The sequence below is a fragment of the Moorena sp. SIO1G6 genome (assembly GCF_010672795.1).
Lineage (GTDB): Bacteria > Cyanobacteriota > Cyanobacteriia > Cyanobacteriales > Coleofasciculaceae > Moorena > Moorena producens.
The window spans coordinates 114,817-172,487 of the sequence record NZ_JAAHFZ010000006.1 but is presented as its reverse complement, the minus strand read 5'-3'; the positions used below and the strand labels follow the sequence as shown (position 1 = coordinate 172,487).

Sequence of the window (57,671 nt, the reverse complement as noted above, 5' to 3'; positions counted from 1 at the left end):
ACAGAGGGGAAAAACCCGATTAGCCCCAATCATCTCAGCAATTTCCTCAGGTGAAGGGGTTTCTCCGTGCCACAACGCACTACCAGGGGCTGGCTTATCCATGAATAAATCCAGTTTGCCATCATTGAGGCCAATTACTGCATTAGTTAGGGATAAACCAGCAAAATACAAGAAGTGACTGCTAGCCCGAAACGGGAACGAATTGGCTCGGAAATTTCGAGGACTAGGATGTCCAGACCAGAGCATTACTGGAAAATCCACCAGGTGAGCCAGCTTTTGACGCCGTTGCTTTAGTGTAGTGGCTAGAGAGCTGTCATAATTGTTAATCATCGGATTTATATTAATTTCTTAAGTGTTAAACGTTCACCGTTGAATAGTTATAGCGTAAATTCCACAGGTCTTGTGGAATTTGTTCAAAATTATCCCCAGGAGCAACCTGAGATTAAAATCTCGCCAGTGATCGGGTTTCGGACGAGCAATGGCAAGGTTCTTGGTCTAACCAACATCGAACTGTGGAAAATGAACCAGAACAGATTAACACCACAGATTCATGGGAACGCATCATCTCCAATGCTCTGGCTAACACTGATAGCAGTTATCATACCTATGAGGTACACAAGATTTTTTCCCTGTTGCAATGAGCCGCTATTCCCTGTTCCCTGTTCCCTATTCCCTGTTCCCTAAAACCAATAACTTTGCACCTCACCGAATTGATAAATTCTAGAGAATTGCTATATTAAATAGTTGAAATCTCAAACTCATAAATATGGTTATCGCTCAACTGTTTAATATTGCCAATATCTTCGTCTTGCCCTTTTGGATCCTAATAATTTTCTTGCCAAATTGGGGAATTACTAGAACTCCAAAGGCTGAAAGCTCCGCGTCTTTAGAACGGAGATTAAAGCCAGTAGCGAGTTTATTCGCCGTGAATATTTCATCCTGTCCGGATATTTGTCGCCAGGTATGGTAATATAAAACAATAACGTAAAAGGTCGATATCCGTTCGCGGAGCGTGACCTTAGGTCAATGATCATAATTGAGTTCAAAGCTTACGGGAAAGAAAGTCAATACAAAGCCATAGATGAAGCTATTCGGACAGTTAAATTTGTTCGCAATTCTTGTCTTCGTTTATGGATGGACAATAAAGGGACTGGGAAATATGACCTTAGTAAGTATTGTAAAGTACTGGCTAAGCAATTCCCTTTTGCTAATGAGCTGAACTCAACAGCACGACAGGCAGCTTCTGAACGTGCATGGTCATCGATTGTTCGATTTTATGACAACTGCAAAAAGAACAAGCCTGGAAAAAAGAGCTTTCCTAGATTTCAAAAACATTGCCGGTCTGTAGAGTACAAGCAGTCTGGTTGGAAGCTATCCTCTGATAATAAGGCTATCACCTTCAGTGACAAGAAAAGCATCGGAAAGCTCAAGCTCAAGGGAACTTGGGATTTGTGGCAATTCGACAAAAAACAAATCAAAAGAGTAAGGATAATTAAACGCGCTGATGGCTACTATGTTCAATTTTGCGTAGCAGTTGACATAAAAGAAGACTTAGACCCTTCTAAGAGAAACGTTGGTCTAGATTTGGGACTAAAGGAGTTCTATACTGACTCTGACGGAAACACAGAACCAAATCCTAGATTCTATAGGAAAGGCGAAAAACGCTTAAAGTTTTATCAACGTCGAGTATCTCGGAAAGTGAAAGGCTCTGCTAACCGCAAGAAAGCCATTAACAGACTAGGAAGGCATCATCTTAGAATAAGTAGGCAGCGTGTTGGCGAAGCCTGCGCGTAGCGCATAGAACATGCTAAGAGACTGGCACGTTGCGTAATCCGGTCTAACGACCTGGTCGCTTACGAAGATTTAAGAGTCAAGAATCTAGTAAAGAATCATTGTCTTGCTAAGTCTATTAATGACGCTGGTTGGTATCAATTCAGGAAATGGCTGGAGCATTTTGGAACTAAGTTTGGCAGAGTGACTGTAGCAGTAAATCCTGCTTATACAAGCCAAAACTGCTCAGAATGCGGCGAAGTAGTGAAGAAATCATTATCAACTAGAACTCACATTTGTAAGTGTGGTTGTAAGTTGGACAGAGACCATAACGCCGCAGTCAATATCCTTAAAAAAGCCTTGGGTACGGTGGGGCACACCGGAACCTGGATCATAGATCCGAACGCTTCGGGAGATTTAGCCTCTACTGTTCTTGGTTCCGGCCAGGTTCAGCAAGCCGAGTCTATGATCGAAGAATCCCCGCGCCTTTAGGACGGGGAGTGTCAACTATTTATTAATAGCATTACACCAGAATCCGCCCAAGCCTTATCCAATCCTCAGTTAGCCGATATTGCCCGTTTCTTTAGTGACGAAACCGTTGCTGCTACTGGCTGGATACACTTCCTAGTTCTGGACTTGTTTGTAGGGCGTTGGATTTATTGCCAAGGGCAACAGGCTGGTATTTGGACTATTCACTCCCTAATTCTATGCTTATTTGCAGGACCAATCGGACTACTTTCTCATATTATTACCGCTTGGATTACCCAGAAATCCACCTCAGATAATCCCTTAGACCCTGAAACCACCAGTCCATCACAGACATAATCAGCGGGTTTATATCTGGGTTGTAAACACAGGGATTGCTTAAAAAGGCAAAAGGCAATAGGCAAAAGGCAATAGGGTAAAGAGGTCTGGAGTTTTATGGGACAGTCAAAAAATACCTTTTAGGTTTACATCTCATTTAAAGCACTACCCATTCAGGTTAGGAAATTGATACAAGTTGAAAAGCTGTTATGCTAAAATTTAGCCTGTTGCCTGTTGCCTTGCCCGTAGCGCTATGTCTTTGCCTAGATTAAGAAATATTTCAATTTGCCAGTTACCTTGACAAATTTGGGTTAAAAAACGCTATTATTATAGTAATAGTTATTCAAAAGCTAACTAAAGAATTAGGTAAAAATAAACACGAACTATAGGGTGCTTTACCATCGTTACAACTCAACACTAAAGGCTTTGAGGATAATGAGAAGCAACATCAAAAAGACGTTTGAAGCTGTTGAAGAATCAATCGGGAATGTTTACCAGGAATGGGGGAGTTTTCATGAGCATATCCGTGAGCAGTTACCCCCAGAATACTACAGTGAACTCGAAGATTTAAACAGCCAATTCCAGGTGGCGGTAAGTGAATTAGTTAAAGAACTCAGTGAACCGGTTCTTACCTTAGCGACAACCGGGACAACTAGCAGTGGTAAAAGTACCCTGGTCAACTTCTTGTGTGGCACAGAAATTCTCCCAGTTGCTGTACAAGAAATGAGTGCAGGGGTTGTGATTGTAGAATACAGTGAAACGAAATCTCTGAAAATTGATCAGACCCCAGGGGCACTTTGGGAATGTGGAGAATGGCGCAATCTTACCGACGAAGACATTTATGACCGTTTAGACCAAGTCATGAAGTCCTATCTTCAAGCTAATCGAGACGAAAAAACCAGTGTTGCTTGTCCACAAGCAACGATATATTATCCTTTCCGGCTTGTAGCCGATCCTAACCTGCTTGATTTGCCTGAAAAAACCAAAGTGCGAATCATGGATCTTCCCGGTTTAGCCCATGTGGGTGATGAAGGGAATGCTTCTGTGATTAGAAAATGTAAAGAAGCCTTATGTATAGTTACCTATAATAGTGCAGAAATCAATAAAGATACTGTTAGTCAGTTACTCCAAGAAGTCGTTGATCAGGTCAAAGAACTAGGAGGCTCACCAGCCCGGATGCTTTTTGTTCTGAATCGAATTGATGTGTTTCGGGATGACAAAGATTGGCCGGATAGTGAAAGATTTTTTTTCAAAAGAACTGTTCACGATATCAAACAGAAGTTAACCAAGGAGCTAGAAGAATATCAAGAAGATATTAGTGCTTTACAAGTAATAAAAATGAGTGCATTGCCAGCTCTATTGTCGGTTCAAATGAAGAGTCATAATCAGCAAAAAAGTACTCAAGCATCTGAAAAAATAAACAAGCGCTTTAATTTTTTAATTCCAGAAGATATCCTAGAAGATTTACCTGGACTGGCAAAGAAGTGGGATTCACAAGGACGTAAACGTGTTTCAGACGCTGTTTGGGAAGTATCTTACGCAGAGGAATTTCACAAATACCTGAAAGAGCATATCGATGAAAACTTTCCACAATTAGTTATTCCACAAATTGTAGACCGCTTTAAAGCTAAAGCAGCTAATGCAGTAGCAGAGTGGGCTATACAAACCACTTATGCCTTCATTAATAGTAAAGAAGAAGACTACCAAAAAGAATGTGATAATATCGCCCAAATTCGGCAAGACATCAGTCAGTTTATTTCACAAAAAGCTCAAGAACTAAGAGACCCTTTTGAAAAAATTGAAAATGCTCTAAAGGGTTTTAGAGAAGAGAGCGGTCAAAGTTTTTCCGAGGATAATAACTCTTCAGATACTACTTCAGATCCTAGGAATGAGTTGGAGCAAATTGTCGAAAGTATCATTGAAGAACTCAGGCAAGGAGACTACCAAGAGCGCGCAAACAGTTTAATATCGCTCTATCGATGGAGAAGAGGAGTAGAGCAAGCAGTAGTAAAGGAAATATTGACGCCAACGGTTGAGTCTTTGGATACAGGAAAAATATGTTTATATAGCAAAGTGCTTCAAGAAGCTGATCCGGACAAGTTGAATCTTTTAGAAGGAGTAATTAGAGATTTAATTGATTTAGAATATCCTACTAAAAATGGGAAGAAGATCGAAGCACGTACTGAGCAAGAGAAAAAAGATTTAAGGAAGCTTAATGATAAACTCAATCAATTGACTAGTGCATTGAAGGGTCTGATGAATGAAGCTGTCAAACAAATATTAGATCGAGAGATGAGAGGGGTAGTTGATGCCTTGAAGACTTTATTGGATTATTACCTGTCTCTTCTTGAGGAAGGAATGGGGAATATTGCCCCCAATTTAGCCATTAGCTTTTCGAGATCAGAACTTGAGATAATTGATAGTATACCTGAGCCAAAATTTAAGTTTGAAGCTGGATTCGCAATTATAGAAGGCACATGGCTAGAAGACGTTGAAGTTACGGAACTCAAGCGAACTTTATTTTTATTTAAAAGAAAAGTAAAGACGATTAAACAAGAACCACGCTCTAGTGATAATGCTCAGTTACCAAAAATAGAAGACATCAATAAAGACTGGCTATGGCAAAAAAATCAGGCAGAAATAGAAATTTATAGTCAGGTTGCGGATTGGTTTATCTGTCAAACCAATAAGTTTATAAAAAAGGTTGAGTCTTCTCAAAAAGAAATTGTAGACCGTTATCAAGAGCGGCTAGATAAAGCCTATGATCAAGCTCAACTATCTTTACAAAAAGACTTATCGATCTGGAATCCCCTACACCAGGAAGCTAAACAACTTAAGGAAAATATTAAGAAAGCTGGAAAAGTGCTGAGGTAGTTTCCCTCTATTCTGTAAGCTAGGGAAGCAACTTGATCAATATTCCAATTTTCCTTAAAGAGTATGATAACCAAATGGATAAAGAATCTCGAAGCCGCTTCGACGAAGTTTATAGTGAAATTGAGAAATGCTACAAATCAAAAGCCAAGGGTTGTATGTATACAGCAATCAGCAAGCTGTCTCCAGACAACTACCAGGAAATCTGTGAGCATTTCAATATAACTCAGGATTCGACCATCACACAAGACTTTCAGTTTTTGAAAAAGTATTTCATTGACGATGATAACAATCATTGGAGTAATAATATGGATAGAGTATTAAAAGTATTATGTAAAGAAGTATTAGATAAGCCGTTGCCAGAAGAGGATCCGTTGACGCAGTGTTTACGAGTTACTCCTGAGCCTTGGTTGACAATTATCTTTATACTTTTCATCTCTCTTATAGTTATTGGCTCCTACGCTTTTCTGAAACCAGTGATTTTTAAAACCCAAGAAAAACCAGAGCAATATACACCACCACTGTCACCGCAACCAAAAGACTCTACAGGAAAAGAATCTATTTTGTGCTTAGTTGTTCCTTCTCATCAATTAAGTGACTTGAAGATAAGTGACTTGAAGAATCAAGATGATCTGATTCCCTCAAATCGTGTTAAAGAACTGATATCGTCTGCTTCTTATTTTTTATGTTATGGTTCAGGGCAACCTATTGACCAAATAGTAAACCTCAATCTCAGTCCGGATAGTATTAATTATTCGAGTGATGAAGATGCCTACATCCAGCTGAGAATTCCTGGAGGTGAGAATATAATTGGTCAAAAAACAAAGTTCGAGCTTAGAAAAAATCTACCTGATGGTGATGCTAAAATCGATAAAATTGCTCGTCTTATTAACCTATATGGTTTAGAAAAATTTATTTGTGCTTAAGTAATTATAGCAATTCTATTTCCCATGAGGTACCAAGGTATCCCCCTAAATCCGCCTTAACAAGGGAGACTTTGAGGTTGCTTACTTTACATCATACATGCAATAAACGCTAGAAAATAAATTGGAAAAATGGATTGGAAAACTGCTTCATCCTATTATGAAACTCGTTTAAGTCACGCTTTAACTGTGTTGCGCCACGCCGTTGATTTAGCCAGGCTTCCTCAAGCCGGAGTTCCTGCTCACCTAAAAGAGGTTCTTTTAGAAGAAGAAAAACCCGCTCGTCGTCAGCTTGAACGCTTGAAAAAGCGAGAATTTCGGATTGCTGTTGTGGGCTTGGAAAAGGCGGGAAAAAGTACATTTGTTAATGCCTGGTTAGATTGTGATTTACTGCCAGCAAAAGCAGGACGTTGTACTTTTACAACGACACAAATTTATTCCGTTGAACAAGATTCTCAGCAAAGGCTAGAAGTTGAGCCTAAAACCGAAGAACAATTTACCAGTCTTTTGCATGAACTGGAGTCAGCTTCCAACAGTAATTCTAAACATAGTGATGGAGCCAAACAAGATTTAGAGACAATCCGAAAGTATCAAGACACTTTAAGACAAGTTCGTAGCGAAGGTCGGAAAACTATCCCATTTACTCGCCTAGAAGACATTAACAAAGACCTGAACAAGTATGTTGCTGATGAGCAATACGCCCATGCAGTATTAGAAGCTAGGCTGTATACCAATAAACTCGCCCAGGCTGAAGGTATTGTTTTCTATGATGTGCCTGGATTAGACTCAGGTTTAGCCAAGCATATAGAAGAATCTAGAGAAATGCTGTCAGATTGTGATGCTGTAATTTTGGTACAGCGAGATCCTAGTCCCAAGGGCTACGAACTTAAAATTGTTGAGTTTACTGAGCAGGGTGATAAGAATGTAAACGTTGCAGATAAATTTTTCGTTTTCTTGAGTCGGATTGATCAGTTGGCTAGTCCAGCAGCTCTTAAAGAACACCTTGATGAAGCATCAAATAGATGGCATGAAATAGCTAAATTATCTCCTGAGCAAATTGTACACGGTTCAGCGGGAGCTTATTTAGTATTAAATGGCTTCGCTAATCAACAAACATTGGAATCAGTTGGCAGTCCTGAAGAAATTTTAACTAAGCTTAACTCTGTGACAGGTATCGAAAATGAGGAAGTCTTAAAACAAGACGCGACTGGGATTCAGGAAATCAAGGCTCGTATTACTGACTATATTAATAATAAACGGGTTACTGTTTTACAGAAACGTTGTGAGGCTATAATTGAAAATATATTAACAACATCAAAAGAAATTTTTGAAATCGTTAGTAAGCGTTATTCAGAGAATCCAGCGGAAGCCAAGCGATTACAAGAAAATCAACGTCGTATTGAATTTTCCCAGTGGTGGGAAGAAAAGTGGAAAACGATTAAAGCAGACCTCAGCGACTATTATAATGATAATATATGGAACTCTACTGCAGAAGGAGAAGAATCTCTCAATTCAGATATTGTAGAAAAATTTCGGTCTCGATACCTCCAGGATATTGAGACTAAAATTGAAGAAATTAGAACCAATACTGAGCAAAGAAAACAGCGAATTTTTAAAGAAAATAATTCCGGTGTATTTGATGCTAAATTAACTGACTATAACTGGCGGAAAGAACTTTCTGCTACCATTAGCATTTTCTTAGTAGATATTGCTCATCACCTTGCCCTAGAAATCAAAGAAGAGGCATTAAAGTTAGTTGAATATCTGACTACGTTACTCTGGAAAACCCAGGAATTAGAGCAGCGACTTATTGGTAATCCCGAGGAGTTTGTGGAAGTATTAAGTCGAAGTTTGACGGCGTTGTTTCTTCGCTTTGCCCGTCCGGTTGCCGACTCCTTAATTCCTGGTCCTTTAGGGAGTGAAACTCGTCAGCGTATTGTGAAAAGACTGGGAGCGGATATAGAACTAGTCGATAATTACTACAGTGGGGAAGAAAAGGCTTTCAGCGTCCTAAGACGATATGTAAATCGTGGGTCAAAGTTGCTCTATGATCCCAAGCTGCGCCATGAGCTATTAGGTATTCGTGAAGTCTCTGGGGATGTGCCACCAAAACCTACCAATTCAGCGGAGAAGGTTATCTTGGAAGTTGAAACTGATATCAAAGCCTTTGAAACCTATTTGCGTTCGGCTATCTTTGAGGCCGCAGGGTTTGAGCAATTTTGCTTACAAGAACTCGATCAATTGCGCGATCGCTTTATTCGATATGAAGCCGTGTGGCGAGGAGTAGCCCAGAATGAATGGTTAGAAGAAAATCCCTTACTAATGGCTGAAATGCCCGAAGATTTAAAGGCTCACGAAGTCAATTTAGAAGTTAGCGATCGCTTACGCCAGTTATCTACTGCTTTAGCAAAGGGAGTAGGGAGTAGTAGAATGTAGAATTAATAATTTAGAATTTAGAATTAATAATTAAGAATTAATAATTGAGAATTGAGAATTGAGACTTCTACATTCTACATTCTACATTCTACATTCTTAATTCTACATTCTACATTCTACATTCTACATTCTTAATTCTACATTCTTAATTCTAGATTCTAGATTCTAGATTCTACATTCTTAATTCTACATTCTACATTCTACATTCTACATTCTACATTCTACATTCTAGATTCTACATTCTTAATTCTACATTCTACATTCTACATTCTTAATTATGAGTATTAGCCATACCAAACCGATTCAACCTTCTCAATTACCTCTTGTACGGAATTCCCATCACTCAAAACCGTGACATGACCTAACTTACGTCCTGGGCGGGATTGAGTCTTACCATACCAATGGACAAACGCCCCTGGTAAACTGGCTAAGGTCTGCCGTTTCTGTTGGTAATCATCCTGGGAAGATTCATAACCCAAAAGATTGACCATTACTGCACTGGGACAATGCATCTGTGGGCTACCTAAGGGTAAACCTACCACGGCTCGCAGTTGCTGCTCAAATTGAGAGGTTTCGCAAGCATCAATGGTGTAATGACCGGAATTATGGGTACGAGGGGACACTTCATTAACCAAAACTTTGTTATTGCTAGTCAGGAATAACTCAATCCCAAAGACTCCCACTACCTCTAAACTAGTCAGGAGAGTTTTTGCGATCGCATTCACCTCCGCCACCGTATCTGGGCTAATCTGGGCCGGTGCAATCACTCGCCGACACACCTGTTCTTCCTGCTGAGTTTCCACCACCGGGTAAACCACCACCTCCCCATCTACAGAACGAGCAGCCATTACTGCCAACTCCCGTTCAAAGGGAATAAACTCTTCTAGCACCACAGGTTGATTGCTTAACTGGTTCCAAGTTTCCTGTAAGCTATGACTGTCTTTAATAATAAACGTACCCTTGCCGTCATAACCTTGGCGTCGCGCTTTCAGCACCAGAGGAAACTCTAACTGACTCAGGTTGATGGGGGTCCGAGAAGAGGCTAGGGACTTTAATTCCTGCTTACCCACTTCCCCCTCCAGACTGATGAACTCTGGCTGGGGTAAACCAATCCGATCGAAATAGCAGCGTTGGTGATATTTATCCAACAGTGGCGCTAGGGCCTCTAGTCGGGGGTAAAAGCAAATTCCCCGCTTTGCCAGATATTTCAGGGCATGGAGGTTAATAAATTCATTCTCAAAGGTAATCACATCACAGCGAGATGCCATTTGCTCGGTAGCCACCCCATCATCAATAGCAGCAAAGATAGTTTCAGCAGCAACACAGACAGCTGGATCAGTAATATTAGGAGTTTGAACCACTAGCCGAATACCCAAAGATTTGGCAGCCATTGCCATCATCCAGGCCAGTTGTCCTCCACCAATTACACCTACTCGTTTAATCGACATCCCAAAGACTCACAAGTCACAACACCAGTTTTCAGATGCACCTTCCTCTAGCAAACAGTTATCAAATTTGCACACCATCCAGCATACCATCGGTCAAGTAAGCCCCATCGATCAAGACTGTTGACTATTTGATAGTCAACAGTCAACATTCAACAGTCAAGACCTTACCAACACCCCAAAGAGTCACGAGTCACCACACCAGTTGTAGGATTCACCCCACTTGCTACATCGCAGAGTTTTAACCGTTCTCTGACCGGTTGGATCAGGGTGCTAGTAAAATCAGCACCGGTGATGTCAGCCCCATCAAAACTGGCACGTTGCAGTAAGGCACCAGTAAAGATGACATCAGTTAAATCTGCATCATTGAAGCTAATGTTGTAGGTGTCGCTCTTGGTCAAGTCTGCTCCATGGAGATTAGCATTATTCAGGGTAGTATGTTTGATAGATGCTTGGATCAATTTGGCATCGGCTAAGTTAGCCTGGTCCAAATTGCAATAGGTAATTTTGACTTTCTGTAAGTCTTCACCAGATAAGTCTGCTCCCACGAGTTGTTTCCCATCGCAGGCTATACTCTTGGCGTGAACGGGTAAGGGATAACAAAAAACAGAGCACGCAAATAAGAATGTAACCAGTAGCCGGAAAAACATAAAGATTTATTGCTGCAATCGTCCAATTTAATCATACTGTGATGCATAATCACTTGAGTTATACCCAAGTAACTAGCACCAAATACTGCTCAGCCATCTTACAGCTTAATAGATCATGGCGAGCACCTTGAACAAATGCGATCGCTCTTGAGGACAACCAGGCTAATCTTGCCAGAATCGCTAAAATCATAGTGAGCGATATTTTTGTGAGATCGATGCTTAATATATTTTTGACTTGGCTGCTAAGTGCTATCTCACTAATGATTACTGCTTACCTGGTACCAGGAATTACCATTAGTGGTTTTGGTGCAGCTGCTGTAGCGGTAGTAGTCATTGGTTTAGTGAACGCCATCATTAGACCGATTCTAGTGATTCTGACCTTGCCCATCACAATTTTATCCATGGGACTATTTCTGTTGGTGATTAATGCTATCACCCTATCCCTGGCATCCTATTTCACTCCTGCTGCGTTTATGGTCAACGGTTTCTGGCCAGCTTTTTTTGGGGCCATCGTTCTGACTTTGGTGTCTAGTGTTATCAATAGCTTGGCTGCTAATCAAGTTTAAGCTATCAGCTATCAGCGTGTCGCGTATCAGCCGCTTTAACTGCACGGGGTCGGATTAGTAAAACCAGCAGGGATTCTGAACCAGACGTAGCATAACCCCTGGTGCTTGTTTACTACCTGCCGTTGATGAGCTGACTGTTGACAGCACCTCAAGTAGCGTGGGCGTAGCGCATTTGCTGAATGCTTACCTAATTTAGCTGACACTACTTTCAGTCAACTATACTTCTGAGCTTAAGTAGTCAGCTGCAAGGGCTGACTAATAAATACCTGAAAGCTGACTGCTCAAAGTATAGCTTGACTTGAAGTCACTGTACAGTTTTTTTGTAAGCATTCAGCTATCAGCCGTCAGCCGTCAGCTAATTAACTAATCAACGGGAGGTAGTAAACAAGCTTACGAACGAGTATGGCTGGTTGACAATCCCTGCTCGTTTGACTGATCCGACCCAGTGCAGTTAAAGCGCCTACTCGCTAATAGCTGATAGCTGTTCGCACCTCAGAGGATATCTCCCAAGTTTTTTTATACTGAATTTTGCCCCCCTAGCCCCCCAACTTTGGGGGGAACAAGAGTCAATTTGCTTCTAAAAGTCCCCCAAAATTGGGGGATTTAGGGGGCTTGGATGTAACAAATGAAACTTCTCAGACAACCTCTCAAGCAGCGTGGCCATTAGCGTAGCGTGGCCAACGGCCAAGGCCAAGCGTGCGCGTAGCGCATTAGCTGACGGCTGAATGCTTAGGTTTTTTTGAACTGCCAAGGCTCAAAGTACAGGAAAAATAGATCTAGACTAACCCAAGGTGTGGAAATTTCGGGGTGCTTGAAGGGTTAGTCCATTGATTCGTCTATTTAATTAAAAAAAGCTATAGTAAAACCACTATAGTAAAATCACACCATCTTGACTAAAAATAAATAGAACATCTAAAACCATGGCTCTGCTCTGTGCTTCCCATTGATAGTAATACTTAAGTAATACTTAGGAATCAGAAGCTATAAAGATTAAACTAATCAACAACTAATCAATTGTAACTCTAGCAGCTATCAATTGGTTGAAGTACTTTCGTCTTGGGTAGTAGGGAGTAGAGAGTAGGGAGTAGGGATAAAAAAAATGAAGGGACATTATATAGCAGAAGTCAGAAGTCAGAAGTCAGAAGTCAGAAGTCAGAAGTCAGAAGTCAGAAGTCAAACTCTTGCGCTTACAAAGGGTGTGAGACTTTTGTCATGTCCTAACTGCCCTGGCGACTGCTATAAGTGTCATAAACGCTATAATCAATAATTAATTGTCAAATTTAGGAAGTTGGTAATTATGATATGAAGTGATGAAGTTTAAATTTTTAAGCTTTCATGATTCCTAACCATGATAATTATTAATCAGTCCTCTTTATTTTCGTAAAAAAAAATTAGTGATTAATCGATGAAAAGACTAAAGTTCTTGATATTATGTGTGTGTGCATTCGTCTTGGTACTATCCCCTTTGTACCTCCAAACCATAGCTCTATCTACTCCAAGGGGCAATACTTTGGATCAACATTTGGGTCAACAGATTGTTGACTCGCCCCAACTAACCTTAGCCCATAACCAAGTTCAAACTCCTGAAATTGCTGAAGGCCCCTCAGAGGCACCCTCAGAGGATTTATCCGATTCAGATAGTAGTAATTCCAAGTTAAAGCCCTTTGATAAGGTCGTAGAAGATGCCGAAGAATTAGCAGGATTACTCACCCTCTACCGCAATAAAGAAAAAGACAAAGTTTATTTAGAAATTGAGCCCGATCAACTAAATCAAAACTTCCTATGTGTTGTCACCCTTGCTTCGGGAATTGGGGAGTTGGGGCTCCAAACAGGTTGGCCAGTTAATGATTTTTTGTTCCAATTCCGCCGCCGACAGAAGACCATAGATTTAGTCATACCAAATATCTACTTCCGTACTCGACCCGGTGACCCCCAAGAGCGTTCTGTTAAGCGTTCTTTTAGTGATTCGGTGCTATATTCCCTGCCCATTACTAGTATTCATCCAGAACGAAAAACTCTGTTGGTGGATTTAACACAACTCCTCGTCAGCGATGGGTCTTTCTCTGGACTATCATCGGCTTTTCCTTGGATATTAGGAGGCAGTTATGGAGTAGACCCTCAAAAATCCTATGTCAGTGATGCTCAAGCATTTCCGTTGAATGTAGAGATTGAGTCGGTTTATGGGTTTTCTGGTGGAGGAGATTTATTCTTTCCCTTAAGGAGTCTGCCAGATCAACGGGCATTTAATCTTAGTGTCCGCTATAGCTTTTCTAAACTACCGACCAACAATGGTTACCGTCATCGACTCGCCGATGAACGGGTAGGCTATTTCATCAGTGCTTATCAAAATCTATCCAATCAAAACCGGAAACAGCCCTTTATCCGTTATATCAGGCGCTGGCATTTAGAAAAACAAGACCCTACTGCTACTGTATCCCCCCCAAAAGAACCGATTGTATTTTGGATTGAAAATACTGTACCTCTGGAGTACCGAGATGCAATTCGGGAGGGGGTTTTGATGTGGAATGAAGCCTTTCGGGAGGCAGGGTTTGACAATGCCATTGAAGTGCGGCAAATGCCAGATGATGCGACCTGGGACCCCGCTGATATTCGCTACAACACCATTCGCTGGTCCAATTCTTTTCCCTCATTCCCAGGCATTATCGCTATGGGTCCATCCCGAGTGAACCCCTTGACTGGGGAAATCTTGGATGCAGACGTGATTATTGATGCTAATGCGGTGCGCTGGATCAAAGCCGAATACCAGGCTATTGCTTCCCAGCCTCAATCCCAGGCATTATCTGGGTTATCCCAATTCCCGTTTAATGGTTCCCTGTGTAGTAATGGCATCAAAAGTCCTTACCTCAAATGGCAGGAAATCCTCAAGAGCAATCCTGGCAAAGCGGCTCAGTTGAACCTACCAGCTGGGCAATTCCTAACCGGACTAACCCAAGTCCCAGACCATGAGTTCTGTTTTGGCATGGCATCAGCTCAGCAAGCTAAATTTGGAGCATTGTCTCTATCGATGGTAAACCACGAGTTGCCCAGTGGTGAGGAAATGAAAACCTTCATCCATCAGTATTTGCGCTACCTGACAGCTCACGAAGTTGGTCATACTCTGGGATTGCGCCACAATTTCCGGGGCAGCACCATGTTGAGTCCAGAGGAATTGAATAATACTGAGATTACCCGCAACCAAGGGCTAGTCGGGTCAGTCATGGATTATGTACCAGTTAATCTAGCGCCAGAGGGAATGGAACAGGGAGATTATTTCTCGACAGTGGTTGGTCCCTATGATAAGTGGGTGATTAAGTATGGCTACAGTCCTATTGATGCTCTGACTCCTCAACAAGAATTACGCACACTGCGCAAAATTGCTGCTGAAGGGTCCGAAATGGGACTATCCTATGCTACAGATGAGGATACTTTCGATTTTATTGACCCAGAAGCTAAAGTTTGGGACCTTAGTGGTGATCCATTGCGCTACTCTCAGTGGCAAATGGAGAATGCTAAGGCAATTTGGAAACGCTTGAACACCAGTTACCTGCTGCCTGAAGAAAGTGCTGGGGATTTACGCGATCGCTTTGATACGGTCTTCTCCTATTTCTTTGAAAACGCTATGTCCCTTACTGGTTATATTGGGGGACAAACCTTTAATCGAAACTACACTGGTGGCAAGACTGGCACACTCCCCTTTGAACCGATCCCTGTGGAAAAACAGCGTCAGGCTTTAGCCATGCTCGGGGAGTATATGTTTGCTGAAGATACCTTTAACTTCTCACCCCAACTCCTCAACCAGTTAGCCCCATCTCGCTGGACTCACTGGGGTACTTTTCCCACTATTTTCCCCCTCGATTATCCCATTCATGAGCGAGTGATGTTAGTTCAAACCATTGTGCTGGGGGATTTATTTTCATCAGAACGGCTGGCTCGTTTGCGGGATGCTCAACTGAAAACTAGCTCTGGGGAAGCCTTGACCATGGCAGAAGTGTTTGACACCGTTCAAGATAGCATCTGGAAACTAGATAGTAACGCTAAGATTGAGCCAATCTCTAGCTTGCGTCGGGGATTGCAACGGCAGTATATGAGTCTTTTAGTGAACATGGCACTGCGCAATTCCAATAGTCTAGAAAGTGCCCGCACCTTCCCTGAATTTATTATTGCTATCCAAACCTTTAATACTCCCGAGGATGCTCGGGTGTTAGCCCGGTATAAACTCCGTCAATTGCGGGATGCGATCGCAAAAACCTTGAACAAACAAGGGAAAAACCTTGATACTGCTAGCTTAGCCCACTTAGAAGGCGCACGCGATCGCATTACTAAAGTGTTGGATGCACCGTTGCAAGCGGAATGAATCATGACTTGAGCCGTAAGCTATCAGCTATCAGTTTTCAGCTTAAGCGCTACGCGCACGCTTCGCGAACAGCTATCAGTTTTCAGCTTAAGCGCTACGCGCACGCTTCGCGAACAGCTATCAGTTTTCAGCTATCAGCTTTCAGCTAAAGGCCAACCGCTGAGGGCCAACCGCTGAGGGCCAACCGCTGAGGGCTGAGGGCTGACCACTGACGGTTGACGGCTGAATCCTTACCTTAAGCCACTCCCCCGAATTGAATTTGGGGGATTCTGTTTGACCCGGTGGGTGGAATGAGCCTGTTGGTGGAACAGGCATCTTGCCTGTTTCATTTCCCAGCGGTCTGTCCCAACCCTGGCCACGAGGCTGAAAATGAGTACGAGCCCTTCCCTAACCCACCCTAAGCCTGTCGTCTTCCCAGGCATTTTTATTTCCTTGCCATCTAGCGGTTTCCAACCTAATGAGGTACACAAGATTGTGTAGCTCTTGCCTCTTGCCTCTTGCCTCTTGCCTCTTGCCTCTTGCCTATTATCTGTTGCCTGTTCTCTGTTCCCTGTTCCATAAAACCCAGGACTCTGTACCTCACCAAATTAAAAAATGTAATAGTACCCTTAAGGGTACTGCCGATCTAGGAATACTTTTTAGATATTAGAAGAGGGTTCAAGGTCAGTGAGATTTATTCACCTGATTTGCATCCGTGAGTACCTAATTGAAGTAAAAAGTAAACCAGAGTCATGAGTAATCTAAAAAAGAGTATCTTGATCGTTTTAAGTTGTTTGATTCTTGCAGCAATAACCATATTGCCAGCCCAGCCTGCCTTTGCCGCTAATGGGTGTCGTGGAAGTGACTGCATCCAATATGAACTTCGCACTCAAGCTACTTGTACATTGCAAGGATCTGACCAGTCTGGTCTACCTCCAACTGGAAAAAGTCCTGGATGGTATAAAGGACTAAATACAGAGATCGACCATCAAATTTTGGGCGGTGGGTGATGTTGTTGCCTATAAAATTCGTTGGTTAAATGGTTCATGGTCTGGCTGGTATGTCACAGGAGTTAATGATATCGATTGGAAGTTTAACACTGGTACTAATGACATGCGTCGTGTTTGGGGCTATTTTTCTGACCACCAACATCAATACATTTTGTGCAAATAACTGGTGCAAATAACCCTGATGTCTAAGAGATTTATTGATAGACAATAAGACTATCAAGACATTTATAGGTGTCTTCCACAGAGGAAGACATCTTCCTCTTTTATGGGATGCCAGGATTACGTCTGGAGGGTGAATCGCAATGCATGGAATTAGGCAAAAATTATAATAACATCTTCAAATTCCCGACAATCCCACCGATTAATCCATCCGTTACCGATCCGTTGCCGATGTTGCCTGATGTGAGATAACCTATGCCTTGGTTCCATTTAAGACAATCATGTTCACTAAGCTCCTTAGCATTTTCCAGAAAGCCCTATCACTGACAGGATTACTCCTACTCCTGTCCTTCTCAACCTGGTCACTCCCAGCCACAGCAGCCCCCAACATTACTCCTCAACTAGAACAACAAATACTCGACGTCATCCGCAAGCACCCAGAAGTAATCCTAGAATCGGTCCAGAGATACCAGCAGCAACTGGAACGGGAAAGCCAGCAGCGACAGCAAGCAATCTTGCAGGGCTTCAAAACCAATCCCCAAGCCTTCATTGGTTCCTCCCCCACCACTGGCTCCACTGAAGATAAAATTGTGCTAGTAGAATTCTCAGACTTTCAGTGTCCCTTCTGTGCCAGAGCTCACGACACCGTCAACCAGTTTATAGCAAACCATGGTGATGAAGTCACCTTAGTTTACAAACACTTCCCCCTCACCCGAATTCATCCCCAAGCCCTGCCAGCCGCTCAAGCAGCTTGGGCGGCCACTCAACAAGGCAAATTCTGGGAGTACCATGATGCCCTCTTCGCCAATCAAAAGCAATTAGGAGAAGAGTTATATCTTGCCATTGCCCAAGACCTAAATTTAGACCTAGAGGAGTTTAACCGAGATCGGAACGCAGCTGATCGTGCTATTGCAGAAGACATGCAGCTAGCAGAAATATTGGGACTGAGCGGCACACCCTTCTTTGTGATGAATGGTGAAGCCTTCTCTGGTGCTGTGCCCCTACAACAGATAGAAGCGATATTGGCACGAGTGCGCTAAATAAAGTAGGGTGGGCAAATTAATCTAATCTCGAATACTTAAAAGAACCAAACTGTTTTTGCCCATCCTACAAGCTCAATAAAGTAGGGTGGGCAAATTAATCTAATCTCGAATAGTCACAATAACCAAACTGTTTTTGCCCACCCTACAAGCTCAATAAAGTAGGGTGGGCAAATTAATCTAATCTCGAATACTCACAATAACCAAATTGTTTTTGCCCACCCTACAAGCTCAATAAAGTAGGGTGGGCAAATTAATCTAATCTCGAATAGTCACAAGAACCAAACTGTTTTTGCCCACCCTACAAGCTACAGCTAAATAAAGTAGGGTGGGCAAAGTAATCTAATCTCGAATAGTCACAATAACCAAACTGTTTTTGCCCACCCTACAAGCTCAATAAAGTAGGGTGGGCAAAGTAATCTAATCTCGAATAGTCACAATAACCAAACTGTTTTTGCCCACCCTACAAGCTCAATAAAGTAGGGTGGGCAAATTAATCTAATCTCGAATAGTCACAAGAACCAAACTGTTTTTGCCCACCCTACAAGCTCAATAAAGTAGGGTGGGCAAATTAATCTAATCTCGAATACTCACAATAACCAAACTGTTTTTGCCCACCCTACAAGCTACAGTACCTCACCCTATTGAAAACCGCTATACTGAATGAAGTAAACAAGGCGTTAAAATCTATGGCAAGGAATACTAAAAGTCATTTTGCTCCCTACTTAAAATATAGAGGTAAAACTGTTGAAGAACAAATTAAACTCAATCAACCTGCTCTGGCATGGCTAAGAAAACGCCTCGAAGAGGAAATCACTCAAGAAGAAGCTAAAATCAGACAGGAAGATTTAGAAAAATTTAAACAAATTGTTGATAGTTTTCGTCCAGAAGGCTCTAAGCTATATAACTAAGAATGATTGTTTTTGTCGATACAGGGGTTTTAGGGTTGCTATCTTCTCCCAATGACAAATTAGAAGCACAACAATGTCAGCAATCGCTTTACTCTCTTTTAGCTAGAGGGGTTTATGTACTGAGTTCTGATTTGTGTGATTATGAAGTTACTCGAAGATGGCAAGATATTAGATTTTGAATTGAGGGATGCGAACGCACTCTATATTTCCTGAACTTTATTTCAGCGCAATTATTCCCCATGGAACAGGCATCAACTGAATCCTAATACCTGTTCGCCCCACACCCAGTAAAGCTAATAATAATTCCTCTATCCTTGATTAACTCTTATCTCTTGCCTCTTGCCTTTTGCCTTTTGCCTTTTGCCTCTTATCTGTTCCCTACTCCCTACTCCCTACTCCCTACTCCCTTTCCTTTACTTCCACCATCCGCTAACATCCTCAACCGCTGCCATCGTTTCTCTTAGGGCTTCAACACCCCCAAACTTAATGATTAAAGGAGCTAATTGAGGAAGAGCTTCAAGAAAATTGGGACGGGTTAGACTAGCTAAACTATCAAGAATTTCTTGCCAAAGAGGAAAATCAACTGACGAAGGAGTTAAGTTCTCAATCAAGTGCTGTAAGCCAAATGCTCGGTAGTATTCAGACTCAATCCCTCTGGCGCAATCTAAGGCTTGGGGTAACAACACATCGGGTAAGTGGGGGGCTAAGCGCTCTAAAGCATAGGCTCGGTGGTGTTCAAACTCAATCCCTCTGGCGCAATCTAAGGCTTCTGGTAACACATCGGGTAAGTGGGGGGCTAAGGCGATTAAGGCAAATGCTCGGTGGTATTCATACTTAATCCCTCTGGCGCAATCTAAGGCTTTTGGTAACACATCCGGGAAGTGGGGGGCTAAGGCGACTAAGGCTCTGGCTCGGCAGTTTTGATCGGAAATCCCTCTGGCGCAATCCAAGGCTTCTGGTAACACATCGGGTAAGTGGGGGGCTAAGGTGATTAAGGCTTTTGCTCGTTCGTATTCATCGGAAATCCCTCTGGCGCAATCTAAGGCTTTGGGTAACAACACATCGGGTAAGTGGGGGGCTAAGGCGACTAAGGCATTAACTCGGTAGTATTCAGACTTAATCCCTCTGGCGCAATCTAAGGCTTCCGGTAACACATCCGGGAAGTGGCGGGCTAAGGTGACTAAGGCATTAACTCGGGATAATTCATTGGAAATCCCTCTGGCGCAATCTAAGGCTTCCGATAATAAAGAAGGGGGAAGATACTCACTAATTGCCTCCAAACCCGTTACTTGACTACTATAATCTTTATTCTGTCGCACATAAGCTAGTGCTTGAGCTGGCGTCCAGATTTTATTCTGCAGTAATGCTGCCATTAACGTTGGAGGAATATTTCCAGCCAAGCTGTTGAGGGATGTGGTAATCAGAGCATACCGACACTGTAAACTAATCGATTCTGTAGGATTTTCTGTAAAATTATCTGCTGCTATTGCCCAAGCTCTCGATACATCCTTGATAAAATTAGCAGTGTTCCCCTGTCTCTCACACTGCCAATACCAACCGTTATCTCCTGCTGGAGTTTCTTCTTTCAGGAGTTGATGAATGTCATTAATTTTTTTAGCTTTCTCTAGATGCCAGAATAAGTGACTATAGATGTAACCATCATCGGGGAAAGTATGCCATAATCCCTTATCGGTCTTAGTTTGATAACGTTCTAATAATTGTTGATGAGCTTCGGTAATTGATAATCCTAACTCTGATTGTACCAGACGACGGGCTAAATCATGTAACAAGTCATGGAGGCGATAGTTAGTTTCTGGTGTAGTAGATAAACCTGGTAGTAATAACGCTTTTTGTCGTAAGTATCTTAACGTATCTTTAGCTTCAACTAAATTACAGTCCCATAACGTTGTGGCCATGGTTTCAGTAATAGTAACATCCTCTGGCAGTACCCCTAACCAAGCAAAGTTTTTCAACCTCTCGTCGTCGCATAATCCCTTTAAACTGAGATTCAAGGAAGCCACTAGACTATAGTTTTTGCGCTTAGCGTCACTTGGCTCTTCCTCTGCTTTCAATCTATCCAAGGCTTCTATGCCAACAATTAAATCTTGTAACTCATCCAGTAACTCCTGCCAAGAGATGCCATCTCTAACTTGGGCAGCAGCTAATTCTAAGGCCAGGGGTAAATATCCCACAGTTTTGGCTAAGGTTTCAGCATATTCCAGGTCTTGATTAGTTAGCTGGTTGGTTACAGCAATTTTCGCCCCCCTAGCCCCCCAACTTTGGGGGGAAATTGAGTTAAAGTCCCCCGCCCCCCTAGCCCCCCAATTCTGGGGGGAAATTGAGTTAAAGTCCCCCAGAATTGGGGGATTTAGGGGGCTTGTAGCTAAAGGTAGTGAGGTCGATTCATCTGAAAACAGCTGTAAACAAGACATTAATAACTCCAAGGATTGATTGGGAGTCATCACGTCTAAATCATAGGCAATCGCACCTTCAACCTGGGCTTCTCTGGTAGTTACTAAAAGCCGACAGCCATCCCCAGCCACTCGAAAGGGTTCAACATGGTCAGGATGCCAAACATCATCCACTACTAGTAACGCTTTCTGATCGGATAATAATGTTCTTAGTTGTAAAGAAGCGCTATCAATATTAATCGGTTTGAAGTCATAATCTCCTAATTGCTGTATCCACGTACTTAGAAAGGATAAGATATCAGGTTGCTGACCTAAGGTTGCCCAAAAAATACCATCAGGAAAATGAGATTGAACCTCTGAATCATGGGCTAAGGCGGCAGTAATGGTGGATTTCCCAATGCCTCCTAAGCCATAGATGGCACTAACTACTAAGGTGCCAGCTTTTGATGTTTCTTGGGATAAAAGGATTTGTTTTAGTCGTTGGCTAACTTCCGGGCGTTCCACATAATACAGAGGTAGTGGGGGAGCTTGATTGAATCGAGTTTGGTTATTCATATTCTCAATGTTGTAATTTTAACTAGTAGCGTAGCTTGGTGGGATTCCAATGCTTTAGTAATCTCTTGAATAATTTGCTCTAAATTAGGCAAAGCTTGAGCATCAACAGTAGTCACTAAACGCTCCATAGCTTGGGCAACTTCCGGATTTTGCTTAGCTGCTGCTTCTACCTGCAATACCACTTCGGCATAATCAAGAGGTTGCTCTGGAGCTTTTGCGATCGCAGTTACTGTATCTGGAGACTGTTTTCTGAATAATTCCAGAAACAACCGCTTAGGTGTGTCCCAGAGAGCTTCCCCTACCTTGTGCCCGATTTTTTCTACGGCTTTAGTCGCTACCAGAATACCAACAGTAGCAATAGGTAAACTCACAGTTGTTAATGGTTCCATAGTTGAACAAGATTACTCAAAGTTAAAGTATATTATAGTATTTTTAAATTGGGTTTAGATATTTTAGAGTTTAGTAGGGTGGGCAGTGCCTACTAATGCGATCGCCAGCTACTGTTATCTATCTTTGGCACTGCCCACCCTACATCAATATTCTATTGTGATTAATTCGGGCGGTGGGCAGTGCCTACTAATGCTATCTCCAGCTGCTCTTATCTATCTTTGGCACTGCCCACCCTAGATCTGGGTTTTAGTGAGTTAGTTAGTAGGGTGGGCAGTGCCTACTAATGCGATCGCCAGCTACTGTTATCTATCTTTGGCACTGCCCACCCTACATCAATATTCTATTGTGATTAATTCGGGCGGTGGGCAGTGCCTACTAATGCTATCCCCAGCTGCTCTTATCTATCTTTGGCACTGCCCACCCTACATCTTAATGGGGTTAGGTAGATTTTTTAGGGAGCTATTGCATACATTCAATAGTAAAGGCAAAGATTGCTCGGATTGATTCTGTAGTTAGTGTTGGATAGCTCTCCAATATCTGTAACTCTGTCCAACCAGCAGCAAACAAGCCTAAAATAAACTCAACGGATAAACGAGTGCCTTTAACCACTGGCTTACCTAATAAAATGTTGGGATTTGAATGAATGTATTCTCTCCAATTCATGATGATTACTTTTTTGATTAGATTTATGGTTAATCTAGTTTATAGCATTTATCCAAAAATCAGCTTAGGTGCGCTTGACCTTGGCGAATTAAATTCGCCACGGGTCGCACCTGTCGTAAAGGATTTCATTAAGCTCCTTAACTTGATTGCTAGCAATATCTGCTTCGGCTCTGGCAATAAGGGTGTCTAGCTTTCCTGATTTTAGGTCAGATTCTAGCTGCTGGTCCCACCTATTATCGCGCATCATCTAAATAATTTTGTAAGCGGGCTGCCAGCTCTCGAATCTCGCTGTTCGGTAATTGTCGAATAGCTGTTTCGATTTCATCGAGGGTTAACATAACTAGTCTGTAAATGATGATTGATACTATCCTATAGCATTTTTAGTTTAAATGTAAACATAGGATTGATCTAAAAAGGGAGCAGTAAGTAGGGAGGAGGTAGTAGGGAAAAGGGAACAGAAAATAGGTAACACGTAACAAAAAATATTACAATTAATTTACGATTGCTATAACCAAAAAAAACTAGCTATATACTACACAGATTTTAATATATAAACTGTCAAATTTTTTATTCATAAATAAATGTAAATAATTTGAATTACCCCTTGCATTTTTTAGAGGATTTATCTATACTATAGAAGGTGACGACTGAAACTAATAACCGCGCTGGTCATAACTGTTAACCACCACCAGCGCGGCTTTCCTCCCACCTAAATAGGAGTTACTTCTATGATGACAAAAATATCACGATTATCAATCCCGGCTTTTCTATCAGCTATCAGCTATCAGCTATCAGCTATCAGCTATCAGCTATCAGCCATCAGCTATTAGCCATCAGCGAACAGCGATTAGCGCTACGCGCACGCTACGCGAACAGCCATTGGCCACAGGCCAATGGTTGAAAGCACCTCAAGTAGCGTGTGCGTAGCCCATAGGCTGACAGCTGAAAGCTGAAAGCTGAATGCTGATGGCTGAATGCTGAATGCTGAATGCTGAATGCTGAATGCTGAATGCTTATGAGCAAATCCCTCTAAAGACTCAGGTCAGATATTGCTTTAACTAGAGAAAATAGAATATAATGGTTGTTTTATCAAAAACTGCCATAGTCTAGAACAGGAGTCTACTACCGGTGGTTATAGAAATCCCCAAAAGCACTTACGAAGCTAAAACTCAGGAAATTGCCAGAGAACTTCTAGCCGCAACTCGGGAGAAAGGTTCCTTTCTTGCCCAAATGCGAGACCAAATGCGCTGGGATGATAAGTTACTAGCCTGGGCAATGAGTAATCCGGGACTACGGGTGCAGCTATTTCGCTTCATCGATACCCTACCGGCACTGCGTAGCCAAACGGAAGTGGCTCGTCACTTTCAAGAATACCTAGGGGATGAGTCAGTAGAACTGCCTGCTGCCCTTAAGGGAATGCTCAATTTCACCAATCCTGACTCCATACCAGGACAACTGGCAGCCAAAACCATATCTGCTGCTGTAGCCACCCTAGCCCAAAAGTATATTGCTGGGAAAAATCTCAACCAGGCCCTGAAAACCATTAAACGCCTGCGAAACCAGAAGATGGCATTTACCCTAGATTTATTGGGGGAAGCAGTAATTACAGAATCAGAAGCTCAGTCTTACCTAGACCGCTATCTGGAACTGATCGAACAACTCACTGAGGCAGCCAAACAGTGGTCTACGGTAGAGGAAATTGACGTTGCTGATGGTAAATCCTTGCCATTAGTCCAAGTATCGGTTAAACTGACAGCATTCTACTCTCAATTTGATTCTCTTGATCCTCAGGGTAGCCAAAATCGGGTGTGCGATCGCATCCGTGAATTGCTCCGCCGTGCCAAAGAATTAGGAGCGGCGGTTCATTTTGATATGGAGCAGTATGAATACAAAGACATTACTTTCTCCATACTCAAAGACTTGCTGATGGAAGAAGAGTTTCGCCCACGCACCGATATCGGTGTTACCATGCAAGCCTATCTGCGAGACTCACAACAAGATTGTCAAGACCTGATTGCCTGGGCAAAACAGCGGGGTAATCCAGTAACCATACGCTTGGTCAAAGGAGCCTATTGGGACCAAGAGACGATAACAGCACTGCAAAACCATTGGCCCCAACCAGTATATAACCAGAAAGCCGCTACGGATGCCAATTTTGAGCGTATCACCAAGCTGCTGCTAGAAAACCACGAGTATGTCTATAGCGCTATCGGTTCCCATAACGTGCGCTCCCAAGCTTATGCGATCGCAATTGCTGAAAATCTCAATATCCCCCGCCGCTGCTTTGAGATGCAAGTCCTCTACGGTATGGGAGACCAACTCGCCAAAGCCTTAGTCAATCAGGGTCATCGGGTCAGGGTTTATGCACCCTATGGAGAACTACTACCAGGAATGGCTTACCTGATTCGGCGGCTATTGGAAAATACCGCAAATAGTTCCTTCCTACGACAAAGCTTAGAAGATAGACCCGTAGAGGAATTGATTGCACCACCAAAAGCGTTGCAGGTTGGCAGGTTGAAGGTTGAAAGTTCTGAAGGGTTGAAGGTTGGCAAGTTGAATAACGAACCGTTGCAGGTTGGCAAGTTGAAGGTTGAAAGTTCACAACCTGCTAACCTACCCTTCTCGAACGCCAAAGGCGAACAACCAACTAACCTTCAACCAACTAACCTTCAACCAACTAACCTTCAACCTTCCAACCTTCAACCTTCTAACCTTCAACCTCCTAACCCATTCACCAATGCTGCAAATACAGACTATGCTCAGCTAGAAGCCAGAGAAAAAGCCAAACAAGCCTTACTTACCGTTCGCCAACAACTGGGTAAGACCTATTTACCCTTAATCAATGGGGAGTATCAGTCTACAACAGACACAGTAGATTCTGTTAATCCCTCTAACCCTAGGGTCGTGATCGGGAAAATTGGATTAATTTCTGTAGAACAAGCAGAATTAGCGATCGCAAAAGCTAAAGCAGTATTTCCCAGTTGGCGACGTACACCTGCAAGGGAACGTGCTGGTATTTTACGTAAAGCAGGAGACTTGATGGAACAACGCCGTGCTGAATTATCAGCATGGGTCTGTCTGGAAGTTGGGAAACCATTACGAGAAGCCGATGGAGAAGTCACCGAAGCGATTGACTTCTGTTATTATTACGCATCAGAGATGGAACGGCTCAGCGATGGATATAACTACGACATTGCTGGAGAAACCAATCGCTATGTCTATCAACCCCGAGGTATTGCTCTAGTAATTTCTCCCTGGAACTTCCCCATGGCTATTACTACAGGCATGACTGTAGCAGCCCTAGTGGCAGGAAATTGTACGCTACTCAAACCCGCAGCAAATTCCTCAGTGATTGCCGCAAAAATAGCTGAAATTTTAGTAGAAGCCGGGATACCCAAAGGAGTATTTCAATTTGTTCCAGGCAAAGGCTCAACCGTCGGTGCCCATATGGTCAAGCATCCCGATATCCATCTAATTGCCTTTACCGGTTCCCAAGAAGTCGGTTGTCGTATCTACGCCGATGCCGCCATCGTGCAACCAGGTCAAAAACATCTCAAGCGAGTCATTGCTGAGATGGGAGGTAAAAATGGAATTATCGTAGATGAAAGTGCTGACCTCGACCAAGCCGTAGCTGGAGTCGTCAAATCAGCATTTGGCTACAGTGGTCAAAAGTGTTCCGCTTGCTCCCGAGTAATTGTGTTGGAGCCAGTGTATCAGAGCTTCCTAAAACGGTTAGTTGAAGCAACGCGATCGCTTAACATTGGGCCAGCAGAAGCACCCAGTACCCAGGTCGGTCCAGTGATAGATGCTACTTCACGCGATCGCATTCGGGAGTACGTTGAAAAAGGACGTCAGGAAGCTAAGGTAGCATTAGAAATGCCAGCACCTGATACCGGATACTTTATTGGTCCAGTGATCTTTAACGATATCTCTCCCAACGCCACCATTGCCCAAGAAGAAATCTTTGGTCCAGTATTAGCCGTAATGGCCGCAAACAATTTCCAAGAAGCCCTTGATATTGCCAACAGTACCAACTATGCCCTCACCGGAGGCTTATATTCTCGTACTCCATCCCATATAGAACAAGCCTCAGCCGAGCTTGAGGTCGGTAATCTATATATCAACCGCAATATTACCGGTGCCATTGTCTCACGGCAACCGTTTGGTGGGTTCAAGATGTCTGGAGTAGGCTCAAGAGCAGGAGGTCCCGATTATCTAGTGCAATTCCTCGAACCCCGTACTATTACTGAAAATATCCAACGACAAGGCTTTGCACCCATTGAAGGAATGGAATAGTTTCTAGGTAAGCATTCAGCTATCAGCGTGTCGCGTATCAGCTTATGTGCGTCCCAGGGTCGAAGCCTGTGCCACAAAGCTGATAGACTTTTCTGGTGACTTTCAATTCTCATTAATCTATCAATATTAAATTCTCGCTTTTGAGGTTTATATTAAGCTGACCGCTGAGAGCTGACCGCTGAGAGCTATTCGCGTAGCGCATATGCTTACCTATGAACTTAGTAGGAAATCCCTCGATATTTCTTTTTAGACCGTTGTATAACAAACCCTTGAGCATCGGTCGGTAACTGGAGAAAAATAGCTTCCACTTCATAGCAAATCCCTCGATATTTCTTTTTAGACACCCGTTTAACAGATTGCTTAGTAATTTGCTGACAACTAGGATTCAGGTCGCCCTCAGCTTTTGGTGTATTGTTCTGGTCACTGACTGCTGTCTCAGAAACCACTTTCTCCTGATCGAGATTACCAGTAGGTACTTTTGGATTTTCGGGGGAATCAGATTCTGTCGAATTGTGCCAGTATCCGGGGTTTTGAGTTACTATCGAAGCTTCGGAAGCTGAAACATCATCTTCCGGGAGTGAATCAGGTAAAACTGGCGTAGGAAACTGGTTATGATTTCTGGATTCTTCACTATCAAGATGTCTAGGAGTTTCCGCTTCAGATCTAGCTGTTCTTAGTGATAAAACATCAGTGAATTTAGGTTGATCACTATTTATTGGTGAACTAAAAACTTTGTTGGCTAAACTTGCTTCTTTTTCCTCAATCCAAATTGTCAGATAATGGGGATGTTCTAAAACTAAATACAGAGGCCGAAATTCCTCACAGATTTCGCAACTACAACACTTTAAGGATTTTTTATAAACATTTGGGGAAAGATCAAAACCTCTCTTGAATATTTTATTTTGGAAAATAATTGTAGATTCATCCAGCCACTGAATCTCTTGATTAATCTTTTCTTGATCAATTATTAACATTTGGGTAGTTTACCCCCTACTTGATCTATTTTTGGAAATAGCTGGTGAGATTGTGGCAATTTTGCTCTCAAAGTGTCAACGGAAGAATGTAGTCAATTGCGTCGCAGATTTGGCTACATCCTTGACCCAATATATTGAAAATTTATTTGATTAATCCTGGGATTTTGGGCATCGAGCTGGAGTCTTGCCCAGTCAATTAACGGTTTCACGCCTATGTGGGTAAAGACAAAGTATTTAGGATGGAGTAAATAATATGAATAACTATTATATCACAACTCAAGTGATTTGTCAACCATAAAATGTAGCTACTTTGAGAATTAACCCAAGCTTCCTTGTCTCCGCTTCCAGAAATCGCTACATTTCTGTCTTGGTAATTGGGTATCTGATCATGATCTACTCTATTCAAATATAGCGTTGATCGCAGTTATGAGGTACACAATATTTTTTCCCGCTTCCGACTTCCCTCTTCTGACTTCCCTCTTCTGACTTACCTACTCCCGGGCAACCCAGGGCGTAAGTCCCTCACGGAAAGGAACCCCTCGATAGGTTTTTTTAGACCGTTTTTGATCCAATGCCTCAGAATTGGAAGCCTCAGAATTGGGAGATAACTCCGATTCCGGTAGCTGGCTCAAGACATCTTGCTCCTGGTAAGAAATTCCTCGATATTTCTTTTTAGACAGCCGTTGAAGAGATTGCTCCGTAATTTGCTGACACCTAGGATGCACATGGAATTCAGATTCCGGAATCTCTTGCTCCTGATTGAGATTACCAGTAGCTAATTTTGGAGTTGCTGGGGAATCAGATTCTGTCGGATTGTAACAGTATCCGGGGTTTTGAGTTACTATCGAAGCTTCGGAAGTTGAAATATCTTCCGGGAGTGAATCAGGTAAACCTGGCGTAGCCAACTGGTTATGATTTCTGGATTGTTTACCATCAAGATGTCTAGGAGTTTCCGCTTCAGATCTAGCTGCTTTTAGTGATAAATAATCAGTGGATAATGGTTGAGCACTATTTATTGGTGAACTAGAAACTTCGTCCGCTAAAGTTACCTGTTTTTGCTCAATCCAAATTGTCAGATAATTCGGATGTTCTACTAGCAAATAAAAATTCGGATATTTCTCAGAGAGTTCGCCACAGAAATGAAAGGATTTTTTTAAAAAACTTTGGGAAATATAAAAACATATAGTGAATAGTTTATTTTGGAAAATAATTGTAGATTTATCCAGCCACTCAATGGTTTGACTGGCTTCTTTTTGATCAATAATAAACATAACATTTTGAAATTCCTTTACTTGTCTTGATGCAGTCGCTCATGGTTTGGGTTCTGTGTGCGGAACACCGCGATTCTCGGAGACACTAGGTGAACGAACCTTGCTTGTAAGCCCCGTGGAAACCACGCCAGTTGCTCATGGTATAAACCCCCAAGACCGCACTGGCTCCCGAAGACTGCCCTGGATCGCTGCTCCCTCCTCCCTAATCCCTGCTCCCTAAAACTAAGGAGGAAAGTAACTCACCCGATGGAAAACTGCTATAGGGTTTCTAAAGGTGCGCTTGACCTTGGCGAATTTAATTCGCCACGGGTCGCACCTAAATGATTCGTGAACGCCAAACTAGATGAAATTAGTATTTCAATAGGGTACTTTGTTCACAAATCAAATGTAAAAGCTCTAGTTAATCATAAATCATGATTGCATTAATCAGAGGATTTTTAAGACAAATTACTGATAAATACGCGAATTATTTTAAAAATAATGATAGCAAGTATATATTAATACAATAAATCATTATTTTTAAAATTCCTATTCGGTAATTTTTAATTAAAAAATAACAAGTTTACGTAGAATTGCGGTAGTGATATTACCTTTAATATAAGTAGTCGTATGCAATTAATTTTGACTAGGTAAATTATAAAATAGTGACCGGAAAACCTTGAACAGCAATGAATTGAGTAATTTTCAAAAAGTTAATATAGTTAATATAATTTATGTCCAGGTACTTAGTCACTTACTCCTGAACACTAAATTCAATCCACTGATAGACTGGTTAATTGTGGAAACACGATCAGAAATTTCCGTAGAATTACGGTAGTCACTTAGCAAGCCTTTAATCGAGAAGACACCTTACCTATGAAAATCAAGCACTTCATCAATCTTTCCAAAGGACTTACCGCTCCAGTAGTGCTGGGATTAATGGTTGTCTACCAGAATTTCACCCTTGGGCCATGGGTTTACCTAGCCCTCCATGGTACCTATGGGGTGATGTGGCTACTCAAAGACCGTATCTATCCAGACAAGCAGTGGGAGGAAGAAATACCGATTGGCATGGGAATTCTTGGCTTCGGAATACTAATGCTCTACTGGGTTGCTCCCTTTATAAAATTCCCCCAAGCCGAAAACCCCGTGTCTAATGACCGGGTCAGAAGTTACCGCAATCAGAGGGTCGCCTTTATAGTTGGCAGTCTGTGAGTTAAGGGTTAAATATGCATGTAGTAAGGCGACCCTCTGATCAGGTTTCATCTCCGGGATGAAGGCGCTTCAGCGGCTTTAGCCGCCGTGAAAAAATATTTCGGGAAGTTCCGAAATTTTAGGCTGGGTCTTGTATAATGAAAAGTCAGCAGTTACAGGTCGAGACTGATGATCATTCTTGAGTTTAAAGCCAAAGGAAAAAAACACCAATATTCTGCTATAGATGAGGCGATTAGAACGGTTCAATTCATCCGTAACAGTTGTTTGCGTTACTGGATGGACAACAAAGGTATTAGCAAATACGATCTCAATAAGTACAGTGCCGTTCTTGCTGAAAAATTTCCTTTTGCTAATGAACTGAACTCTACTGCTCGTCAGTCTAGTGCTGAAAGAGCATGGTCATCAATTGCTCGCTTCTTTGACAACTGCAAAAAGAAAGTACCTGGAAAGAAGGGTTTTCCTAGGTTCCAAAAACATTGTCGCTCCGTTGAATATAAGCAGTCAGGCTGGAAACTATCCCCAGACAAGAAGTCAATCACGTTTAGGGACAATAAAGGGATTGACCTTCGGTCACGCTTCGCGATCGGAAAACTCAAACTTAAGGGTAAATGGGACTTGTGGCGTTTCGATAAAAAACAGATCAAGCGGGTTAGGATAGTCCGTCGAGCTGATGGCTATTACGTCCAGTTTTGTGTTCAAATCGATGTAAGCGAAGAGCTAGAACCAACTGGAAATACCATCGGGCTAGATGTCGGTCTAAAGGATTTCTATACGGATTCCGACGGGTATGCTGAACCTAACCCACGGTTTTATCGAACGGGTGAAAAGCGCTTAAAGTTTTATCAGCGTCGCGTTTCCCGAAAAAAGAAAGGCAAGGCCGTAGGCCACGCTACGCGAACAGCTAACCGTAAAAAAGCCATTAATAAACTGGGCAGAACACATCTCAACATAAGTAGGCAACGTGAAGAACATGCGAAGAGACTCGCACGTTGCGTAATCCGTTCGCGCAGCGTCGGCTACGCCGAATCTAACGATCTGGTCGCCTACGTTCGCGCAGCGTGCCGAAGGCAAGACTTGAGGGTCAAAAACTTGGTTAAAAACCACTGTCTTGCCAAGTCTATTAATGATGCAGGTTGGTATCAATTCAGGAAATGGTTAGAGCATTTTGGTGAAAAGTTTGGCAGAGTAACTGTCGCAGTAAACCCTGCCTATACAAGTCAAAATTGCTCTGAATGCGGCGAAGTGCTTAAGAAATCACTATCAACTAGAACCCACGTTTGTAAGTGTGGGTGCCAATTAGATCGAGACCATAATGCCGCTATCAATATCCTCAAGAGAGCCTTAAGTACTGTGGGGCACACAGGAACTTGGATTGACCGTAGGTCACGCTACGCGAACGTCGATCCCAACGCTTATGGAGAGGATACCTCTACTCTTCCTGGTTCCGGTCTGGATGAGCAAGCAACCTCGTTGAAGTAAGAATCCCCGTCTCTTTAGAGCGGGGAGTGTCAATCTGATCAGCAGTGGTTCTGAGCCTCCCTTACCTCTGGTCGCTGCTGCCATTTCGATTAATGTCATGGGAGTCTTTCTCCACTATGCCAGTGATGCCCAGAAATACTATACTCTCAAGTATCGTCCTGGATTAATCACAGAAGGATTCTTTGCTCGAGGTTAGGGATTAAATACAAAAACCATTAACCTAACACCTTTCTATCTAAAATACTGGTGAATGGAATCCCAACCACCAATTTAATATATGACGAAACCATCTAAGCAGTATTTTTCCCTAAGATGGCGATTTTTAATTATCGTCCTTTTACTGCTAGGAATCTTCTTCCGCTGCTTCAATATAAACCATAAAATCTACTGGCACGATGAGGTTTATACCTCAATTCGGAGTTCTGGCTACACGGGAGATGAAGTAATTAAAGAAGTTTTTGATGGTAGGGTAATTGGGGTTGAAGACTTACAAAAGTATCAGCATCCCAATCCTGAAAAAGACTTAGGTGATACTATTAATGCCTTAGCTAAAAACCCAGAACATCCACCCCTCTATTATTTAATGGCGCGGTTTTGGCGGCAGCTATTTGGTGCTGCTGTCAATAACCCTAGGGGTTTATCTGTTCTGTTTAGCCTGCTGGTTTTTCCAGCTATCTATTGGCTGTGCTTAGAATTATTTGAATCCCCTTTAGTGGCATGGGTAGCTGTGGCACTTTTGGCGGTATCTCCCTTTCATGTACTCTACGCTCAAGAAGCAAGAGAATATAGTCTATGGACACTGACTATTATCCTATCTTGTGCGTCTCTGTTACAAGCTATCCGCAAAACTAAGGATAGTAAAAAAGTAACACACTACCTCTGGTCATGGGTAATCTATGCTGTCACCTTGTCCCTTAGTCTTTACACATTTCTCTTTTCTATATTTGTTGCCATTGGGCATGGAATTTATGTCTTTATTATAGAACGGTTTCGCTTTAATAAAACTATTTTTGCTTATTTCATAGCATCTGGTGCCGGGTTTCTAGCCTTTTCCCCTTGGTTAGTTGTGGTGGTTACTAACTTAGCTGTCATTCAGCATAAAACCCATTGGACAACTATTCAAGTCCCTTTATCATTGTTGGTAAAAATCTGGGGGATAAACCTTAGTTTTATCTTTTTTGATTTTGGAATACCACTGGAGCATCCATTTACCTATATAATTCCACCAATTTTAGGAAGTTTTGTGGGATATGCAATTTATTTTATCTGTCGTTATACTACCCAGCGAGTTTGGTTACTGGTTTTAACGTTAATCGTTATTACTGCATTAGGGTTAATCTTACCAGACTTAATTTGGGGAGGACGACGTTCAGTGAGTAGTCGGTATTTTCTACCTTGCTATATCGGAGTGCAGCTGGCTGTTGCTTATGTAATTAGTATGTATATAACTGGGTCTCTATCCAGGGCTAACTTAATAAAGGCTAATTTAAGAACACAGAAGGTCTGGAAAGGAATAATAGCTGTGCTGCTTACAGGGGGAGTTATCTCTTGTGCTATTATTTCCCAAACAGAAATCTGGTGGAACAAGCAAGTTGGGGGTAACAATCCTACTATCGCTAGGATTATTAATCAAGCTGAACGACCTCTGGTAATTAGCAATGTTTCTTCAGTGAATCCTGGGGATGTGATTTCTCTTAGTTATTTATTAAATCCTCAGGTAAAATTTCAGTTAGTCATTCCCCCTAATATTCCCGATATTCCTCAAGGGTTTAGTGATGTGTTTCTATTTTATCCATCTGAAAATTTGCAACAAGGACTTGAGGAAAAGTATAGTACTAAAATAGAGTGGTTTGATGAGTCGAGTGTCAAGCCCCTCGGTAAGTTAAGGCTTTAAGTATAGCGGTTTTAAATTAGGTGAGATACAAATCCTTGGGTTTTAGGGAACAGGGAACAGGGAACAGGGAACAGGGAACAGGGAACAGGGAACAGGGAACAGGGAACAGGGAACAGGGAACAGGGAACAGGGAACAGGGAACAGGGAAGAAAGAAAAAATCCTGTGTACCTCATTAAGATAGAAACCACTATATTATAATTTAAGTAGTTAATAATTGGGTAAGCATTCAGCTATCAGCTTATGGGCTATGGGTACGCTACTTGAAGTGCTGAGGTTTCTTTTAAGCTGACGGCTGACGGCTGACTGCTGTTGGCGTAGCCTGCGCGTAGCGCATATGCTTACATAATTGGAATAAGTAAATGGATGAGTTGACTATTAAAGTTGTTGGATATACTGAACGATTATCAGAAATTACGTTAATCAGGGTGCAGGTTTTTCAGATTGAACAAGGGGTAGCAGCGGATTTAGAGTTTGATGGTAAGGATGAAATAGCGAAGCATTTATTAGCCTATTGGAATAATCAGCCAGTAGGCACAACTAGGGTAAGATATCTAGATGATAAAACGGCAAAAATAGAACGGTTAGCTGTCTTGTATGATGCTAGAGGTAAGGGCATTGGGAAACAGTTGATGATTAAAGCATTAGAGTTAGCTGACCAAGCTGGAATTAAGGTAGTGGTAGTTCATGCTCAAGAGTATGTGAAAGGGCTTTATGAAAAGTTAGGTTTTGAAGTAGTGGGAGACTCCTTTGAGGAGGCTGGTATTGTTCATGTGAAGATGGTGAAGCAGTTAATATAATTTAGCTAAAAAGGTGACAATAAATAGGTAATCGTGATGCATCGCTACTGCCTAGTCTCTACTGCCTAAAACCCTACACGAAATTACGTCATCGAATTGAGAATTGCTATATTTGCAAATGGTCTATGGAATCAGATTTGCGGTAGGGATAAACGCGATCGCTACCCGGTGATTGAGAGCGCGAGCGATTTTTGGCAACATCGAAAGGGAGTGTCCTTCATCCTTAAGAGCAAGGAGACTCCCGTTATACCCGCAGGGTTAGTGGGAGACGGGGCTTATAAAGTGCAGACGCAGGTTCCGCACACAGCCCCTCAGGAATTGCGTCCGTTGACGATGTTAATGAAACCGGTTAGAATAAAGATGGTCAATGACCCACCCGAGACGATGGATTGACCAAAGGTCACGCTTCGCGAACAGACAGCCTACACGAGCGAAGTCCAGTAACCTGGCGGCGCAGCAAAATCGGTAGACCGGGAAAAGAGGATGGGGCAATGGAAGTCCAACCCTTGAATCAAAAGTACATCAATACTTTGTAAAAACTCGACACATGAGAACCGCAGGGCTTGCGGGGATAGTCTGTGGAGCGAACGTAAGACCATAAAACCCCTTGAGGTGCGCTTTCCGTAGGCGAATTAAATTCGCCACGGGTCGCACCTGAGGGTGGAGGCTGTTGCTATGAAACAGAAAACCTAAATCGTGAGGTTTAGGAATCCCCCGCTATAATCGCTGGATTTAGCGGTGGGAGGATGTCAAAAATCAACTGTGCTACCTCTGCATTGATAGAGGCTTCTGCTACCATTGCCTCCATCTCGGGGTCGGTACGAATCTTATTGTTAAGAATTTTAATGGCATCGGAAGTCTTCGCCATCTTCTTCCTCCTCTACATAGGTATGAACATCTGGGTTTTGTGAAAATAAACCCTTTCTCAAGATTGCCCGTTCAATATCAATTTACTCAATCACTACAGATAAGATTGTTGTAGCTAATTCATCTGAGCACTTAGCAATCACCACTATGAAAAGACGCTTTAGAGATCCACTAATTCTAGGACTAATTTGGCTAGGGAGTGGATTTTGCGATCGCATTTGGTTTGCCCTAGATCACTCTGTCCCAGCTTGGGACCAGGCCGATTATTTGACTGGTTCGTTGAATTACTGGCAGGCGTTGCAGCATCCTCAGTGGTTCTCTGGGGAGTGGTGGAGCAGTTTTTGGGCAATTTCTTCAAAAGTCCCGCCATTGACTTATATTATTGCCGCAATGGTTCAGCAAATGTTTGGAACCGGACCAGAGCTAGCTACGATAGCGCTAGTTTTATGCAGTGGAGTGTTAATTGCTTCAGTTTATGGATTAGGGCTGGTGTTATTTAACCGCCGGGTAGGGTTATGGGCTGCTGGTTTAGTCGTGTTGTTACCAGGACTATATCGCTACCGTTTAGAATTTTTGCTGGATTATCCATTAACCACAGTAGTCAGTTTGTGTTTTTGGTCTCTGACAGTGTGGTGGAGTTTGGGAAGGGCCAAGACACCCTTATCCCGAACCACAGTAAGACAAGGATGGTTGTGGGGGTTGGGGTTTGGGCTTTGTTTAGGATTAGCCTTGCTAGTTAAGCAAACCGCCTTATTTTTTCTATTCGTGCCAATCGCTTGGGCTGGGGTGAGGGTTCTGTGGCAGAGGCAATGGCAAAGGTTAGCTCAGTTAATCGGCGGTTTGCTGGTATCAGTTGTGCTATTTGGTCCATGGTACCGGATTAATTGGTTGTTGATATTGACCTCTGGCAAGCGAGCAACCATAGATTCCGCGATCGCAGAAGGAGACCCAGCCCTCAATACCCTTGATGCTTGGGTTTACTACTGGAAAATCTTACCTTACCTGATCTCTTGGCCGCTGTTGTTAATACCGATAGTAGGACTATTAATTTATGGGCTCAAGTATGGGCTCAAGCAATCCGCGATCGCAAAACCGAACAATCTGCCATCCCCCCATCCCCCCATCTGGTCACTAACCTGGCTAGGGGTCTTCATAGTGGGTGGTTATCTATTGTGTTCATTGAATATTAATAAAGATGCTCGCTATATTTTGCCATTAGTTCCAGTGCTATCACTGTTTCTGGCTTATGGCTTAACCTGCTGGACTAATCGTTGGGGTAAACCGATGCGTTGGAGCACGGTAGGGCTAGCAACTGTACTGATGATGTTGAATCTATTTCCATTAGGAGGTAGAGGATTGACTCAATTACTGAGTCCCCGTGTACAACATTTGCCCTACTTAGGACAGCCATGGCCTCATCCGAAGGTAATTGCTGAAATCATTAAGACTCAACCTTACTTGCGCTCTAACTTAGGAGTATTACCGTCAACCCCAGACATTAACCAACACAACTTCAATTACTATGGTGCATTAGCCAATTTCCAAGTATACGGGCGTCAAGTGGGAACCCAAGCTAAACAAGTGAAACAGGATATGCGATCGCTTTCTTGGTTCCTCACTAAAACTGGTGCCCAAGGGTCAATCCCAGAATCCCAAGCAGCTATAGTTCAGGCAGTTGAGCAAGGGTCAGAGTTTGAGCTACACCAGACTTGGGAGTTACCCGATACTAGCCAACTGAAACTGTATCACAAGCGGCAGCCACCAATAGCCGTAAAACCATTATCGATAAAACCTGCGGGTGACCAATCATCCATAAAACCCACTAGTTTCAATGGCAATGGTTCACTGAGCACTACTCTCACTTCAAGTCCCAGAGTTAAATTAGAGCAAGTCACCGTACCAGAAACATCTCCTGCTGGAGTACCTGTACCAGTAACTTATCAGTGGACTGGTTCTTGGGAGCAATTAAAATCTGGCATCGTTATCCTAACCTGGCAACCGGTAGATTTGAAGGTTGGTAAGTTGTTCGCGAAGCGTGGCCTTTTGGCCAAGGTTAACAAGTTGAAGGTTGGTAAGTTGTTCGCGAAGCGTGGCCTTTTGGCCAAGGTTGACCCGTTGTTCGCGAAGCGTGGCCTTTTGGCCAAGGTTGGCCAGTTGTTCGCGAAGCGTGGCCTTTTGGCCAAGGTTGGCCAGTTGTTCGCGAAGCGTGGCCTTTTGGCCAAGGTTGGCCAGTTGTTCGCGAAGCGTGGCCTTTTGGCCAAGGTTAACAAGTTGAAGGTTGTTCGCGTAGCGTGGCCTTTTGGCCAAGGTTCAACCGATACTAACCTGGAACCTAACAACCTTCAACCTTCAACTGATACTAACCTTCAACCTTCAACCGATACTAACCTTCAACCAAACAACCTTCAACCTTCAACCGATACTAACCTTCAACCTTCAACCGATACTCACCTTCAACCTTCCACCCAAACTAACCTTCAACCTTCAACCGATACTAACCTTCAACCTTCAACCCAAACTAACCTTCAACCAAACAACCTTCAACCTACCTTTCGGGAACGCCAAAGGCGAACAACTCACCGATGGTTACACGACCATGGTATTGCCATGGGAGAACTACACTCTTCCCAATTACCACCTGCCAATTCTCAATTTCAAGTCATTGAACGGATGGCGATGTTTCCCCCAGCAGATATCCCAGCTGGAAGCTACACCCTGAAAGCAACTTACCTGAATCGACAAACTGGCGAAACCTATCCGATACAAGTACCAACAGTTACCTTGACCATCGATCCCGCAGCTAGCCCCATACCTGCACCAGAACTAGATTTAATCACCCAAATGCGGATATTATCCACTAATTTACCTAAAGGACTCAATGGCCTAGAACCAGTTTTTGAAGAAACTGCCCGCATTAACCAGTACGATCCGATTCAGGACTACTTAGAACAAGCAGATTTAGCCTTAAGCTATCGGCTGGAATCGGAACCGAATAACCTAGACTTGGCCTATGCTCTGGCCTTGAGTAGGGTATTGCAGCAAGATGTAGAAGGTGCGATCGCAGCATTAAAGCGAGTCACCCAACTTGACCCCCAAAATCCCTATGCTCACGCTTATCTTGCCTTCGTCTATCTCTATGATTGGGATGGAAAAGATGGGGAAAAAGCCCTGAAACCTGCCCTTAAAATCAACCGGACTATTCCCGAACTACAAGCCCTATCTGGTATAGCTGCCTTGATGCAAGGTAATGTGTTCAAAGCTTGGAGTGTTATTCAGGGATTAGATCTTGAAAGCGATCGCTAATTGTAAGCTATCAGCTATCAGCGTGTCGCGTATCAGCGTGTCGCGTATCAGCTTTGGGCCTGTGGCCAAGCTACTGTTCGCGCAGCACCTCAAGTAGCGCAATCGCTGCTTTTGAATAAAATAAGCACCTCAAGTAGCGTGAGCCTTTAGCTCACGGCTGACCGCTGACGGCACCTCAAGCAGCGTGCGCGTAGCGCATATGCTTACGGCTAATTTTCTTTCATTGTGAATAAATTGTGAATCAATGTGTCAATAATACTAAAAAATTTAGTCTTCGTCTTCTTTGGGTCTTTGCGTTTACTCATACCAATTTACCGATACCGATTACTTAATATAGCAGTCGCCAGGGCAGTTAGGACATGACAAAAGTCTCACACCCTTTGTAAGCGATGCAGCGCGGTCTTGGGGGTTTCCCCCATGAGCGACTGCATCAAGAAGCGCAAGAGTTTGACTTCTGACTTCTGACTTCTGACTTCTGACTTCTGCTATATTTCGCAATCATAAAATTTACTAGATTTATAAAATTTCCGTATTTTTATTGATGTTATTCAATTAAATTTGATATTTAATTGAATTAAAGCGGATTTCAAAAAAACAGGTCATTTGATATTGAGCAAACTAATCTGCCAATAGATTTTAATGTATGAAAATCAAAAATCTTATGAAAACAAACTCCAAAAACAAACAACCTATGGATTTACTCAAACTGACACAAAACCTATCACTAGCCATCCTAGGGTCTGTTTTGAGCTTCGCCGCCATTGAAGTTGCTAACCCAGGACGCTCTGACGCTTTTGTAATTTTTAACCGGTCTGGTAACACACTCGGAGGTGGCTCCCGATGGGATGCAGCTCCAAGGACTATCCAAGGACAAGATCGTTCCTTGGACGGCGGATTGCGATACTCACTACAGGGCGGTTCCTATCAAGCTTACCGAGATTTATTCACCTGGGATATTGTTCCTAGTGTCAACGAGTTTCAAAATGCCATTGAGGCTGCGTTCAACGCCTGGACTGTAGTTGACCCAGTTTCTGGGTTAGGTACCGATTTGTCATTTGTAGCAGATTTAGAGACATCAGTAATAGGAACCGGTACAGGAGGCGTTCACCCAGATGGTGCCGAGATTGACCTGTTGGCATCGACAGATGCAACTTTCTGGAATCCTGGAAATACCTCACCCCAAGGTGAATCGTTTTTCTATTACATCAACGATACTGTAACTCTCACTTCTGGAACGGAAAATTACGCAGGCTCAAGCGCCATTATCGGGGCAGATATGACCTTCAACAATAATGCCGGAACAGTATATACCCTCGACTTTTTCAGGCGATTGTTGACCCACGAGATCGGTCATGCCATTGGATTAGGGGACATCGAAGGAGACATCAGTGCTAATAGATTTATCGACGACAACTATGATGGCAGTACTAGCGCCACAGCTCTAGCCACATTGAGCAACCCGATTGCCCAACTAATCGATCCCCTCAATCCAGCTGCTTCACCATTTTCATTGTTTACAGTTCCAGATCAGGATCCTGGTGTTGACACCCCAGGCGTAGATATTCTGATGGAATCCCGGGGACTAGGTATAGCTCCAGGGAACCCAGTCACCAACCTTAGCCCATTGGTTAACGATGACTACGCTGGTCGCCAGTTCCTGTATCCAGTGTCATCTGAGGCTAGATTTTCCTCTGAGGCTAGAGTTGATGAACCTACTGCTACATTAGGTTTACTAGCCCTTGGTATTATAGGTGTACGTTTGAGTACTCAAGGCAAAAAAAGCAAGCAACAGAGAGTAGATACACCTACGAGATCAGCTATTTACACCAAATAGACAGACACAGACACAGGTAGTGGTGCTGAAGTCCTACCTTTTCCCAAAAAATTCTAGACTTCAAGTCTTTCTTTGGGATATAATCAAAAACTGGTGCTTTTAGGCAAAAACCATGAATGCTCAAGAAATCATTCGTTCCATAGAAGCGGAACAACTTAAGGACAACGTCCCTACCATCTACGTCGGTGACACCGTGCGTGTAGGGGTACGGATTAAAGAAGGTAATAAGGAACGGATTCAACCCTATGAAGGCACTGTGATTGCCATGCGCAATGGTGGCATTAATGAAACGATTACAGTACGCCGGATTTTCCAAGGGGTTGGTGTGGAACGGGTTTTTCTACTCCATTCTCCAAAAATTGCTAATATAAAAGTAATCCGTCGAGGCAAGGTACGTCGAGCCAAGCTATACTATTTACGCGATCGCGTTGGTAAGGCTACTCGCATCAAACAACGCTTTGACCGTAGTTTATAACCTTTTTCTGGCCTAGCATCAGTTTGGTGTAAATGGCAAAATTAGGGTTAGTAAACAGTTAGAGAAAATGTTGCCGAGTCTACCAAAAACTTTTATTATTTGTTAGACTTAAATTAGGGTAACACCGACAGGGATTATTATGTAACTTAAATTAAAGCCGAAAACCAAGGATTTAATAGTTGCGCTATATCCATACGGTGGAACCAACTTTGTTGACATTTTTATGGCGCTCGCGGGATATTCCCGAGAGCTTTGGGAGATACCCCCTGGATGCTATTGCATCTTGCATTGGCGAACCTTGGTCTATCTTGGTAGACTTTGGTAGCTAAAAAGTATCGGTAAACTAAATAAAGCGAGAGGTTAGTAAACAGTTAGAAAAAATGTTGCCGAGTCTACCAAAAACTTTTATTATTTGTTAGACTTAAATTAGGGTAACACCGACAGGGATTATTATGTAACTTAAATTAAAGCCGAAAACCAAGGGTTTAATAGTTGCGCTATATCCATACGGTGGAACCAACTTTGTTGACATTTTTATGGCGCTCGCGGGATATTCCGTCAGAGCTTTGGGAGATACCCCCTGGATGTGAAAGCATCTTGCATTGGCGATACAGAATTTGCTTTTGGTAGATTTTGGTAGCTAAAAAGTATCGGTTAACCTCTACCTCTCTACTCCATCTGCGTCCTTAGTTCAGTTGGTAGAACGCAGGTCTCCAAAACCTGATGTCGGGGGTTCGAGTCCTCCAGGGCGCGCTCAAAATTGGTAGAATACAAAAGTTAGGTGCGCTCTTACTTGGCGAATTAAATTCTCCAGGGGTCGCACCTGTGCTATGCCAGGGTTTACCTGAGCAAATCCAGTGGTAGTCCGTCAGTTGAGGGGGCTGAGTAGCAGAGTTTGACTCAACCATCAGGACTAGTGGATTATTGTGGCAGGGATCCTACCAGCTAGACTATTGCTGACGCAAGGAGCAGGAAATTGACACCTGTAAATCCCACTTGTGTCTTCTAATCCCTGGCTGGATTAACTCAGCAACATACGCACATAGCACTAAGCACCGACCATGGTAGACAAATTTTGGGTTTAAAGCCCCATCCTTCAACGGAGGGCTTTGAGTTATAATTAGACCTAGCGGTAAAGCGCATATATAAAAAGCGTAGTAGGTCTAGCGGACAGCTTCTGATCCGGAACCCTGGTAGCAAAAATCCTAAATCTTGTATAAATTTGGAAGCCGTAGCACGAGAATTCAATAAATATCTTTCGGTGGGCTTTCCGTTTGGCAAATTTAATTCGCCACGGGTCGCACCGTTCCAAACGCCGCCGGGCAGACGGTGTATGCTTGTGGAGGGTAAAGTCGTTGGACTCCCGGAGAAGCAAGAATCCTCGCTGCGTTATTCACGAGGAGTGTCAATGCGTTGATGGGGGAAAGGAGAAGTTGTGGCGAAGAAAACAAAAGCTGAACCAGAGACTAAAGAAACTGAATCTGGGTTTAACCTAGGTAAGTTCTTCAACGAAACCAAAGAAGAACTCGCTAAAGTCGTTTGGCCTTCTCGGCAACAGTTAATTAGCGAATCAGCAGCGGTATTGTTGATGGTCATTCTGTCTGCCACCATAATTTACTTGGTAGATGGTTTATTTTCCTGGGCATCAGGACAGGTATTTTGATGAGTTTTGCTGCAGACGAATCCCAAGATTTCGATCAACAGGTATCAAAACCTGCAGGTTCACGTTGGTACGCAGTCCAGGTTGCTTCTGGCTGTGAAAAACGGGTTAAAACGAACTTGGAACAGCGTATCCAAACCATGGATGTAGGGGACCGGATTTTGAAAGTGCAGATTCCCCAAACACCTACGGTTAAAATCCGTAAGGATGGTTCTCGGCAACACAGCGAAGAAAAAGTTTTCCCCGGCTATGTGTTAGTCCAGATGGTGATGGATGATGAAGCTTGGCAAGTTGTCAAAAACACACCAAATGTGATTAATTTTGTTGGGGCAGAACAAAAACGCAGCTACGGGCGTGGACGGGGACATGTTAAACCCGTACCCCTCAGCCCTGGCGAAGTGGAGCGGATCTTCAAGCAAGCCGAAGAGCAAGAGCCGATTGTCAAAGTAGATCTGGCAGTAGGGGACAAAATCATTGTGCTATCTGGTCCGTTTAAAGGATTTGAAGGGGAAGTGATTGAAGTTAGCCCCGAAAGGAGCAAACTCAAAGCGTTACTCTCGATCTTTGGGCGGGATACACCAGTAGAATTGGAGTTCAATCAGATTGAAAAAACAAGCTAGACCCTAGATCATGGCTAAAAAAGTTGTTGCATTGATTAAGTTAGCGCTCCCAGCTGGGAAAGCTAACCCAGCTCCCCCCGTCGGACCAGCACTCGGTCAGCACGGGGTCAATATTATGGCATTCTGTAAAGAGTACAATGCCAAAACTGCTGATCAAGCTGGTATGGTGATACCAGTAGAAATTTCAGTGTTTGAGGATCGAAGCTTTACCTTTATCCTCAAAACTCCACCAGCATCTGTACTGATTAAGAAAGCTGCTGGCATTGAGAAAGGTTCAGCACAACCCAACCGCACTAAAGCTGGCAGCCTTACTCGCTCCCAGCTGCAAGAAATCGCCCAAACTAAAATGCCTGACCTCAATGCCAATGATATAGAAGCGGCAATGAAAATTGTGGAAGGCACAGCTAGAAACATGGGTGTAGCCATAACCGATTAGAAGGATGCATAGAAAGAGTGAAGGATGAAGGATGAATTTACACTTTCAACTTTCAACTTTCAACTTTCAACTTTTAACTTTCAACTTTCAACTTTCAACTTTCAACTCCAATGTCTTAAAGTAAACCATAGAGGGGGAGGAGTTTTACTTCGCTAAGTACCCCAGGAGATCTAAATGCCCAAGAAACCATCGCGTCGATTACAAGAACTAAAAAAGAAGGTTGAAGAGCGACCTTATGAACCCATAGAAGCTCTCAAACTCCTCAAAGAAACAGCCACCGCCAAATTTTCGGAATCGGCTGAAGCCCATATTCGCTTAGGAATTGACCCAAAGTATACTGACCAGCAACTGCGCACTACAGTAGCTTTACCGAAGGGAACAGGTCAGACGATACGAGTAGCAGTGATTGCTCGGGGTGAAAAAGTCTCGGAAGCTACTAATTCAGGGGCAGACATTGCCGGTTCTGAGGAGTTAATTGCAGAAATTCAAAACGGGATGATGGATTTTGACCGGCTAATTGCTACGCCGGACATGATGCCCAAAGTAGCCAGATTAGGTCGTCTCCTCGGACCACGGGGCTTGATGCCTTCTCCTAAAGGTGGTACAGTTACTAATGACATAGCTCAGGCAATTCAAGAATTCAAAGCTGGTAAACTAGAATTTAGGGCTGACCGTACTGGCATTGTTCATGTTATGTTTGGTAAGGTATCCTTTAGCCCCGAAGACTTACTGGTGAATCTCAAAGCTTTGCAGGAAACTATCGACCGCCATCGCCCATCTGGCGCAAAAGGTCGGTATTGGCGCACTTTATATGTGTCTGCCAGCATGGGTCCATCGATTGAAGTGGACATTGCTATTCTGCGTGAACTCAAGCTTGAGGGTGCCGCTTAAAACAGAACACTGACGAGCGAGAGTTAGCCACCTACTAATTTATTGGGTGGCCAGGGATCGCGCCGGGATAAATCCCGGCTATCGTGTTAAAATAGAATTACGAGTAAGAATAAGGTTGGTTACGTTGATTTTTTGCTAGTATGGTGAGATTCCAGCCAGTAAGAGACGGGGTTGATCCTACGACTATGGAACAGGCAAGTAATGCAGCAAAAAGTAGTGATTTATTGCCCTGATTTGTTTGGTACAACCACTCCGAAAGTTATTTAAATGAAAAGTAAATCCACAGGTTAACTTCTATGTTAATCCGTTCGCGTAGCGTGGCCTACGGCCAGGGAGGTAGGGCAGTTTTGAATCTGCCGCAACGATATACTAGATTAACTTCTAGATCAGACCGTGAGCTTAGTGGAGCGCGGTTTTAAACCGCGCAACGACATCCGCTCAGAATCCCCGTCTTTTCAAAGCGGGGAGAGTTCAAAAACTAGAAAATTGAAGAAGGCTTGCGCTGAAGACAGCAGGAGTAACTAGCTTAATATCCTGCCGAGGTTAAAGTACTATGTATCATCTGCCCAGGCACTGATCCTACAGTGAGTTCTATAGCGGTAATGATACGACCCTTAACCCCGGCCAAGTCTCCGGGGTTTTAGTTTGGTTATTTGTTATCAGTGAGATCATCGACGGTTGAATACTTATCATTCTTGGTTGAGAGTCAATTGAAAATAAATAATATTTATTTTTATTTATTTTTATTTATTTTCAATGAACAATTAACCAATTAACACTTAACAAAATGGGTAGAACACTTGACGAAAAAAAGACAATTGTGGCGGAGCTCAAGCAAACCTTGAGTGAGTCTCAGTTGGCTGTAGTTATTGATTACCAGGGGCTGTCGGTTGCTGAAATTACCGATTTACGGAATCGTCTGCGTCCCACTGGCACGATTTGCAAGGTGACCAAAAACACCTTCATGCGGCTTGCGGTGGAAGAAGACGAAAACTGGCGGCCAATGACAGAATTCCTCAGTGGTACTTCAGCCTTTCTCCTGGTCAAAGACGATGTTGGTAGTGCCATCAGAGCTTACCAGGAGTTTAAGAAAACCGCCAAGAAGACTGAATTTCGCGGCGGCGTGATGCAAGGTCAAGCCTTGAATGAAGAGCAAGTTAAGGCAATTGCTGACTTGCCTTCTAAGGAGGAACTGATCGCGCAAGTTGCTGGAGCGATTAATTCTATCGCTACCAAACTTGCTGTCGGTATTAATGAGGTACCAGCCTCCTTGGGTCGTAGTATTAACGAGGTGCCAGCTTCTTTGGGTCGATGCATCCAAGGGGTTGCTGCCAAGGAAGAAGGCAACAGCTAGTACTCGGTTTTCCCCCTTTCTGAGATTTGTACAACACTCAACTACAAGAGTTAAGTACAACACTCAACAAATTAAACAATTCACCTAAAAGGAGTTATATCAATGTCTGCTACAACTGATGAAATTCTCGAAAAATTAAAATCTCTCACTCTGCTAGAAGCTTCTGAGCTAGTTAAGCAGATCGAAGAGGCTTTTGGTGTCAGCGCTGCTGCTCCTGCTGGCGGTATGATGATGATGCCTGGTGCTATGGCTGGTGCTCCTGGAGCTGCTGAGGCTGAGCCAGAGGAAGAGAAAACTGAATTTGATGTGGTTCTAGAAGAGTTCCCCTCTGATAAGAAGATTGCTGTACTTAAGGTGGTGCGAGCAATCACTGGTTTGGGTCTCAAAGAAGCCAAAGAGTTGGTGGAATCTGCTCCTAAAGCGATTAAAGAGGCCATTGCTAAAGAGGCGGCTGAAGACGCTAAGAAGCAACTGGAAGAGGCTGGTGCTAAAGTTACCGTCAAGTAACATCTACCATCATGTCTGGTTGACTAATCATCATATCCCTTCTCGGGTAATGTAAGCATTCAGCGGTCAGCGGTCAGCCGTCAGCCGTCAGTGATTGGCCGTAGGCCACGCTACGCGAACAGCGGTCAGCTATCATGGTTATTTTATTCAAAAGCACCTCAAGTAGCTTGAGCCTACAGCCAATGGCTGTTAGTGTAGCGTGCCCATAGCGCATAAGCTGATAGCTGAAAGCTGTTCGCGTTCGCGGAGCGTGGCCATTCGCGTAGCGTGGCCAACGGCCAAGGCCAAGCGTGCGCGTAGCGCTTAAGCTGTTCGCGTAGCGTGCGCGTAGCGCTTAAGCTGATAGCTGAAGATTAGGGACTATTTGGTAAGTGATTAACCAGACTTGAGCTCAGTTGAATCAACCTCGATTTTTGGGGAGCCGACGCAATCGGCTCCTTTTTTTTGTGGAACGGACATCTTGTTTTTTGTGGAACGGGCATCTTGCCCGTTTGATTTTATGGAATGATTTGAATAGTTTTGTGGAACGGGCATCTTGCCCGTTTGATTTTCGGTTGAGGGGGTGACAAGCCAGCTCAACTTTTTGGCCTTGCTTAATAATGGAATGATTTGAATAGTTTTGTGGAACGGGCATCTTGCCCGTTTCATTTTCAGTTGAGGGGGTGACAAGCCAGCTCAACGGTGATGCGATCGCATAGCATCGCCTTCGGGGGAATCCCGCCTAGGGCTTGAGAAGACGCTGATTTCAATAACTCCATCCAGTCAGTGAATCCAGTCACCTCATGCAGTAATTAACTTCACCGGTTGATGTGATTTATATCACACCTTTATCTAACTAAATCGATAATAATGATTATTAGGGAAAATTATAAGATTAGTCAGCCAAGTCTTAGAATTTATCATTTCAGGGCAAAGCATCTGATTATATGCTCAGGATTATAAGCTCAGGGTAGCGCGTCTCTGGCTAAGAAAATATATCACTCAAGAAATATAATATCATCTCTGATTGACTAATTATCATATCCGAAATCAGGTAATTTGGAATTGGTAATTTGTATTTGGTGATTTTGAATTGGTAATTGGTAGTTGAGGATTACCCATTACTGATTACGCTTACCCAACAATCTATAGACTATTTTGGAAGTGATTAACCGCACTTGAACTAATAGATCAGTTCAGATCATTTATGTAAAGCTGTATCGGTTTCTTCAGCTAAACGTGAGATGCTCTTTGTGCCGTGTGTTTCACATTTAACTAGATTTTACGTGCATTTCTGCTGAAACTATTCGAGCAGAGGTCGCTGTCATCAGTAACCTAGAAGCAATTCTTTGCAAACGTAACGATTCACTCGTTTGCCTATAAGCCTTAGGGTTGCTTTGCCAGTAAACTGTGAACCTCTCTATCCTAATTTAGCATGTTACAAAGAAAATCGACACCGCTTATCCTACCAGAGGAAAATAAATTTCCAGACTGTCTGACGATGGAGCTTAAAGTTGAGCCAGTCTCGACAGGGATTTTTTCATCTCGCGATAGAGAGCAATTAAAGCTATACCTGACTATTCAATTTAATGAACAGTGGCTGCAGATGCTATTGGGTCGAGTTAGGTTCGGACTCAAAGGTGGAGAACTCAGGCTAAGGCTAAAAAATGGCAAGATACCTTTGGAAGCTCGTAACTTCAGTGGCTCATTTGAGCCTGCTGTTGAAAAACAGAGGAAGCAGCAAGAGAGTAAGGAAAATCACAGTAAAGTCGAGGCTTCTTGGGATAAAAATCAACCTGGAGTTAAAGCTAACCATGGTGAAAAGAATACAGGAGGGACAACAGATGGGTTTCAGTTCATTGACTATCAGATCACAACGAAGGGGTCAGAGGAAACTCCAGCTTGGGTTTTTGAGGTAAAAACGGGTCAACCCGTGTTTAAAGGATTACTCAAGGAAGTCGAGCTGGGAACAATAGATGTAATGGCAAAGCCGTGCTACATAGAAGCTACCTTTGAAGTTTTTAAACCAGATGTTCATGTGACTGGAGCTGAAGGGTTGTGGTCTCCCGAAATTAGTCGGGAAGAACGTGTAGTCTTAGATAGAAAGATTGCCTTACTGATTCTAGAGCACCAATTAAAACCTTATTTAAGTAAAGTGGTACTAAAGTATGACTAACGAACAATCTAAACCGGTGACTAACGAAAAATTCAACCAGGAGTTGGAAGAATTCATCAGAAGTGTTGAAGGCGCTAACACTACTAATTTTTCTCAACTGGCGGAGATAGCTGAACTAAATCTTTATGAAGACTTGGCTAGAGTTGACTTAAGCGGGGTTAACTTAGAAAACGTTAATCTGAATAATGCTGATTTAAGGGGAACGAATTTTAGGAATGCCAATCTAACTGGTGCTGATTTTAGGAATGCCAATCTAACCGGTGCTGACTTTAATGATGCTATTTTAGACAACGCTCAATTTGGTAATAATTCAGGGCTTACTGAGGATATTATATCTGCTCTCAAGGCTCAAGGGGCAATTTTTTTTGATGATTCTGAAGAATTCTTGCTTCCTACAGAAAAATTACATAATGTAGAAGCGCTCTGGAAGCAGGGTATCAAAAAAACTATTTTGATGATAGAGGAATTGAGTGATAAGGATGTAGAATGGATGATTGCTACAGGCAGCAAGAAAGAAATTATTGCTGATACTACGCTTATCGAAGAAGGGAAAGAGATTGATGCACTGTATATAGTGTTGGACGGACAGTTTACAGTTTCAGTTGGGGGCAGAGATATTGCTGAATTATCGGGAGGTGAAGTAGTAGGGGAAATGTCTTTTCTAAAACGAAGTTTACCTGCCGCTACTGTTACCGCTATAAATGACTCAGTAGTTTGGTCAATTTGTCGGCATAAGTTGCAGGAAAAGCTACAGCAAGATAAAGATTTTGCATCCCGTTTCTATAAAGCTACTTCTATTATTTTAGCTGATAGGTTACTCGGCCAATCTTATCAAAATCAATATTCCCAAATTCAGCCATTACCTAACTACTATTGCAGCCCTAAAAATCTTAATAATCAGGCTTATTTGAATCGTTATGATGCACAACAAAAATTATATTCTCTAATCAAAGGGATGTCGGACAAGTGCTTTAGTTAAACCCAACTATTTAGCACTTATCACATTTCTAAATTCGGTGAGGTACTTTTGTCCTAGGTGGCGCAGAAGTAGGGAGTAGGGAGTAGGGAGTAGGGAGTAGGGAGTAGGGATGGAGCGCTCCCCAGAAATTCTGGATTCTTATGATGACTTCAGCAATTCTGTCTACTGTCTACTCCTGAAAATAATTAGTTAAGACATAATTCGAGGGAGTGATAAAATCCTAAAAAGGGTGTTAGACAATCCTAGCATTAGAGAATGGGATTCGGCGTTCGCGCAGCGTGGCCTACGGCCACAGCCGAGGCTACGCGAACCCATGATTAATTTATTTCTATTTTATTGCCGCTAAAACTTTTGAATAGTCTATCATGGCAGCTAAAGGAATATTCATCATCACGTGAATAGTAGTCTTTAATCCAGGTTTGTAAAAATTCAAAATTCGCTTCTTGTTCTTTGGGAGTCTTATACTTATGGGGCTCCCATGGTCTGAGTCGATTGTTTTCTAGGCATTTTTTAACTCCAGGATTCAAAAATATCATCTCGGATGAATAGTTGGCGGCTGTTTCAATTAAACTACCGTAGCATCCTTCAATTATCCATCCAGGATTTTTTTGAATAAAGTCGATTAATAATCTCTCGCTTTCGGCATCTTCCCGTCTTACTCCTGGTAGATCGGGTATCCAAGTAATAGTATCTAGATCTAATATGGGTAAGCTTAACTCAACCTGCAATTTTAAGGCTAAGGTAGTTTTTCCCGCTCCAGAGTTGCCGAATATTAGTATCTTTCTCATGATAAATGAAATAGACAAAAGGTAAGCATATGCGCTACGGGCACGCTAAGGGAACAACCCTTAGCTATCAGCTATCAGGCGGGGAGCCTTGAGCACTAGAGTCTTGCTCAGGTAATTAGGATTGCTTTTTACTTTAAATCCGCTTCCCAAACACCAATGTAAATGCGATCGCTACCGTCTCGTTCAATCACACCCTGCAAGCGGTTATTATTACCACTGGAAAATTTATAGGTCTTAGACTCGCGCTGATATACATCTTTCAGCCCCTGTTTAATGTCAGTGGAGATGTTGTTACTGAGCAGCTTGTCTAAGGTCTGTGACATGATTTCTAGGTCAACGGATTGCGAAAAAGTAACTTCCGTTTGGCGCAGACGCCCAGAACTTCGATCAAACAAGTATCCTAGATCTACTTGATTGGGCACAACGTTTTTATAAAGGAAAGCGCGAGTCTTCCACATGCCGTTTGATTTTTTTGTGGGCTTGCCTAAAGCATATTCCACTGCTCTGCGCTGAGTTCCTGGGGGAAATTTGGGAATAGCCTTGAGCTGAGCAAGATTTTGGTTATTGGTATTGTTTTCTACGATGGGTGAAGGTTCGGTGATAGGTTTCCGTGTTGTTACTGGAACTGGTTTTACAGTAGTGTCTGGTTTGGATGGGGATGTTGGTGTTACCGGATCGGTTACCTTAGTTTCTGGTTTTGATATCGAGGGAGTAGTTACCGGATCAGTTACCTTAGTGTCTGGTTGTGATGGGTTTGATGGTGTGACCGGATCAGTTACGGCAGTTTCTGGTTGTGATGGGGATGATGGTGTGACCGGATCGGTTACGGTAGTCTCTGGTTGTGATGGGTTTGATGGTGTGACCGGATCGGTTACGGTAGTCTCTGGTTGTGATGGGTTTGATGGTGTGACCGGATCAGTTACGGTAGTCTCTGGTGTAGTTACTGGTGATGGATTATTGGTCTGGGACTGTGATGGGTATGATGGTGTTTCTGGTTTAGTTACTGGTGATTTGTCCTTGGTCTGGGACTGTGATGAAGATGAAATAGTCTCTGGTGATGGGTCTTTTGATGATACTTTTTTATCTTGCGATTCTTGAGAACTTGGCTTGTCTGGGTATGATGTTGATTTAGATTGATCATAGGATGGGACGGTCGTAGAGGGATTCAAGAACTTGTTGAATCCCGAACCAAATGCCACCACAATCAGTAATATACCGCCTCCGATTAAACCTCCCTTTAAAACTGCCTTGTAACTATCGTTTTGTTTTACAGTGACTGGTAATGGGCCTTTAATAGTGGACACTGAACCTTTATTGGCTGGTGGTGAGTCACCCGGGGAAATGGGGACTGTGGCTACCGTACCCTTGTTGGCTGTTGATGGGGCACCAGGAGAAATGGGGACTGTGGCTTCCGTAGGTGATGCAGGGTCAGATTGGAGAGCATCAAGCATTTGTCTGGCACTAATAAAGCGATCGCGTGGATGGAATCGAATCGCTTTGTCGAGCACTATTCCTAGGTTTGAATAAAGGGGTGGGGCATCTTGACGCCATAAAATCTCACCAGTCCTCTCATCTGTGTGGAATAGCTGTGGTATTTTACCCGTGAGCAACAAAATTGCTGTCAGCCCCAAACTGTATAGATCACTGCTATAGGTTGGGTGTCCTGCTGACTGTTCCGAAGACATATAGCCAGGAGTGCCAATTATAATTGATGCTGGGTGGGGGGTGCCAGAGTTGGTGACTACGGTACTCATTGCTTCTTTGACTGCACCAAAATCAATCAGAACTGGTACCCCATCTCGTTGGCGGATAATGATGTTATCTGGCTTAATGTCCCGATGAATGATACGGCGAGAGTGGACATACTCTAGAACCCTTAACAAACTAATTAGGAGTTCCCTAACTTCAATCTCAGTAAATTTTTTTCCCTGTCTAACCTGTGTTGTAAAGGTATTGCCTCGAATCCACTCTTGAACCAGGTAAAACTTTTCGGCTTCAGAGAAATAGGCATAAAGTCTCGGAATCTGGTCATGTCCTTCCCCTAAGGCTTCTAAAACAGCTGCTTCTCGTTGGAATCGCTCTTGGACGAGCTTGTAAGCTTTGGGATTATGGGCCAATGCCTTAAGTTGCTTAATCACACACCGCCGTCTTGAAGGCATATGGATATCTTCGGCGAGAAAGGTGTCACCGAACCCACCCGAACCTAGAGTCTCAAGGACACGGTAGCGATTGTTTAAGAGTTTTGGATTCATGACGGATTCAGGGACAATTCGGTTCGAAGTGTGGTCTTCATTCTAATGTTAAGCTGGTGTCCTATTCAATTGGATGGTTGAGCAATGAGTTATTGGTAATTATTCATTGCTCATTTGTCCATAACAGGAGACTGTGCTTCCTCAAAACCGACTCAGGACTGAAAACAGTTATTTGGCATTTTAGGGGGTGATTATATTAATCTATGCATAAAAGTCAATGATTATGATGAAATTAGTAATAATTCTTAATATTAACTGAACCCAACGTGGAAACAGATTTTACTCAACACAGTGCCAATACAGAAAAGCCTTGTGTTTTAGTGTGCCAACATAAGTCTTGTTTAGCAGCCGGTTCAGCTGAGGTGCTGGCTGCGTTCGAAGAAGCTGATCTTTCTGAGTTTAGCGTGATTGGTACAACTTGCCAGGGACAGTGTAGTTCTGGTCCAACAGTGCGGATTGTTCCGGAGGAGACTTGGTATTGCCGAGTCAAGCCACAAGATGTACCGGTAATTGTGGAACAACATCTCCAAGGGGGTAAGTTAGTAAGGGCAAAACTGCATCCCCGCATCCATATGAGTTTTGGGTATTAGCTATTAGGTATAGCAGTTTTCAAGGGTTTTAGGGAGTCGGGAGTCGGGAGTCGGGAGTCGGGATGGACTGGCGCACTCAGGACTGATTCACTCAGGACTAATCTCGCAATACGTAGCCAACACCGCGCACGGTTTGGACTAGACGGCTTTCGTTGTTGGCTTCTAGCTTCAGGCGCAAGTAGCGAATGTAAACTTCTATGATATTAGAGTCACCCATAAAGTCATAACCCCAGACTCTTTCGAGGATTTGCTCTCGGGTAAGGACTTGTCGGGGATGGGCAAGGAGATATTCGAGTAGATCAAATTCTTTGACAGTCAGTTCAATTAATCGCTGACCTCGATAGACCTCACGGGTGCTATGGTTTAAACTTAAGTCGGCAAATTGCAGGATGTTGGGGTCTTCGGTTTGATTGCGTCGCAGATGAGCTCGGACCCTGGCTAATAATTCCTCTACGCTGAAGGGTTTGACTACGTAGTCATCAGCACCAGCATCTAAACCACTAACGCGATCGCTTACTTCATCTTTAGCGGTTAATAAGATAATCGGCACCTGATTACCAGTAGTGCGCAGGCGTCGGCAAATTTCTGGTCCTGATATGCCCGGTAGCATCCAGTCGAGTATTACTAAATCTGGATTAGATTCCCGCGCTGCTCCCAAACCAGCTAAGCCATCGTAGGCAACACTAACCTCATAACCTTCGTACTTCAGTTCCAGTTCAATGAACTGGGCTAGTTTGGTTTCATCTTCGACAACTAAAATATGGTGGGTCATAATAGCTTGATGGTGTCTAGGCCAAACAACTGTAAGTTTTCAGGACTAATACAGAAATAATAACGGCTCTAACAATTCATGATATCTTCCACAACAATAGTTTTATAGTATTTTGCTATGGATAAATTTGGGAGATAATCGGTGCGTAGACTAATCTTTCGTTTAGGAATTGCATTCATAGTCGGCTTATTTGGGTTAATCAGCTACTTTACCACTGTCTCTGAGAATCCAGTCACTGGGGAAAAGCAGCGCATCCAACTTTCCCCCCGTCAGGAAGTGGTGATTGGGTTACAAGCACGGGGACAAATGGCGGCTCAACACGGTGGTCTTTACCAAGATAAAGCCCTTCAAGGATATATTTCTCAAGTGGGAGAGGGGATTGTCAAAAAGTCGGCAGCCTCTGGTTCACCTTATCCCTTTGAGTTCTATTTGTTGAGTGACCCCCGCACTGTGAATGCCTTTGCTTTACCAGGGGGACAAATTTTTCTGACTCTAGCCATGCTCAGGCGACTCAATACAGAAGCGCAGCTGGCCGGGGTGTTGGGCCATGAGATTGGTCACGTGGTGGGACGACATGGTGCAGAACATCTGGCCAAGCAGAAACTTGGGGTAGCATTGGTTAATGCTGTTGGTATTGCTGCCAGTGATGATGCCCAAAGTGGTAGGCAAGCAGCACTATTTGCCCAAGCCATTAATCAAATGGTTAGCCTTAAGTATGGACGCGAGGATGAATTAGAAAGCGATCGCCTGGGTTTTCGGTTTATGACACAAGCGGGCTATAACCCTAGGGGAATCGTTGAACTGATGCAAGTCCTTAACTCGATTCGACAGGGTGGACAACCACCGGAGTTTTTTAGTACTCACCCTAACCCTAGTAATCGGATTGAACAACTCCAGAGTCTGATTGCTAAAACTTACCCTAATGGTATTCCTGCTAATCTGCAAGAGGGTCGGGAGCGGTTTGCTCGGAATCTTAAACGGCAACGGTAAGGAGTGTGGTGCTAGATTAATCACCCTCAAGGTATACTCCTTTAGGATCTGGTTTCACATCTCCTTAACTAAATTTTTATGGCAGTTAATCAAGACACACTTTGGGAGCGTTTCTTATCCCCGATCATCTTTAGCTTGATTGATCAAGAAAAGCTGCTACAGTTTAACGAAACTATGGATTGGGAAGCTGAGTGCGATCGCTTCCGTAACCCTGAGCTAATCTATCCTGACTATTACAGCACTCAGAATTTCCATGGTATTGAAGGGGGCTACTTGAATGGAAGTGCAGCCACAAGCTACGACCCAATTACCCAATATGCGTTGCCCCCTAATGAAACCTGGGTGCGTCAGGGGTTGATTGATAGTATAGTAGGGAAGCCACGACGAATTCTGGATTTGGGCTGCGGCACCGGTTCCACAACCTTGATGTTAAAGCAGAGGTTTCCTGATGCCCAGGTGATTGGTCTGGACTTATCACCTTATATGCTGGTCATGGCTGACTACAAAGCTAACAAGGCTAATGTGGATATTCAGTGGCTTCATGGTATGGCTGAACAGACGGGTTTAGCTGATCAGTCTTTTGATCTAGTTACAGCATCACTGTTGTTTCACGAAACTCCACCTCAGGTAACTCAGTCGATTTTGCATGAATCCTTCCGACTGCTCCAAGGGGGAGGACAAGTTTTGATTCTAGACGGCAATCAGACTACGATCCGGGAGGCGAATTGGCTAACGGAAGTTTTTGAAGAACCCTATATCAAGGCTTACGCTAATGGTAGCGTTGATGCTTGGATGGGTGCAGCTAGTTTTGAAGCAGTGCGCACTACGCAATGGTGGTGGCTCCATCAAATAACTCAGGGTCTAAAACCTTTGCCAGTAGGTAAATCAGCTGTTTGGGAATCTCAATCTCAGGAGAGTTTTCCAGATGAAATTGCTTCACAAGGGGTGCCGGTTCCAGCGGTATAGTGCCTTTCTCAAGTAGTAAGCATTCACCGGTCAGCGCTCAGCGCTCAGCAGACTTAACTCAGATAAATTAATGGTTACCTGTTTTATTCAAAAGTCAAGTAGCGTCGCACAGGCTAGAAGCCTGTGAGGTAACGCATAAGCTGATAGCTGATACGCGACACGCTGATAGCTGACCTCAAGTAAGCACTTGGACACAATTAACGTTGACTGTTAAGATTAGTAAAGTTGACTGTTAATATCAGGGAATAGGCAAGGGGGAACGGGGAACAAAAAAGGGTTTATTAACGTTATTTTATTTATGTTTATCAACAAGATAAACATAATTTATCTCTAGGTACTTATGAGTTTGAAAGCAGTTCTGTTTGATTTTAACGGAGTAATAATCAATGATGAGCCGATTCACGAAAAACTAATTGAGGAAATTATTATTGGGGAAAATTTGCGTCCGGATTCCGAAGAGTTTCGACAGGTTTGTACAGGCAGAGGCGATCGCTCTTGTCTGCGAGAGTTACTTAAGCGTCGCGGTCGGGTGGTTACGGAGGATTACTTAAACCAGCTAATCACCCGCAAAGCTGCTGCCTATCAACGTCAGCTAGAAAGTATGGAAACCTTGCCCATTTATCCTGGTGTGGAGGATTTAATGGTTCAGATCCAGGGTGCTCAGATACCGATGGCTCTGGTGACTGGAGCACTGCGGAATGAGGCAGAAGTGGTGCTCCATCGCGCTGGTTTAGCTAACTATTTTAGTTTGATTGTTGCTGGTGATGATATTACTACTAGTAAACCAGAACCGGATGGCTATCTGCTAGCGGTAGAGCGGCTCAATCAAGCCTATGGTAACCTCAACTTGAAACCTGCAGAATGTCTAGTGATAGAAGATTCTTTGGCTGGAATTGAGGCGGCGAAGAGAGCTGGCATGCCAGTGGTAGGAGTGGCTAGTACCTATCCCCTTCATATGCTACAGCGTCACGCTAACTGGACTGTGGATTATTTGAATCAGCTGGAATTAGAACGAGTGCAGCAGGTCTCTTCTGGGGTATCACCTCAGCCAGTAGCAGAAATCTAGACCATACAAGGGCACAGGGATATTAGTCCCGGTGCTAGAATAAACATATAAATAAAAGTAATAAACCAAAGTACTAGGGGAATTGGCTCAGTTGGTAGAGCGCTGCGATCGCACCGCAGAGGTCAGGGGTTCGAATCCCCTATTCTCCATAGATAGCAGGTAAGCTATCAGCTATCAGTTTTCAGCCGTCAGCCGTCAGCCGTCAGCTTGGTGGCACAGGCTTAATGTTTGTGGCACAGGCTTTGACGCTGTGACATAACTCAGCATTATTCGAATGCTGACCTGTTTGATTCAAAAGCTGATAGCTGATAGCTGATAGCTGA

General features: G+C 43.2%; 51 protein-coding genes, 2 tRNA genes, 4 pseudogenes and 1 other annotated feature (1 of these 58 running past the window's edge). Of the genes and pseudogenes, 39 read left to right on the top strand and 18 right to left on the bottom strand.

The window, feature by feature from the left end; translation table 11 throughout:
* Positions 1 to 330 carry the beginning of an aminopeptidase P family protein gene (locus tag F6K63_RS08220; RefSeq protein WP_287311600.1) on the bottom strand. Its footprint begins 1,077 nt before the window's first position, so only the first 330 of its 1,407 coding nucleotides appear in the window; the start codon lies at positions 328 to 330; its stop codon lies beyond the left edge, outside the window.
* 182 nt (positions 331 to 512) lie between these two features.
* Between F6K63_RS08220 and F6K63_RS08215 the strand changes: the two genes are divergently transcribed.
* The 7 genes and pseudogenes from F6K63_RS08215 to F6K63_RS08185 all read left to right on the top strand — a co-directional run bounded on the left by F6K63_RS08215 (position 513) and on the right by F6K63_RS08185 (position 8,804).
* On the top strand, positions 513 to 641 hold the full coding sequence (locus F6K63_RS08215) for a hypothetical protein (RefSeq protein ID WP_287311598.1): 129 nt from the start codon (positions 513 to 515) through the stop codon (positions 639 to 641).
* Between the two features lie 125 nt (positions 642 to 766).
* Positions 767 to 859: pseudogene (locus F6K63_RS37705) on the top strand (abscisic acid-deficient protein Aba4 family protein); the annotation flags it as partial.
* 167 nt (positions 860 to 1,026) lie between these two features.
* Positions 1,027 to 2,262, top strand: a pseudogene (locus F6K63_RS08205) (RNA-guided endonuclease InsQ/TnpB family protein).
* A 21-nt stretch (positions 2,263 to 2,283) separates the two neighbouring features.
* Entirely contained in the window at positions 2,284 to 2,595 is a 312-nt protein-coding gene (locus tag F6K63_RS08200; protein WP_075873636.1) for an ABA4-like family protein, read from the top strand.
* A gap of 564 nt (positions 2,596 to 3,159) precedes the next feature.
* Entirely contained in the window at positions 3,160 to 5,448 is a 2,289-nt protein-coding gene (locus F6K63_RS08195) for a dynamin family protein (protein WP_287311596.1), read from the top strand.
* Between the two features lie 74 nt (positions 5,449 to 5,522).
* Positions 5,523 to 6,371 (top strand): hypothetical protein, encoded by an 849-nt coding sequence (locus F6K63_RS08190; RefSeq protein WP_287311595.1) that lies wholly within the window; start codon positions 5,523 to 5,525, stop codon positions 6,369 to 6,371.
* 129 nt (positions 6,372 to 6,500) lie between these two features.
* Complete coding sequence (locus tag F6K63_RS08185; protein WP_287311593.1) at positions 6,501 to 8,804, top strand: dynamin family protein; 2,304 nt, start codon at positions 6,501 to 6,503, stop codon at positions 8,802 to 8,804.
* Positions 8,805 to 9,088: 284 nt separating this feature from the next.
* Here the strand turns inward: F6K63_RS08185 and F6K63_RS08180 are convergent, their stop codons facing one another.
* The 3 genes from F6K63_RS08180 to F6K63_RS08170 form a co-directional block, all read right to left on the bottom strand.
* Positions 9,089 to 10,252 (bottom strand): 5-(carboxyamino)imidazole ribonucleotide synthase, encoded by a 1,164-nt coding sequence (locus F6K63_RS08180; RefSeq protein WP_287311591.1) that lies wholly within the window; start codon positions 10,250 to 10,252, stop codon positions 9,089 to 9,091.
* Positions 10,253 to 10,416: 164 nt separating this feature from the next.
* Positions 10,417 to 10,797, bottom strand: a complete 381-nt coding sequence (locus F6K63_RS08175) for a pentapeptide repeat-containing protein (RefSeq protein ID WP_008180578.1) — start codon at positions 10,795 to 10,797, stop codon at positions 10,417 to 10,419.
* Positions 10,798 to 10,957: 160 nt separating this feature from the next.
* Positions 10,958 to 11,089 carry a hypothetical protein gene (locus F6K63_RS08170; RefSeq protein WP_287311589.1) on the bottom strand — a complete coding sequence of 44 codons (132 nt, stop codon included), beginning with the start codon at positions 11,087 to 11,089 and terminating at the stop codon, positions 10,958 to 10,960.
* Between the two features lie 25 nt (positions 11,090 to 11,114).
* On the opposite strand from F6K63_RS08170, the gene F6K63_RS08165 reads away from it, so the two are divergent.
* Positions 11,115 to 11,465, top strand: coding sequence for a phage holin family protein (locus tag F6K63_RS08165; RefSeq protein WP_044492381.1), 351 nt, complete (start codon positions 11,115 to 11,117; stop codon positions 11,463 to 11,465).
* A 577-nt stretch (positions 11,466 to 12,042) separates the two neighbouring features.
* Here F6K63_RS08165 and F6K63_RS08160 read toward each other — a convergent pair.
* Positions 12,043 to 12,216, bottom strand: a complete 174-nt coding sequence (locus F6K63_RS08160; protein WP_287264754.1) for a hypothetical protein — start codon at positions 12,214 to 12,216, stop codon at positions 12,043 to 12,045.
* A gap of 654 nt (positions 12,217 to 12,870) precedes the next feature.
* Between F6K63_RS08160 and F6K63_RS08155 the strand changes: the two genes are divergently transcribed.
* Positions 12,871 to 15,819 (top strand): zinc-dependent metalloprotease, encoded by a 2,949-nt coding sequence (locus F6K63_RS08155; RefSeq protein ID WP_287311587.1) that lies wholly within the window; start codon positions 12,871 to 12,873, stop codon positions 15,817 to 15,819.
* A 141-nt stretch (positions 15,820 to 15,960) separates the two neighbouring features.
* Here F6K63_RS08155 and F6K63_RS08150 read toward each other — a convergent pair whose 3' ends face one another.
* A complete protein-coding gene (locus F6K63_RS08150) occupies positions 15,961 to 16,134 on the bottom strand; it encodes a hypothetical protein (RefSeq protein ID WP_287311585.1) in 174 nt (57 codons plus the stop codon).
* Between the two features lie 142 nt (positions 16,135 to 16,276).
* Here F6K63_RS08150 and F6K63_RS08145 point away from each other — a divergent pair, with 142 nt between their 5' ends.
* From F6K63_RS08145 to F6K63_RS08120, 6 genes are all read left to right on the top strand, one after another.
* A complete protein-coding gene (locus F6K63_RS08145) occupies positions 16,277 to 16,468 on the top strand; it encodes a hypothetical protein (RefSeq protein ID WP_287311584.1) in 192 nt (63 codons plus the stop codon).
* A gap of 332 nt (positions 16,469 to 16,800) precedes the next feature.
* Positions 16,801 to 16,971 (top strand): hypothetical protein, encoded by a 171-nt coding sequence (locus F6K63_RS08140; protein WP_287254248.1) that lies wholly within the window; start codon positions 16,801 to 16,803, stop codon positions 16,969 to 16,971.
* Positions 16,972 to 17,039: 68 nt separating this feature from the next.
* Entirely contained in the window at positions 17,040 to 17,219 is a 180-nt protein-coding gene (locus F6K63_RS08135; RefSeq protein WP_287254246.1) for a hypothetical protein, read from the top strand.
* A 29-nt stretch (positions 17,220 to 17,248) separates the two neighbouring features.
* The gene (locus F6K63_RS08130; RefSeq protein WP_287311582.1) at positions 17,249 to 18,007 is read left to right on the top strand and encodes a DsbA family protein; all 759 of its coding nucleotides are present in this window, start codon (positions 17,249 to 17,251) and stop codon (positions 18,005 to 18,007) included.
* 689 nt (positions 18,008 to 18,696) lie between these two features.
* Positions 18,697 to 18,918, top strand: coding sequence for a hypothetical protein (locus F6K63_RS08125; RefSeq protein WP_008180564.1), 222 nt, complete (start codon positions 18,697 to 18,699; stop codon positions 18,916 to 18,918).
* A gap of 2 nt (positions 18,919 to 18,920) precedes the next feature.
* Positions 18,921 to 19,097 (top strand): hypothetical protein, encoded by a 177-nt coding sequence (locus F6K63_RS08120; protein WP_008180562.1) that lies wholly within the window; start codon positions 18,921 to 18,923, stop codon positions 19,095 to 19,097.
* 234 nt (positions 19,098 to 19,331) lie between these two features.
* Here the strand turns inward: F6K63_RS08120 and F6K63_RS08115 are convergent, their stop codons facing one another.
* From F6K63_RS08115 to F6K63_RS08105, 3 genes are all read right to left on the bottom strand, one after another.
* Positions 19,332 to 21,884 carry an NB-ARC domain-containing protein gene (locus tag F6K63_RS08115; RefSeq protein WP_287311580.1) on the bottom strand — a complete coding sequence of 851 codons (2,553 nt, stop codon included), beginning with the start codon at positions 21,882 to 21,884 and terminating at the stop codon, positions 19,332 to 19,334.
* Positions 21,881 to 22,273 (bottom strand): hypothetical protein, encoded by a 393-nt coding sequence (locus F6K63_RS08110; protein WP_287311578.1) that lies wholly within the window; start codon positions 22,271 to 22,273, stop codon positions 21,881 to 21,883. The genes F6K63_RS08115 and F6K63_RS08110 overlap by 4 nt, the downstream gene beginning before the upstream one ends.
* Positions 22,274 to 22,733: 460 nt before the next feature.
* Entirely contained in the window at positions 22,734 to 22,937 is a 204-nt protein-coding gene (locus F6K63_RS08105; RefSeq protein WP_008180552.1) for a DUF433 domain-containing protein, read from the bottom strand.
* 1,128 nt (positions 22,938 to 24,065) lie between these two features.
* On the opposite strand from F6K63_RS08105, the gene pruA reads away from it, so the two are divergent.
* A complete protein-coding gene (gene pruA, locus F6K63_RS08100; RefSeq protein ID WP_287311576.1) occupies positions 24,066 to 27,233 on the top strand; it encodes an L-glutamate gamma-semialdehyde dehydrogenase in 3,168 nt (1,055 codons plus the stop codon).
* A 218-nt stretch (positions 27,234 to 27,451) separates the two neighbouring features.
* Here the strand turns inward: pruA and F6K63_RS08095 are convergent, their stop codons facing one another.
* Together F6K63_RS08095 and F6K63_RS08090 are read right to left on the bottom strand one after the other, a co-directional pair.
* Positions 27,452 to 28,207 carry a hypothetical protein gene (locus F6K63_RS08095; RefSeq protein WP_287311575.1) on the bottom strand — a complete coding sequence of 252 codons (756 nt, stop codon included), beginning with the start codon at positions 28,205 to 28,207 and terminating at the stop codon, positions 27,452 to 27,454.
* Between the two features lie 491 nt (positions 28,208 to 28,698).
* Positions 28,699 to 29,478, bottom strand: coding sequence for a hypothetical protein (locus F6K63_RS08090; RefSeq protein WP_287311574.1), 780 nt, complete (start codon positions 29,476 to 29,478; stop codon positions 28,699 to 28,701).
* Positions 29,479 to 30,333: 855 nt separating this feature from the next.
* On the opposite strand from F6K63_RS08090, the pseudogene F6K63_RS08085 reads away from it, so the two are divergent.
* The 4 genes and pseudogenes from F6K63_RS08085 to F6K63_RS08075 all read left to right on the top strand — a co-directional run.
* Positions 30,334 to 30,606 (top strand): annotated as a pseudogene (locus tag F6K63_RS08085) (steroid 5-alpha reductase); the annotation flags it as partial.
* 234 nt (positions 30,607 to 30,840) lie between these two features.
* Entirely contained in the window at positions 30,841 to 32,151 is a 1,311-nt protein-coding gene (locus F6K63_RS08080) for an RNA-guided endonuclease InsQ/TnpB family protein (protein ID WP_287311572.1), read from the top strand.
* Between the two features lie 34 nt (positions 32,152 to 32,185).
* Positions 32,186 to 32,341 (top strand): annotated as a pseudogene (locus F6K63_RS37700) (steroid 5-alpha reductase); the annotation flags it as partial.
* An 87-nt stretch (positions 32,342 to 32,428) separates the two neighbouring features.
* Positions 32,429 to 34,045 carry a glycosyltransferase family 39 protein gene (locus tag F6K63_RS08075; protein WP_287311571.1) on the top strand — a complete coding sequence of 539 codons (1,617 nt, stop codon included), beginning with the start codon at positions 32,429 to 32,431 and terminating at the stop codon, positions 34,043 to 34,045.
* A 42-nt stretch (positions 34,046 to 34,087) separates the two neighbouring features.
* On the opposite strand, the gene F6K63_RS08070 is transcribed toward F6K63_RS08075, so the two are convergent.
* A complete protein-coding gene (locus F6K63_RS08070) occupies positions 34,088 to 34,219 on the bottom strand; it encodes a hypothetical protein (RefSeq protein ID WP_287311570.1) in 132 nt (43 codons plus the stop codon).
* A gap of 186 nt (positions 34,220 to 34,405) precedes the next feature.
* Between F6K63_RS08070 and F6K63_RS08065 the strand changes: the two genes are divergently transcribed.
* Together F6K63_RS08065 and F6K63_RS08060 are read left to right on the top strand one after the other, a co-directional pair.
* Positions 34,406 to 34,843: a GNAT family N-acetyltransferase gene (locus F6K63_RS08065; protein ID WP_287311569.1), complete on the top strand. Its 438-nt coding sequence runs from the start codon at positions 34,406 to 34,408 to the stop codon at positions 34,841 to 34,843.
* Between the two features lie 389 nt (positions 34,844 to 35,232).
* Complete coding sequence (locus tag F6K63_RS08060) at positions 35,233 to 35,379, top strand: hypothetical protein (RefSeq protein ID WP_287254436.1); 147 nt, start codon at positions 35,233 to 35,235, stop codon at positions 35,377 to 35,379.
* Between the two features lie 167 nt (positions 35,380 to 35,546).
* Here F6K63_RS08060 and F6K63_RS08055 read toward each other — a convergent pair whose 3' ends face one another.
* A complete protein-coding gene (locus tag F6K63_RS08055) occupies positions 35,547 to 35,711 on the bottom strand; it encodes a hypothetical protein (protein WP_287254435.1) in 165 nt (54 codons plus the stop codon).
* 146 nt (positions 35,712 to 35,857) lie between these two features.
* Here F6K63_RS08055 and F6K63_RS08050 point away from each other — a divergent pair, with 146 nt between their 5' ends.
* The 10 genes from F6K63_RS08050 to rplL all read left to right on the top strand — a co-directional run bounded on the left by F6K63_RS08050 (position 35,858) and on the right by rplL (position 46,790).
* The gene (locus F6K63_RS08050) at positions 35,858 to 39,013 is read left to right on the top strand and encodes a phospholipid carrier-dependent glycosyltransferase (RefSeq protein WP_287311568.1); all 3,156 of its coding nucleotides are present in this window, start codon (positions 35,858 to 35,860) and stop codon (positions 39,011 to 39,013) included.
* Positions 39,014 to 39,674: 661 nt separating this feature from the next.
* Positions 39,675 to 40,847: a zinc metalloprotease gene (locus F6K63_RS08045; protein ID WP_131827128.1), complete on the top strand. Its 1,173-nt coding sequence runs from the start codon at positions 39,675 to 39,677 to the stop codon at positions 40,845 to 40,847.
* 112 nt (positions 40,848 to 40,959) lie between these two features.
* Positions 40,960 to 41,322: a 50S ribosomal protein L19 gene (gene rplS, locus F6K63_RS08040; RefSeq protein WP_287248026.1), complete on the top strand. Its 363-nt coding sequence runs from the start codon at positions 40,960 to 40,962 to the stop codon at positions 41,320 to 41,322.
* 680 nt (positions 41,323 to 42,002) lie between these two features.
* Positions 42,003 to 42,075, top strand: a tRNA-Trp gene (locus F6K63_RS08035).
* A 682-nt stretch (positions 42,076 to 42,757) separates the two neighbouring features.
* Positions 42,758 to 42,985: a preprotein translocase subunit SecE gene (gene secE / locus F6K63_RS08030; RefSeq protein ID WP_008188891.1), complete on the top strand. Its 228-nt coding sequence runs from the start codon at positions 42,758 to 42,760 to the stop codon at positions 42,983 to 42,985.
* Positions 42,985 to 43,602, top strand: a complete 618-nt coding sequence (gene nusG / locus F6K63_RS08025) for a transcription termination/antitermination protein NusG (RefSeq protein ID WP_008188893.1) — start codon at positions 42,985 to 42,987, stop codon at positions 43,600 to 43,602. Before secE ends, nusG begins: the two co-directional genes overlap by 1 nt.
* Positions 43,603 to 43,612: 10 nt before the next feature.
* Positions 43,613 to 44,038, top strand: a complete 426-nt coding sequence (rplK, locus tag F6K63_RS08020; protein ID WP_008188895.1) for a 50S ribosomal protein L11 — start codon at positions 43,613 to 43,615, stop codon at positions 44,036 to 44,038.
* Positions 44,039 to 44,212: 174 nt separating this feature from the next.
* Positions 44,213 to 44,929, top strand: coding sequence for a 50S ribosomal protein L1 (gene rplA, locus F6K63_RS08015; RefSeq protein WP_008188897.1), 717 nt, complete (start codon positions 44,213 to 44,215; stop codon positions 44,927 to 44,929).
* A 484-nt stretch (positions 44,930 to 45,413) separates the two neighbouring features.
* Positions 45,414 to 45,582: a sequence feature (ribosomal protein L10 leader region), on the top strand.
* A gap of 134 nt (positions 45,583 to 45,716) precedes the next feature.
* Positions 45,717 to 46,283: a 50S ribosomal protein L10 gene (gene rplJ, locus F6K63_RS08010; RefSeq protein ID WP_008188899.1), complete on the top strand. Its 567-nt coding sequence runs from the start codon at positions 45,717 to 45,719 to the stop codon at positions 46,281 to 46,283.
* A gap of 102 nt (positions 46,284 to 46,385) precedes the next feature.
* Positions 46,386 to 46,790 carry a 50S ribosomal protein L7/L12 gene (gene rplL / locus F6K63_RS08005; protein WP_008188901.1) on the top strand — a complete coding sequence of 135 codons (405 nt, stop codon included), beginning with the start codon at positions 46,386 to 46,388 and terminating at the stop codon, positions 46,788 to 46,790.
* A 375-nt stretch (positions 46,791 to 47,165) separates the two neighbouring features.
* Here rplL and F6K63_RS08000 read toward each other — a convergent pair whose 3' ends face one another.
* Positions 47,166 to 47,438, bottom strand: coding sequence for a hypothetical protein (locus F6K63_RS08000; RefSeq protein WP_008188903.1), 273 nt, complete (start codon positions 47,436 to 47,438; stop codon positions 47,166 to 47,168).
* Between the two features lie 2 nt (positions 47,439 to 47,440).
* On the bottom strand, positions 47,441 to 47,569 hold the full coding sequence (locus tag F6K63_RS07995) for a hypothetical protein (protein ID WP_267872105.1): 129 nt from the start codon (positions 47,567 to 47,569) through the stop codon (positions 47,441 to 47,443).
* Between the two features lie 635 nt (positions 47,570 to 48,204).
* Between F6K63_RS07995 and F6K63_RS07990 the strand changes: the two genes are divergently transcribed.
* Both F6K63_RS07990 and F6K63_RS07985 read left to right on the top strand, forming a co-directional pair.
* A complete protein-coding gene (locus tag F6K63_RS07990) occupies positions 48,205 to 48,945 on the top strand; it encodes a hypothetical protein (RefSeq protein WP_008188904.1) in 741 nt (246 codons plus the stop codon).
* The gene (locus F6K63_RS07985; protein WP_008188905.1) at positions 48,938 to 49,924 is read left to right on the top strand and encodes a pentapeptide repeat-containing protein; all 987 of its coding nucleotides are present in this window, start codon (positions 48,938 to 48,940) and stop codon (positions 49,922 to 49,924) included. Before F6K63_RS07990 ends, F6K63_RS07985 begins: the two co-directional genes overlap by 8 nt.
* Before the next feature lie 317 nt (positions 49,925 to 50,241).
* On the opposite strand, the gene F6K63_RS07980 is transcribed toward F6K63_RS07985, so the two are convergent.
* Both F6K63_RS07980 and F6K63_RS07975 read right to left on the bottom strand, forming a co-directional pair.
* Positions 50,242 to 50,712 (bottom strand): P-loop NTPase family protein, encoded by a 471-nt coding sequence (locus tag F6K63_RS07980; protein ID WP_008188906.1) that lies wholly within the window; start codon positions 50,710 to 50,712, stop codon positions 50,242 to 50,244.
* Between the two features lie 128 nt (positions 50,713 to 50,840).
* Entirely contained in the window at positions 50,841 to 52,964 is a 2,124-nt protein-coding gene (locus F6K63_RS07975) for a serine/threonine protein kinase (protein ID WP_008188907.1), read from the bottom strand.
* A gap of 266 nt (positions 52,965 to 53,230) precedes the next feature.
* Here F6K63_RS07975 and F6K63_RS07970 point away from each other — a divergent pair, with 266 nt between their 5' ends.
* Positions 53,231 to 53,554, top strand: coding sequence for a (2Fe-2S) ferredoxin domain-containing protein (locus F6K63_RS07970; protein ID WP_008188915.1), 324 nt, complete (start codon positions 53,231 to 53,233; stop codon positions 53,552 to 53,554).
* 97 nt (positions 53,555 to 53,651) lie between these two features.
* On the opposite strand, the gene F6K63_RS07965 is transcribed toward F6K63_RS07970, so the two are convergent.
* Positions 53,652 to 54,326 (bottom strand): response regulator transcription factor, encoded by a 675-nt coding sequence (locus F6K63_RS07965; RefSeq protein WP_008188917.1) that lies wholly within the window; start codon positions 54,324 to 54,326, stop codon positions 53,652 to 53,654.
* 141 nt (positions 54,327 to 54,467) lie between these two features.
* Between F6K63_RS07965 and F6K63_RS07960 the strand changes: the two genes are divergently transcribed.
* The 4 genes from F6K63_RS07960 (at position 54,468) to F6K63_RS07945 (ending at position 57,497) form a co-directional block, all read left to right on the top strand.
* On the top strand, positions 54,468 to 55,316 hold the full coding sequence (locus tag F6K63_RS07960) for a M48 family metallopeptidase (RefSeq protein ID WP_008188919.1): 849 nt from the start codon (positions 54,468 to 54,470) through the stop codon (positions 55,314 to 55,316).
* Positions 55,317 to 55,394: 78 nt separating this feature from the next.
* Positions 55,395 to 56,282 (top strand): class I SAM-dependent methyltransferase, encoded by an 888-nt coding sequence (locus F6K63_RS07955; RefSeq protein ID WP_008188920.1) that lies wholly within the window; start codon positions 55,395 to 55,397, stop codon positions 56,280 to 56,282.
* Positions 56,283 to 56,622: 340 nt separating this feature from the next.
* Positions 56,623 to 57,348: an HAD family hydrolase gene (locus F6K63_RS07950; RefSeq protein WP_287264747.1), complete on the top strand. Its 726-nt coding sequence runs from the start codon at positions 56,623 to 56,625 to the stop codon at positions 57,346 to 57,348.
* 76 nt (positions 57,349 to 57,424) lie between these two features.
* Positions 57,425 to 57,497 (top strand) — tRNA-Ala (locus F6K63_RS07945).
* The last annotated feature ends 174 nt before the right edge of the window (positions 57,498 to 57,671 follow it).

Coding starts and splice junctions, on each gene's coding strand:
- F6K63_RS08190 (WP_287311595.1), top strand. CDS start 5,523: ATGGATAAAGAATCTCGAAGCCGCTTCGACGAAGTTTATAGTGAAATT.
- F6K63_RS08185 (WP_287311593.1), top strand. CDS start 6,501: ATGGATTGGAAAACTGCTTCATCCTATTATGAAACTCGTTTAAGTCAC.
- F6K63_RS08180 (WP_287311591.1), bottom strand. CDS start 10,252: ATGTCGATTAAACGAGTAGGTGTAATTGGTGGAGGACAACTGGCCTGG.
- F6K63_RS08170 (WP_287311589.1), bottom strand. CDS start 11,089: ATGATTTTAGCGATTCTGGCAAGATTAGCCTGGTTGTCCTCAAGAGCG.
- F6K63_RS08165 (WP_044492381.1), top strand. CDS start 11,115: ATGCTTAATATATTTTTGACTTGGCTGCTAAGTGCTATCTCACTAATG.
- F6K63_RS08155 (WP_287311587.1), top strand. CDS start 12,871: ATGAAAAGACTAAAGTTCTTGATATTATGTGTGTGTGCATTCGTCTTG.
- F6K63_RS08150 (WP_287311585.1), bottom strand. CDS start 16,134: ATGCCTGTTCCACCAACAGGCTCATTCCACCCACCGGGTCAAACAGAA.
- F6K63_RS08145 (WP_287311584.1), top strand. CDS start 16,277: ATGAGGTACACAAGATTGTGTAGCTCTTGCCTCTTGCCTCTTGCCTCT.
- F6K63_RS08130 (WP_287311582.1), top strand. CDS start 17,249: ATGTTCACTAAGCTCCTTAGCATTTTCCAGAAAGCCCTATCACTGACA.
- F6K63_RS08125 (WP_008180564.1), top strand. CDS start 18,697: ATGGCAAGGAATACTAAAAGTCATTTTGCTCCCTACTTAAAATATAGA.
- F6K63_RS08120 (WP_008180562.1), top strand. CDS start 18,921: ATGATTGTTTTTGTCGATACAGGGGTTTTAGGGTTGCTATCTTCTCCC.
- F6K63_RS08115 (WP_287311580.1), bottom strand. CDS start 21,884: ATGAATAACCAAACTCGATTCAATCAAGCTCCCCCACTACCTCTGTAT.
- F6K63_RS08110 (WP_287311578.1), bottom strand. CDS start 22,273: ATGGAACCATTAACAACTGTGAGTTTACCTATTGCTACTGTTGGTATT.
- F6K63_RS08105 (WP_008180552.1), bottom strand. CDS start 22,937: ATGAATTGGAGAGAATACATTCATTCAAATCCCAACATTTTATTAGGT.
- F6K63_RS08095 (WP_287311575.1), bottom strand. CDS start 28,207: ATGTTAATAATTGATCAAGAAAAGATTAATCAAGAGATTCAGTGGCTG.
- F6K63_RS08090 (WP_287311574.1), bottom strand. CDS start 29,478: ATGTTTATTATTGATCAAAAAGAAGCCAGTCAAACCATTGAGTGGCTG.
- F6K63_RS08080 (WP_287311572.1), top strand. CDS start 30,841: ATGATCATTCTTGAGTTTAAAGCCAAAGGAAAAAAACACCAATATTCT.
- F6K63_RS08075 (WP_287311571.1), top strand. CDS start 32,429: ATGACGAAACCATCTAAGCAGTATTTTTCCCTAAGATGGCGATTTTTA.
- F6K63_RS08070 (WP_287311570.1), bottom strand. CDS start 34,219: ATGAGGTACACAGGATTTTTTCTTTCTTCCCTGTTCCCTGTTCCCTGT.
- F6K63_RS08065 (WP_287311569.1), top strand. CDS start 34,406: ATGGATGAGTTGACTATTAAAGTTGTTGGATATACTGAACGATTATCA.
- F6K63_RS08055 (WP_287254435.1), bottom strand. CDS start 35,711: ATGGCGAAGACTTCCGATGCCATTAAAATTCTTAACAATAAGATTCGT.
- F6K63_RS08050 (WP_287311568.1), top strand. CDS start 35,858: ATGAAAAGACGCTTTAGAGATCCACTAATTCTAGGACTAATTTGGCTA.
- F6K63_RS08045 (WP_131827128.1), top strand. CDS start 39,675: ATGAAAACAAACTCCAAAAACAAACAACCTATGGATTTACTCAAACTG.
- rplS (WP_287248026.1), top strand. CDS start 40,960: ATGAATGCTCAAGAAATCATTCGTTCCATAGAAGCGGAACAACTTAAG.
- nusG (WP_008188893.1), top strand. CDS start 42,985: ATGAGTTTTGCTGCAGACGAATCCCAAGATTTCGATCAACAGGTATCA.
- rplK (WP_008188895.1), top strand. CDS start 43,613: ATGGCTAAAAAAGTTGTTGCATTGATTAAGTTAGCGCTCCCAGCTGGG.
- rplA (WP_008188897.1), top strand. CDS start 44,213: ATGCCCAAGAAACCATCGCGTCGATTACAAGAACTAAAAAAGAAGGTT.
- rplJ (WP_008188899.1), top strand. CDS start 45,717: ATGGGTAGAACACTTGACGAAAAAAAGACAATTGTGGCGGAGCTCAAG.
- rplL (WP_008188901.1), top strand. CDS start 46,386: ATGTCTGCTACAACTGATGAAATTCTCGAAAAATTAAAATCTCTCACT.
- F6K63_RS08000 (WP_008188903.1), bottom strand. CDS start 47,438: ATGAAACGGGCAAGATGCCCGTTCCACAAAACTATTCAAATCATTCCA.
- F6K63_RS07990 (WP_008188904.1), top strand. CDS start 48,205: ATGTTACAAAGAAAATCGACACCGCTTATCCTACCAGAGGAAAATAAA.
- F6K63_RS07985 (WP_008188905.1), top strand. CDS start 48,938: ATGACTAACGAACAATCTAAACCGGTGACTAACGAAAAATTCAACCAG.
- F6K63_RS07980 (WP_008188906.1), bottom strand. CDS start 50,712: ATGAGAAAGATACTAATATTCGGCAACTCTGGAGCGGGAAAAACTACC.
- F6K63_RS07975 (WP_008188907.1), bottom strand. CDS start 52,964: ATGAATCCAAAACTCTTAAACAATCGCTACCGTGTCCTTGAGACTCTA.
- F6K63_RS07965 (WP_008188917.1), bottom strand. CDS start 54,326: ATGACCCACCATATTTTAGTTGTCGAAGATGAAACCAAACTAGCCCAG.
- F6K63_RS07955 (WP_008188920.1), top strand. CDS start 55,395: ATGGCAGTTAATCAAGACACACTTTGGGAGCGTTTCTTATCCCCGATC.
- F6K63_RS07950 (WP_287264747.1), top strand. CDS start 56,623: ATGAGTTTGAAAGCAGTTCTGTTTGATTTTAACGGAGTAATAATCAAT.